We start from the raw sequence: 57,671 nt of genomic DNA, 5'->3' as shown, positions 1-57,671 counted from the left end.
TCATAGATGAGCTTTTTGATAATCCCAAACTGCTTCTCTTTTCCTTTCGCAACTTGAAACTGAAACTCTTCCGGTAATATAGGCAACGTTTGAAGTGACCACTTGGCCCACTTCGAGTTGTGAGATTTCGGATCACGCAGCTCGACTAAATGACCGATTCCCCAAGTAATATAGGCACCTTGTGGAAACGCTTCACATGCTTGCACATCAAAAAAACCTTCTTGCTTTTTCACTTTGAAAGCATCTGCATACGCTTTTGCCTGACTTGGCTTTTCTGCAATAATCACTGGTTTCACCAAACTCCCACCTTTCTTTATATAAATCTGTAGGAAAATTATAGCATTCACCGAACACATATTCTACTTTTATAGAAAGTCTTTACTATTTCAATATATTAAAAAGCATGAATTTTTTCTAATAGTTGTTCGCCAGTTTGGTCCGTCGCTCCGCCGCCTTGAGCGAAAGTTTCCGAACCTCCACCTTTGCCATTGATGAGGGGTAGGATTTGGGCGATTAATTGTTTCATGTTCGTTTGATTGTCAGTACCTCGTGCCAATACAATTTGTAGTAAACCATCATTTTCAGCGATGAAAATTAACTGAGAGGTTGTTGCTTCTGTCACTATAAGTCGTGCAAGTTTTTGTAATTGTTGTATGGACCGTTGTTGGAATACACGTTCAATCGACGTAGTGCCTTCCTTCATATCGCCAACAATTTCTTTCACTTCGTAGTTCAGTAATTGTTGTTGAGCTTCATCCAACGTTTTCTCATGTTTCTTGCCATTATCCAATAATACTTTCACAGAGTTGACTACTCCATCTTCCGAAGCACTTAATAAGTGAGTCACTTCTTGTAATGTTTTTTGTTTGCGATGAAGTTGATCTAGCACTCTGTTGCCACAGACGAAATGAACCCTCACATGACCTTTTTGCATTTCTGTATCAAGTATTTTCAATGTACCGATTTGACCTGTTGAAGAGGGGTGAGTTCCTCCGCAACCGTTATAATCAAAATCCGGAATAATAACTAAACGAATATCTTCCTCGACAGCCACTTTTTTTCTTAGAGGATACGTTGCCAGTTCTTCTTTGTTTACCCACTTTGTTTCAATCGGGCGATTTTCTAAAATGATTTGATTTGCTCGTTTTTCCACTTCAAGTAACTGCTCATCAGTGACTTTTTTTACATCTAAGTCAATCGTTACTAATTCTTTTCCTAGATGAAAACTGGTTGTTTGAATTCCATATAATTCTACAAACGATGCAGTCAAGAGATGTTGACCTGTATGTTGTTGCATAAAATCGAAACGACGCTGCCAATTAATCTCCATTTCCACTGCTTCGCCCACTTCTAATAAAGGTTCAGCTATGTAATGCCTAATTTCTCCATCTATTTCTTCTACATCGAAAACCACTACTTCATTGATTTTACCTATATCATGAGGCTGACCACCACCAGTGGGGAAAAAGACAGTTTCTTCTAAAGTGACGTACCATTTTTCTAATTCATCTTTTGCTACATTTACAACTTTCGTCATGTCACGTTGAAGGTAAACATCTGCATAAAATAATTTTCGTTTCATTCAAACAAGCTCCTTTAAATGCGTAGTTTAAGCACAATGTGTAATAAATAGTGAAAAAGGGTATATAGAGTACTGTACCATCAATTTGTACCGAGGAGCCATGGAATGAATATAGACTTACGACAAATAGATAACAAGTCTTTACCTAGTAATCCTCGTAGGGAGATTCTCCATACGTTCCGAGGAATTATGATTTGCAGTTTTTACGATTCAACGATTTTGCAAATAAAAAAAGCTTCTTTACCTAATGAATTGGATATCCTTAAATCAATTAACCGCAATACTGGGTTACAATTTCAGTCTCTTTTAGAAATTGCACAACATGTCGATATGTTGGCACAGAAAAAGCTTTTGACCGATTAGTGTCAAAAGCTTTTTTTGTGTAATTTTATAATAAATAAAAACCGATACCCATGATTAAATATGCCGCCAGTAATGTGAGCCCTTCAAACCAGTTGGATTCACCGTCGTTAGACACACTAATAGTTAACAATACTGCTGTAGCCATGGCTACGAGTTCTGGAATCGTAAATACTAGTGGCATTGCTGTAGGCATAAACAAAGAAATAATGACTAGTACCGGTGCCACAAACATGGCGATTTGCAAAGTGGAACCAATGGCAATCTCCACAGCTACATCCATTTTGTTTTTCATCGCCATTAATATGGCAGATGAATGCTCTGCTGCATTCCCGACAATCGCTACAATGATTACCCCAATAAATAGTTCAGACCATCCAAATTGTTCTCCAACCGCTTCAAATGTATGGACCAAATTTTCAGAAACATAAGCAACAGCTAGAGTTGACAATAACAAGATGATTAACGCTTTTTTCTTCGACCATTCAGGTTCTTCATGCTTTGTCGGTACATCTTCTTCAGTATGAGCATACACTCCACGATGTGTGACCAATTTAAAGAATAATCCAGCTAAATACAAAACAATCATGATAATGGAAATACCAACGCTCAATTGTAACGTTTTCGTTTCATTCATGGACAATGAAAATATTTCTGGAATGACAAATGCCACAAAGACCGCGAACACCAGTAACCCAGAATTATGACGTGCATCATGAATGCTAAATTTCTGTCGTTTAAATTTAATCCCACCTAAGAAAAAGGAAAGACCTCCAACTAAAAGTAAATTTCCTAATACAGATCCAGTTAACGATGCTAACACCACTCCAATTAATCCAGCTTGTAATGCAAAAATTGAAATAATCAACTCAACCGCATTACCAAAAGTGGCATTTAGTAACCCACCAATTCGCGGTCCACTAACAATCGCAATACTCTCTGTTGCACGACCCATAAAACTTGAAATGGCAATAATCGTAACCGAACAAATAATAAACATAACAATGCTAGACCAATGTAACAAAGAAGCGACCACAGTTAAGGGCACTCCAATCATAACAAGAATTGTAAATATTCGATTCATACCTTCCACGCTCCAATTAATGAAATGAAATAAAATTAATTGTATTCCTTAACCATACCCAAGTAAATGATAATTTCACACATTCATTGAAGATGTTTTTAAAATATTTAAAAATGCCAGGCAAGATAGCTAAATTCGCCTCTCTACCTGACATCCATCAAAAATATTCTAAGGATTTGTTGACCAAAGTCCCGCTTCTTTAACAAAGATGCGTTTGTTTAATTTCAATTGAGACACGATAAACTCTGCAATATCTTCAGGTTGCATAACTTTATCAGGATTTCCGTCTGTCAAATCATTATCGATCGCTAAATCTGTGGCAACAGTACTAGGTGTCAGTGCTGTTACACGGATGTTATGCTTGCGCACTTCCATTGCCAAGGATTCCGTAATTCCAAGCACGCCAAATTTTGATGCACTGTAAGCACTCGTAATTGGTGCACCTTTTTGTCCTGCAGAAGAAGAAATATTGATAATATCTCCAGATTGCTGTTCGATCATGCCAGGCAATACTGCACGAGTCACATAATAAACTCCCATCAAGTTGACTTGAATGATTTTTTCCCATTCTTCAACGTCAAGGTCCATAAATTTGCCGAATTTCGCAATTCCAGCATTATTAATCAAAATATCAACCGTTCCCAGTTCACTGGTCAATGAATCAATTGCCTTTGTGACTTCGTCATTTGAAGAAACATCAGCAGTTGCGAAAACAGCTTTTACACCTTGTGCTTCAGTTTCTTTCACAACTTGCTGCAAATGTTCTTCAGAACGAGCAAGAAGACCTACATTAACGCCTTCATTTGCTAAAGCAATAGCTATTGCACGTCCAATACCACGTCCTGCACCTGTAATAATAGCATTCTTACCTTTTAGAGTTGTTGCCAATATGATTTCCTCCTGATCTTTATGTAGTGAATGCTTCTAAGTTCATTAGAAGAAAAGGTTCATAAAGGGCATTATAACGAATCAAAAGAACAGTTAAAAGAAAGCAGACTCAGAAACGCCTTCTTTCATTGTAGCCCTCGAGTTTCATGAGTAGCTGCTCTCAGTACTGTCGCCGCAAGAACACGGGCGCCGACACCCAGTGCATCACGGTCGAATGACATTTTAGGATGATGAAGGCCAGGTTCTAAGTTTGCGCCCACACCTAACATAGTGGCTTTTATTGAAGGATGCTTGATCGTGTAAAAGTGAAAATCATCACTTCCTGAGGTAATAACTGCTGGCGCCGTGTGTTCATCACCTAACACTTCACGTATTGCTGCATCTGCTAGGTTTGCAGCGTTCGCAGATACTTCTGCAGCAGGCGTGTAATCATTCCATTTCCATGAAATTTCCACATCATACAAAGCCCCTAAGTGAGCCAGTCCTCCACTCACTTTTTCTTGCAAGCGAGTCAATACCTCATTGGATTGTGCCCGAACATCAATTGCAAAGGTAGCTGTTCCTGGAATTATATTGAGACTTTCCCCACCTGCGTGCATGTTCGTCAATTTTACAGAATACGGTTCAAATGGTGATTCGTAAATGGACTTAATAAATTGATGGATTGCAACTAGCAGATCAATTGCATTCTTTCCTTGGTGAGGTCGCGCGCCATGTGCATCTCCACCTACGATTTTCCCTTCACAAAATACACCCGCTCCATGATGGATGGAAGGTGTCACTTTTCCGAAAGGTAATTCTTCAATCGGGCGTAAATGAATGCCAAATAAGTACGTAACATCATCAACAACCCCCCGTTCCATCATCGCGATTGACCCGTTTCCTTTTTCTTCGGCTGGTTGGAAAATAAAACGAATTCGTTTATGCAATGAATACCCCTGCAAATAAAGCAATGCGCCAAGAACCATGGAGATATTGGCATCATGTCCACATGAATGATTTGCTTGAAAAACACCGTCCACTTCCTGCCACAGCGCATCGATATCTGCCCGAACGGCTATTACTTCCGTACCGCTGCCAATTTCAGCGACGAGTCCAGTGACATCACTGAACGTTCGATATGTCACGCCAAGTCTATCCAGTATTGTTGCGATTTTTGCCGTCGTTTTGATTTCATTCCAACTTATTTCAGGATTTGCATGGAAATGAGAAAACCATTGTTGAATTTGTTGTTCTATTTGCTGATTCATTTTCATCTGGTCATCTCCTATTATTTTCGATAATATTCTAAATGTGTATAAATATTCACTTTAAATATTTATTATACGATATTAATCATTTTTGATACAATCATTGTGAAGTACACTATAAATACAATTCTCTTTAATTTGAAATTCCCCTTCCCAGGTGAATTATTTACCTTATTTCTACCATGAAATTTATTATTGTTACTAGGAGGAATCGTTATGAAAGAAGTTGTTTTGCGTAAATTGGAGCAGACTTTTAGTGAAATGGTTGAGGTTCGTCGTCATTTACATATGCACCCTGAATTGTCTCACAAAGAAATTAACACGCCTGCCTTCATCGCTAATCAGTTAGAAGCGTTTGGGGTTGAAGTAAAACGAGGAGTTGGCGGTCGTGGAGTAGTCGGCACAATCAGAGGTGGAAAACCTGGAAAAACGATTGCATTCCGAGCGGACTTCGATGCATTGCCAATCCAAGACATGAAGCAAGTTCCATATAAATCGACTGTTTCAGGTGTAATGCATGCATGTGGTCACGATGGCCACACAGCAGCGTTACTTGGATTTGCAAAAGCTATGATGGAAATAAAAAACAAGCTATCTGGTAACGTGGTTCTTATCCATCAATTCGGGGAAGAACTCCCGCCTGGTGGTTCACGGGGGATGATTAAAGACGGATGCCTAGATGGAGTTGACCTTGTCTATGGTGCTCATTTGCAAAGCAAAATGGACAGTGGACATGTCTATGTGCGAGATGGTTACCTGCAAGCTTCCGAAGACACCATTAGAATTGTGGTACGTGGATTTGGTACACACGGAGCGGAACCACATAACGGGGTTGATCCAATATTAGCTGCAAGCCACATTATGGTCGCTCTACAGACAATCGTCAGTCGCAATACAGATCCATTGAAGGAACTGGTGGTATCCATTGGGAAATTCCATGCGGGAGAAGCCGACAATGTTATCCCGAGCGAAGCTGTGCTTGAAGGAACAATTCGTGTATTCGATCCAGAATTACGCAACTTGGCAAGTCGCCGCGTGCGTGAAATTGCCGAAAATGTTGCAATAGGCTTAGGAGCGATTGCAGAAGTAACAATCAAAACTGGCTACGACTCATTATGGAACCACCCGGAAGCAATGGAAATCGTCAGACACGCAGCCTTCGATCTCTATGGTGAAGATGCAGTCATGGAAACACCTCCTGTGATGCCTGTTGAAGATTTCAGTTATTACACACAAGTTTTGCCAGGCGCCTTTTTCTTTGTTGGAGCGAAACTACAAGATGAATCACTCGTTTTCCCACACCACCATGAACAATTTGATTTTGACGAAAATGCGATGCTGATGACGGCTAAACTATTTGCAGCTATCTACTTTGAAGCACAAAAATAAAAACAATCGGTTTAGTAGTAAAAGTGTAATTTGACGATTGACTAACATAATCAATATTTAGGAGTTAAAGAAAGCGGTCGTTGTTTTTTACAACAGCCGCTTTTTGTATATAAAAATAAAAACCTCATCCCCTTTTTATTAGGTCAATATCCTCATATTTTCACTACATGTTATAAAATCTAACATCAATTTTAAAAATAGTTTGATTATTTAACTTTTTTGAATTACCATGTTAGAAAACCTAACATATGTTAGAGAGAGAAAACGAAAGGAGAAGGATTATGAAAAAAATTGAGGCAATTATTCGACCGGATGTGTTTTCAGATGTTCGGAAAGCGTTAGCGTTAGAAGGTATTGATGGTCTAAGTGTGACTGAAATTGCTGGGTGCGGTAGACAAGAAGGAAGAACCGGGCTATTTCGTGGAAACGTGTATGAAATGGAATTTTCAGCGAAATTGAAATTAGAAATGGTGGTTGAAGATCATTTAGTGGAACCAATTATTGAAGCCATATTAGAGTACGCAGCTACTGGCGAAGTGGGAGATGGAAAAATTTTCATTTTTCCGGTGGATGAAGCAATTCGAATTCGGACAAAAGAACGCGGCGCAATCGCCGTATACTAAGGGGGAATTAATATGGAGGCAATTGAAGCAGTACAGAGTTCTGTCGACATGATGTGGATGATGATTGGTGCAATTTTAGTATTCTTTATGCATGCAGGTTTTTCGATGGTCGAAACAGGATTCACTCGTTCCAAAAATACAGTGAACATATTAATGAAAAATTTATTGACCTTATCGATCGGTGCACTCCTTTATTTTATCGTAGGATTTGCGATTATGTTTGGCCCTTCTGCCTTCGGTCTAATTGGCACTGAGGGGTTTGCCTTACTTGGGCGTGAAGATATTGGTTTCTTTGTGTTCCAGGTTGTCTTTGCCGCTACGTGTGCAACGATAATCTCGGGCGCAGTAGCCGAGCGGATGAAATTATCTTCTTACCTTCTACTAGTAGTTGCGATGGCTGGGGTTATTTACCCAATTGTTGGACACTGGGTTTGGGGTGGTGGATGGCTATCTAAATTGGGATTCATCGATTTTGCTGGATCATCAGTCGTTCACTTAACTGGAGCAGTTGGTGCATTAATTGCTGCATGGCTGATTGGTCCTCGCATTGGAAAATATCGAGACCACTTAGTGAATGTCATTCCTGGCCACAGCATCCCGCTAGGAGCGCTTGGCGTCTTAATATTATGGGTAGGTTGGTTCGGATTTAATGGAGCTAGCACACTTGCGGCTGACGCTACACTAGTCCCAATAGTTATTGCTAATACATTACTCTCTGGATCTGCAGCAGTAATATCTACTGCTTTCTATACAAAGCTTCGCTACAAACAAATGGATGCTTCACTTTCATTAAACGGAGCTCTTAGCGGACTAGTGGGAATTACTGCTGGTTGCGCAAATGTTTCACTTGTTGGTGCTATTTTAATCGGTCTTGTTGCAGGTGTGTTGATGACGGAGAGCATTCGCTTCTTTGATGTTAAAGCAAAAATCGACGACCCTGTCGGAGCTATTTCTGTACATGGAATCGGAGGGATTTGGGGAACACTTGCAGTTGGTTTGTTCGACACAACAAACGGTGCACTATATGGCGGCGGCTTAGGAATACTTGCAATTCAATTAGTAGGTATCGCTGCAATCATTACTTGGACATCACTAACTGTCGGTGGTAGCTTGTTAGTAATACGTGCGTTTAGTCCTTTACGAGTTTGTAAAGAAGCAGAAACTGTGGGATTGGATTCATTTGAACATGGTACTCAAGCATATGAAATGCACGATGTCTTTAAGGGGACAACACCACGCACTGAGGACTTCGCCCAACGTCTTACTCAGCTAGGAAAATCTGTAGAAGCAAGGTAGAAATATAAACATAAAAGTGCCAGTCACTCAGTGGGTTAGCGGGACATTTCATGTCCAACTAGATCCTTGGTGGCTGGCACTTACACTTTAAAATTATTTTCAGTCTGCAATTTTTGATCAATTGTGATTTTCAAGGTCAGCTACGATTGATTCGACTTCCTTACGGGAAATTTTCTCACGACCTATTTTCATTGCTTTTAATGTACTATTTGCAAGAGCAAGCGGTACTTTACAAAACATCGTAATTCCACGATTGTTAATATCTTTCACATAATCGTTACCCATTGCTAAGTTTTGCTTTGCATATAAAAATAAATCTTCTCTCTCCCAACCATCAGGCAAGAAACGCACGCCCCGCTCATGATCTTCTTCTTGATTACGTAAAATATTTACTGCTTGTAAGCCTCGTCCAAAAGCAATCGCTTTCTCACGATCTGTTTCGGTATTATCATGCCATTTCCACAAATCAGACAACATGCATCCAACTAGACCTGCCACATAATACGTATAATCATCTAAATCTTCTTTGGTCTTAATGCGCCAGTCTTTATCGACCCATTTCGCCATACCTTCTGCCATATCAGCAGTTGACGCTTTTACCTTTTCTACTACATCCGGTGGACATAATAAAATCCAATCTGCTAGACGTTGGGTTACGATTGGAAGCAAGTTTTGGTAAGGTTGAATAAGTGCACGATACTTTTCAGCGTCGAAAGATGTTTTCATACTTTCACTAATCGATGTTAATAATTGACGTTTTGTCTCAGCTTTCATATCTGGATGATCTTCTATTTCATCAATGGCACGCATACATAAGTACGCAGATGCAACCGTTTTTCGTAAGGTCGGCTCTAGAAAATTTATTGGAATGAAAAAAGTCCGACTCGTTTGTTTTAATACATCCATCGCTTCTCGTTGTAATAAAGCAGCCTCACTCATACTCGGTTCCTCCCGTTCCAAATACTATTTCGACTATGTAATTCTTATGTTAGCACGATTATTACCGCTTAATCCTTTAATCATACATTATAAATGAGTTTTCGTACGTTCTAAACAAACAAAATTCACGAAACTGATAAAAAAGAATTAATATTTCTCTAAAAAATGCCAGACACCGACTTGTGTTGGGAGATTATTCCCTCCAAAGAAGCTTCGGTGTCCGACACTCTATTATAGGATTATTTATTGACTTATTTTTTTATTTAAGTGAACCGCAGCTGTAATTGCCGTCATGTCTTCGGTTATATCACCCGGACGACTCGCTTTACCAAGTACATAACCTCCAAATGTCATGCCCATGAATTCAAAGATATAGTTAAATTGCTGAATGAGCGGTAGCCCTTTTAAATAAGGATTGTCGCCACCCACTGCTACGACATATGCTTTTTTTGTGCCAAGTTGTTTTTTAAAATCTGGGAATTTCTCATCGCGCATCGTATGTGACCATCGATCAATAAAGTTTTTCATAGTTCCTGACATACTGTACCAATAAAGAGGTGTCGCAAATATAAATGTGTCATGTTTCATCATTCTCTCAACCAACTCACTATAGTCATCGTCCACATCTGTGAATCCACCTTCTGTGTGTCGACGATCATCAATTGGTTGAATTAAGAAATCGCGCAGAAAAATTTTCTCTACTTCAAGTCCTTTTATCACATGTTCCGTTAATTGTTCAGTATTCCCATTTATGCGAGTACTTCCATATATCACAGCAATGCTCATAATGTATTGTTCTCCTTTATGTTTTATTATTTAATCTAACCAACTAGTAGTGTATGCATATTACCCACCAAGTTTAACTAAAACCCCAACATTTTTACCCTTTATGCTTATTCCAACTAGATTTAATAAATTCTTTTCATTTTACATGCGATACTCATGAATAGAATTCGACTAATACATAACGATAGAATTCCGGAGGGTGTAATGGGGAAAAATCAACAAATCTCACTATGGTTTGACTTGTATAGTGATGTGATTTACCAGTTCTTTCTGTATAGGATAGGCTCTTCAGACGTTGAAGACTTGGTCCAAGTAGTTTTTATACAAGCAATTAAATCCTATGACTCCTTCAATGAAGCAGCAAGTCCAAAAACCTGGTTATATAGTATCGCTCGACATCTCGCTATTGATGAAATACGAGGCAAAAAACTTGATACATTCTATTTTACTCAAAGAACTGCAAAAAGAGTCTCCTATGAAAAAGAGACGTGAATCATACAAGCACCTCTTCATCAATATAGCGGGCATCGCGGTGTTTGCATTACTGGCATTCTTCGTTTTCAACTCAATACAAGAAAACAATAACTTCCAACCTGCCGAGCAATCCTCTTTTATAGACGATACTGTATCACTTCAAGGAATATCCTACAAGTTGGAGGATTACACGCCATATAAAGGATCCTATATAGGAGATAATAGCTCAGTGATTGCGATTTTGGATGAACTTCCTGGTGCCAAGTATAGAAAAACGATTGAATTGCAAACAAAAAAACAGCCCTATGGATTAACAGTCAATTATGGACGGAATGATAAAGAACAGATGACCACTGGTGAATACGAGGAGTATTGGACAGATAAAAGAAGCATGCTATTATACAATGCTAGCGTATTATTTATGGTTATTGATAACTTGGACACCATCGATTTTCACTTAGAACCCGAAAATGATAAATTGATGCATTTCCAATTCACTCGAGCAGAAATCGAAGGATTATACGGCCGTGATATGTCCTTTTACGTTGGTGATTCTAAATCGTGGAAACAAGAAGTCCTGTCCGTTATAAAAAGTGACTCAGCAATTAATGAATTTTATAGAAACCGATAAATGTAAGAATTCGCTTCCAATGAAGGTAAATTAAAAACGAGACGTTATCCACATGTGGATAACGTCTCGTTTTCTGAATTTTATACACATTTTGTGGATAGTTTGCTTCATAATGTGTATATCTTACTGTTATTGGCCTTTTTTCCGTCTATCATAGGAAACAGAATACGCATCTTTACGAAAAGATAGGATTTCGTCATCCGAACATTCGATACCCGGAGGTAAAACAGTCGGATCAAAGACAAAGTGATCTTGATCTACAATGGCTTTTGTTTTCACTCGCAATACTCCTGCATTAATTCGTTGTCGATCCTTTGGCCATTCTTTTGTCGGATCATCAGTAGAATCACCTTGTTCTCCTATGACAATTTGTAATCGAAATCGAACTTCTTCTAGCTTTACACGTTCGCTCATTTCTATTCCTAAATAATCTGATGGTAAAGATATAGCTTCCTTAATTGACAATGTTTCTATACCAGCTTCGGGTTCCCATTCGAACTTTACGGGTGTTCTAAAGCCCTGTTCATTTACTAAATAAAATGCATGCACTGCGCAATAGCGACCTGTAGCGTAACTTTTTGTATGTTTAAGTTTGCGTATCATTTGAAAGGCTGCTCGACTTTCTGGATAGGATGCAAAAAGGTTAACCATATCTTTAAAATGGGGCTTTCCATTCTTAAACGATTTCACTGTATTTAAAATATCAAAGAATATTTGTGGAGATTTCGTGACAAAGATTGGTAATGTAATACTTACTAAATTAGTTACAGCATCATTTGGTAATTGGAATTGTACAGACATTCCTTTTACTGCAGCAAGAGCATCGGCAGTTGATGGGTTCGGTGAGCTATTTGAAAAACGAACAATTGCTTGAACTTCAGTATCTCTTAAGTGAGAGGCTGTCGTAAACGCTGAGGCTTCACCAGTTGGCGTAAATGTAGCTTCATATAACATCCCTTTTGCATGCGCACGACGATAACCTGGAAATGTTCCTGCAATTTCTTCAATACGGTTTACAGTACTTTTTGCCAATACTGTTTCGGAAGTTTCTACTCTCATATATAATCCCCCTTCAAAACTCATTAAATTTACTTCATTAAATCATGGTTCAAATTCTATTTAGCGTGTACACTAATAATGAATGTTTACTAACAAGATACCCAACATCCAAATTAAACTAACTTAAACAAAAAGGCGGAATTTAAAATGACGAACCAAAACGAAGTAAATTTACCTCCAAAAACGTGTTCTGTAGACCGTTTAGTGACAATGGAGTCTGATGTTGAGAAAGTATTACAAGGACAAAAAACCGCTACTCGTCGTAACGGTCGTTATGCAGATATTGGTGAAATTATGGAACTTAAAGGTACGTCATTTATTGTTGATGCTGTGTATATTCAATCACTTGGTGATTTAACAGATGAACATGCAAAACAAGAAGGCTTCACATCCGTAGAAGACTATAAACAATCTATTTTATCCTACCATCCGGGTATGCCTTGGTTGCCAACAATGACGGTATGGGTGCATGAATTCAGCCCAGTAAAAAAATAAACAATGATTGATTGGTATGTTTTTATAGTTTTCATCCATGTTCTAAGTGCCGCGATTTCAGTTGGTCCACTTTTCGTATTGTTTGCAATCTTAAAAAAGATGCGCGAAGCCGATGCGACACTTGAGACATCTTACATAGCGATTTTCCGCTCTGTGGTCCGTCTAATTAAACATTCGGGTCACGTTCTCGTTGTCTCAGGTATTTTACTAGTTTACCTCGGACCTTGGCCTTGGAGTACTTCTTGGATTGTGATGACAATCGGTCTTATGGTGGTCTCAATTTTCTTCCTTGCCCGTGGATTTTCAAGTACCCTCAAAAAGTTTGTTATCCCTGGTATTGACCGTTTGAAATTGATCGCTAAACTTTACAAAGCTACATGGGTTTATATAACCTTATTGGCATTGATGCTCGCTTTAATGGTCATTAAACCAACATTGTGGTAACGACAAAAAGACGTAAGATGAACAATCATCTTACGTCTTTTTTTGTCTAAATTAATGTCTATTCGAATATTTCATGCATAATCTCGAGCTAATTTGCCATAGTAAGAACGTATTGATTTCTCGGACGAACCTAAGGAGGACTTCGCTATGGAAGATCACACGAAAATGAGCTGGAAAGAAGATACAGTCATTGGACAATTGACCAATTCTGTGGACAATGTCTCGATAGCTGTTAGTAAAGCTTTTACGAATCCCACAGAGCAATTTATTCAAGAAGCACAAAAAAAGATAGAGCATGCTGATCGGGCAGTCGAAAATGCTCTCAAAAATCAAGGACAAACAGATCCTATTCTTTCACTTCAGAAGGAGTTAGATCAAAAAAAGGAAGAACTAAACACCTTGCACTAATTGAACTAATCTACACTTATAAATTACCCTAAAAATTGTCTAATATTCTCTTGCAAAGAACTTCTGTAGCTTGATAATTTGGTTAATGACCCACTAGCTTTTGCTGATGGGTTATATCCGTTTACATGACAATGCTAAGGGTATAAATAGGGTAGACAAATTATAACCGGAGGTGCTTTTCTATGGAAGAACAAACAAGATCCATCGTCCAACAGTCTTTGAATGCATTATTGAGTAATGAAACGTTTTTACCTGAATTACAAGGAGACATGCGCAAAACAGCATTCACCTCACTCAATGCTATTCTTTCAACACCGAATCAAATACATAAGTCATTTTTACGTGTACCTTTAAAAGATGGCGAAGTGGTACGAATCCCCTCATATCGCGTACATCATAATAATGCGTTAGGTCCTTATAAAGGCGGTATTCGTTTTCATGAAAGTGTTAATGAAGAGGAAGTTGTTAATTTAGCATTTTTAATGACGTTAAAAAACGCTCTTCATAACGTCCCATTTGGTGGAGGCAAGGGTGGAATCGTCATTGACCCTAAAGCATTTTCGGAACAAGAGTTGCAACGGATTTGCATAAAGTACGTTCGTTATTTCAATAACGTAATTGGTCCAGATAATGATATTCCCGCACCGGATGTTGGCTCTGGAGAACGCGAAATGGACTGGATGATGGCGGAATATAAAAAAATCAACCCAGGTAGTCCGTATTTAGGAAGTTTCACAGGAAAAAGCGTAGTAAATGGTGGATCTTTAGGTCGTCGAGAAGCAACTGGGAAAGGCGTATACTTTACATTCCGTTATTTAATACATGACTATGTCACAGCAAACGAGAAGTCATTAGCAGTTTCAACAAATCCTTTTGCAAAAACAGCCCTTGAATTTATAAATAAACCATTAACAATTGCTATCCAAGGGTTTGGTAATGTTGGTTCAATTACTGCTTTAGAAGCATATCGTTGTCAAAATTTACAAAACAAAGTGGTTGCTGTCAGCGATCGAAACGTAACTTTATATAACGCAGATGGACTAGATATTCCTGCACTTGTTGAATTTACAGCAAAAAATCGTGGTGATTTGCCAACTACGGAAGAACAATTAAAAGAAATAAAAGTGAGCGCTGTCATTCAACCTCGCGAAGACATATTAACGATGGATGTTGGTGTATTATTCCTTGCAGCACTTGAAAATCAATTAAATGATCAAAATAAAGAAGAAGTTAAAGCCCGCATTATTGTTGAGGGCGCAAATGCTCCAACGACAACTGAAGCAGATGATTATCTTAGCCAAAAAGGTGTAATTATCATTCCCGACATCTTAGCAAATGCAGGGGGTGTAATTGTTTCCTATTTAGAATGGTTACAAGGTCGTGAAACACAGTTCTTTACTGAAGAAGAAGTGTACAAACAATTACTTGTGAAAATGCAGACAACGATGGATTTAATTCTGCCACAATATTTCGGAGATCCATTCCCTCTTCGACAAAATTGCTATATTCACTCTGTTACTCGTCTTTCAACTGTCTTATACAAACAAGGTAAATTATATTAATATTTGTGGAGCAAATTCAGCAGTTTCTCATTGTGAGAAACTGCTTTTTCTTATTAATAATTAATAAAGTCGCACAATATGAAAACATTGTGCGACTTTATTTAATTAATCAAATGTTTGTCTTCTCTCCTTGGACCTCCCAAAGAACTGGCACTGCTGTTTTTGTGTAATCTACTTTCATCGTTTCTAATTCAAGACGCATCTTTTCAGTTTCTACGATAAAATTTTCATGTTTTAACTTCTCTAATTCCAACTCATCTTTTAACATACTCGCTTTTATTTTTTGATTATCTTTTAGATGGTTTGTAATTATTCCAAGAATCGGTATAGAGAAAATCATAATTACAGCAATCGTTCCTATCATCAATATCACCTCTTTAAATATTCTGATTATTAGCTTCTTTTAACTACGTAAATACCCTATTAAAGGTTTCATCTTTCAAGAGAATTTCCACTTATTACTCAACCTCACGATAGTTTTCAACAAAGAGTATTACTAACCTGCAACACATGATAAATTAAGCCATATTCAATAAAGCATGAAAAAATGCCAGGCACTCGAAGATTTGTTGGACGTATTTTGTCCCGCTTACTCCTTTGTTGCCTGGCACTATATTATAAAAACTTTATACTAGATAATTCCTCGTTCCATTGCTTGCTGGGTTAGCTCGTCTCTAAAATTCGGATGAGCAATGCTGATTAATTGCTTAGCACGGTCACTGATAGAACGGCCATGCAAGCGTGCGATGCCGTATTCGGTTACGATGTTGTCGACGTCATTTTTCCCTGTCGTCACTACAGAACCTGGTGTCAAATCCAATTTAATTCTTGAAATGGTGTCGTTCTTTAAAGTGGAATGCAAACAGATGTAGCCTTTCCCACTTTTCGCCAAACGTACGCCTCGTGCGAAATCAATTTGTCCACCACTGGAAGAATAATATTTCCCTCCGACTGTTTCGGATGCACATTGACCAAATAAGTCCACTTCTGTTGTCGCATTGATAGACACGATATTTTCTTCTTTGGCAATTTCACGAGGGTCGTTAACTACACTGACGGGTAAGAACTCTATCGAAGAGTTGTTGTGGATAAAATCATACAAACGTTGCGTACCATATGCAAATGTTGCAACAATTTTTCCTTTGTTCGTGAACTTTTTAGTACCATTGATAGCACCGGCTTCCACTAAATCAACGATTCCATCAGGTAGCATCTCTGTATGAATTCCTAGATTTCGATGATTCTTCAATAAACTCATGATCGCATTAGGAACCGATCCGATTCCTATTTGAAGCGTATCTCCATCTTGAATATCTGCAGCAACTTTTTTAGCTATGAGCAAATCTTTTTCCCCGATTTCAGGAACCACTTCCTCAACTAATGGCGCATCATGCTCAATATATCCTGCAATTTGACTAATATGAATTTGGTTATGACCAAATGTACGAGGCATATTGCGGTTCACCTCTAAAATAAATGGAACTTTCCCAATAAACTCTGCGACATAATCAGCTTGTGTTCCTAACGAAAAATAGCCATGCTCGTCAACTGGAGAAGCTACTGACAGAATCATCGACATTTTTGTAACCTTCGACAGCATGTTTGGAACCTCATGAAAATTGTTTGGCACTAACTCCATTTTTGCTTCTTGATACGTTTTGCGCGTAGCACCACTTAAAAAATAAGACACATGTGTAAGTTGACCTGACATCTCCCCTAAAATATATTTCCGAGGATGTAGTGCCAACATTTGATGGATTTTAACATGACTTAGTTCATTTGCATGTTCTTCTAAAATATCTAATAAGCGTATAGGTTCACCATTTGCAATCGGTATGATAATGTCAGCTTCTTCTTCTATTAAGTCAATAAAATTTTTCGCATTTAATAATTTCGTCATTGTCTGTCACTCCTGTCACGTGTTCTTTGTAATACTGTAGCATAGGAAGACCGCTTTTTTTCAACCTAAGCAAGCCTAGAATAGTAAAAAAATGTTTCTAAAAAGTACAATTAATCGTATATATTTCTTATTATGTCTAAAAAAACGAGAAAAATAATAAGAATCTCAACTTTTCTGAACAACACTACCTATATGACACTTGTCATAGTCTTCACTTGACGTTTATGTCTTTTATTATCTGCTCCTAAACCCTATTCTTAATGTAACAAGTTTTTATATGAAAGAATTCAAATACATCTTTGCAGGAGGACGCTATGAGTAAAGAAAAAACTATGCAGCTACGTAAGCTAGTGGCGCCATTTGAGAAATCAGACATGTCATCAAGTGTGAAACAGATTATTAATACAATTCCACCATTCTTCATTTTGTGGTTTTTAGCGTATTTAAGTTTAGACGTTTCGATTTTCTTAACTCTCGCTTTAGCGATTGCAGCATCAGGCTTTATTGTTAGAACGTTTATCATTTTCCATGACTGTACACACGGTTCTTTCTTTAAGAGTAAGAAAGCCAATTCCGTTTTAGGTACAATCACTGGTATTTTGACTTTGTTCGCTTATGAAAAATGGAAACGAGATCACTCGATTCACCATGCTACAAGCAGTAACTTAGACAAACGTGGTGTTGGTGATGTTTGGGTTATGACGGTTGACGAGTATATTGATGCAACTCCAGGTCGCCGATTTGCTTACCGTCTATATCGCAATCCAATTGTGATGTTCGGATTAGGACCATTGTTCCTGTATTTTGTTTCAAATCGCTTCAATCGTAAAGATGCTCGTCCAAAAGAACGTAACAACACATACTTTATCAACGTAGCACTAGTTGCTTTGTATGCTTTTATGATTTGGTTAGTTGGTATTGAAGCATTCGCAATTATTCAAGGAACCATCTTAATTGTTGCTGGTTCTTTTGGAATTTGGTTGTTCTATGTTCAACACCAATTTGAAGATTCATACTTCGAAGATGAAGAGCAGTGGGATTATGTAAAAGCTGCAGTTGATGGTAGTTCATTTTATAAATTACCAAAAGTGCTTCAATGGTTAACTGGGAACATTGGGTATCACCATGTGCATCATTTAAGCCCACGTGTACCTAACTACCGATTAGAACAAGCACATGATTCTACACCACCCCTTCACAAAGCAACAACGATTACATTAAAAACAAGCTTGAAGTCGTTCCACTTCCGTTTATATGATGAATCGAAAAAAACGTTCGTAAGCTTTAAAGAAATAAAACATTTGTTACAAAACACGAAGAATTCCATCCAACTACAAACAAAACGTTCAAGCATGGAAGGAAAATAATATACATGAAAAACCATTCCGCTCATGGAATGGTTTTTCTGTCTGTTATACTATTGGTACTACAACGTTAAGAAATCATGGAGGCATTTATGCAAAGTTGGTATCAAATATTCCCTAAAAACCCGTATGTCAGTATTTATATTTGGATTATATTTTGTATTCTGCCGTTATTTTATATATTTAAATCCTATTCCCCTTCTGAAAGCTTTCTTGGATTGCTTTTAGTAGTTGCGTTCTTTTTAACTTATCGTCAATCTTTTATTTCCAAAGGATGGCGTATGTATGTTTGGATTGCCGTTCAAATAGCCATAAGCATTACATTAATTATTTTATTTGGGTATCTATATTTTTCTTTATTCTTAGCATTTTTCATTGGTAACATTCGCAATAAGGCTGGTTTTATCACAATGTATGTCGTTCACCTCGTTACCACAATGGTGTCCGTCAGTATTGGCTTTTTTACTCAATCCGACTTATTTGTTTCACAATTCCCTTTTATTCTAATCGGTGTAATTGGCGTTATTTTATTGCCATTTAATGCTTACAATCGGAACAAACAAGAAAAATTAGAAGGTCAATTAGAAAATGCAAACAAACGGATTTCTAAATTGCTTGTTTCGCAGGAACGCCAAAGAATTGCACGTGATCTACATGATACATTAGGTCAAAAGCTCTCTTTAATTGGGTTAAAAAGTGATTTAGCTAGCAAAGTAATTGAAAAAGATCCCCTTCGCGCTAAGCAAGAACTTCTTGATATTAACCACACAGCTCGAATTGCATTAAAAGAAGTGCGAGAACTCGTTTCCAATATGCGTGCTGGTAAACTAGAAGAGGAACTGTTACGTGTACAACAAATCTTAAAAGCAGCCGATATTGATTTTCGAGTAAAAGGGAATCCAATATTAAAAGATACTCCGTTGCTTGTCGAAAACGTCCTAAGCATGTGTTTAAAAGAAGCCGTCACCAATGTTGTAAAACACAGTCAAGCATCATTTTGCCATGTCTTAATTAAACAAACTCAAACTGAATTATTTCTTCAAGTACAAGATAATGGAATTGGTTTTGAGAAGGATAGACAATTTTTAGATGGAAACGGATTACGCGGAATGAAGGAACGGTTAGAGTTCGTTAATGGCCATTTAGAGATTTCAGGTTTAGATGGCACAACCCTTAATATACATGTACCTCACGTTATCCTACAATCGGTTAAGGAGGATTTATCATGATTCGCATTGTGTTAGCAGAAGATCAACGCATGTTACTAGGTGCACTTGGGTCATTACTCGATTTGGAGGATGACATGGAAGTTGTAGGAAAAGCTCATAATGGTGATGAAGTTCTTAATTTGGTCCATGAATTAAATCCAGATGTGTGCATTATGGATATTGAAATGCCTTCCAAAACGGGTTTAGATGCTGCAGAAGAGTTAAAAGAGCATGATTGCAAAGTCATTATTCTTACGACATTTGCTCGAACTGGTTATTTTGAACGTGCGCGAAAAGCCAACGTCATGGGGTATTTATTAAAAGATAGTCCAAGTGAAGACTTGGCGAACTCAATTCGTAGTATTATGGAAGGTCGTCGCGTCTATGCTCCTGAACTTATCGATCTTGCTTATAGCGGAGAAGATAATCCTTTAACCGATCGTGAGCATCAAGTTCTCGAACTCATTGCAAATGGGAAGAATACGAAAGAAATTGCTAGTCAGATGTACATTACGACAGGTACTGTGAGAAACTATATTTCCGTCATTTTGGATAAATTGGATGTAACGAATCGGATTGAAGCTATTTCGAGATTTAAGGAAAAAGGCTGGTTTAAATAAGTGGCTCTGTTAAAACTAAACTGTTGTTTATCGTACATTTGCGCTTCATATAGAGAGCATTCATTAACATAGCATTTCTAATAGTTGAATTGTGTTTGGATAGTAAGGAAGCAAATTCCCTCTTTTTATAAAAGTCTAAGTTAAACTTTACTGTTGTTTATCATACATTTGCGCTAGCCGCACGAGCCAACAGGAAGTGGGTCATGAAGGGGTTGGCGTTTTCAACCTTCGTTCCTTTGCATGCTAGGCGCAAATATACTCTTTCGTTTATGAGGGGTTAAAGGAGTAATTGTCGATGGATCAAAAAAGTATAACCGAATTTATTATCCAGAAATATCAAGAAGATGAACAAGTCATGATTCAATTGTTTGTACAGTGGTGTCAAAATCATAAGATTGATCCTTTTGCTCTTTATCAAAAGGCTTATCCCTCTCAAGGGCCAAATGAAGCAATTAAAACTATTATCGATAGTAACGAACCAATAATGGAGCTTGATATTGATTCTGGCACTCTCATTGAAGTTCTTCAGTTGTTCGGCAATGACGACCTTGCGTTCGTTGTGTCAGAGGAAGCGAATAAGTTTCCAGATTTGATATAACGTTGTAATTACATTTTTGATATTCAAACAAGTTTAAAGGTCGCTCCAGACGCTTTTCCCTGCTGCACCTTGATCTAGAGAATAAATAAGGATGGGCAAGTGACTTCGCCACTTGCCCATCCCTCTTTTTTTAGATCATCCTGCGGCGGGTGCACGTCATTCGCTCCCTTTCAACCTGGATGGAGTTATTGATATTGGTTTGGGATATTAAAGAATTATTTTGCTTATTTTAAGTAGATATTCGGCCGAAGATGCTATTTCGACCTCATTTTGCTTCTTTTATTTTTATGACTACTTTTCTGCATATGTAAAGGTGCAGTACAGTGCCTTCCAAAGTCCCCTGCGATTTCACTTGTAAGCAATTAAAAGCCATTAATTTGTATTCCCATATTTTACTTATACAACTAAATCGGTTTTTTTTACAACTAAACGGTCAATTATTACAACTAAATCTTTGTTTTTTACAACTAAACCTTCAATTTTTACAACTAAACAAATATCTGTTTTCAAAAAAAGACTGAACCCCTAGAGGCTCAGTCTTTTTTTCTGCAATCAATGGTTATTTAATCATTTTAGAAGGATCAACAATTCTGTCGAATTCTTCTTCTGTTAATAAGCCGCTTTGAAGTGCGGATTCTTTTAATGTTGTACCGTTTTCATGTGCTTGTTTGGCAATTTTCGCTGCATTTTCGTAGCCTATATGGGGATTTAATGCAGTTACTAACATGAGCGAATTGCTGACATGGTGTGAAAGTTTTTCAACATTTGGTTTGATACCAGCGACGCAAAGGTCATGGAAACTTCGCACACTGTCACTTAGTAGCCTGACAGATTGCATGAAGTTATAGAAGATGACCGGTTTAAAGACGTTTAATTCAAAGTTGCCCTGGCTTGCTGCGAAGCCAATAGACGTATCATTCCCCATGACTTGAACTGCCACCATCGTCAATGCTTCACTTTGAGTAGGATTTACTTTCCCTGGCATAATTGAACTTCCTGGCTCATTTGCTGGAATAGTAATTTCACCAATGCCGCTTCTAGGTCCACTAGCTAGCCACCTGACGTCATTTGCAATCTTCATTAAATCAGCTGCTAATGCTTTCAGTGCTCCATGTGCATACACCAACTGATCATGACTCGTTAGAGCATGAAATTTATTAGAAGACGATACAAACTTATAACCCGTGTCTCCACTTATTTCAGTTGCTACACGGTCCCCAAACTCTGCGTGAGCATTTATACCAGTCCCGACAGCAGTCCCTCCAATAGCAAGCTCCGATACATGAACCAAACTTTCACGTATCATTTCCTCACTTTTAACAACCATATGTTTCCAGCCACTTATTTCTTGTCCTAATGTTAAGGGGGTCGCATCTTGTAAATGGGTTCTACCAATTTTGATGATATGTTTAAATTCTTCTTCCTGATTACTGAAAGTTGTGCGTAATCGTTCAAGTTCCGGCAACAACAAGGTCTGAATAACTTCTACAGCTGCGATATGCATGGCTGTTGGAAATGTGTCATTGGAACTTTGGGATTTATTTACATCATCGTTTGGATGAAGCAATTCTTCGCTCCCATCGTCCTTCAACAATTGATTCCCCCGATAGGCAATTACTTCATTCACATTCATATTGGATTGTGTACCGCTTCCTGTTTGCCAAACGACTAACGGGAAATGTTCATTCCACTTTCCTTCGCTAATTTCTGTAGCTGCACGAGAAATTGCCTGCATCTTATCTTTGGACAAGGTACCTAAATCATAATTCACTTTTGCAGCTGCCTTCTTTAACACGGCAAAGGCATGAATTAATTCAATTGGCATTAATTCAGATCCAATGACAAAATTTTCTTTACTCCGTTGTGTTTGTGCTCCCCACATTTTATCAGCGGGTACTTGAATCTCTCCAATGGAATCGTGCTCCATTCTGAATTTCATGAAACCTCTCCTTAAAAGAATTTTATAAAATAAACTCTTACATTTTAAAAGACAGAAAATTATATCTTTTAATAGAATAACATGAAATAACGAAAATCTTGAACCAGTTAGGCTTAGAAAACCATAGACCACTTCAGTATTCCCCATTAACTAACCGTATATTTCACTATAAAACACAAAAAAGCACTCCTTACAACCAGTGATGGTTTGAATAAGAAGTGCTCTTTTTTATGATTGAATCAAGTTTAAGAATTGTCTTGTACGTTCTTCTTTTGGATGTGTAAACATGTCACTTGGTTTGCTGCGCTCGATAATTTTCCCTTGGTCCATAAAGATGACTTCGTTCGCTACATCATTTGCAAATCGCATTTCATGAGTGACAACCATCATTGTAATTCCTTCGTTCGCTAAGTCTTTCATAACTTGTAATACTTCTCCAACTAACTCTGGGTCTAGTGCTGACGTTGGTTCGTCAAACAGCATTACTTTAGGTTCCAATGCTAATGCTCTTGCGATGCCGACTCGTTGTTGTTGCCCACCTGATAGTTGATGTGGGTAGAAATCAAGCTTGTCTCCAAGTCCGACTTTATTCAACAACTGTTCGGCTTTAGCTCGTGCATCGGTTTTTGACATCTTTTTCACGATGACCGGTCCTTCCATAACATTTTGAAGGGCGGTCATGTGAGGAAAGAGATTGTAATGTTGGAAAACCATTGCTGACTCTCTTCTCAGTAAATCTATTGTTCTTTTATTCACGGTATTAGAGAAATCCGCAGTTTGTTCATCAATTGTGATGCTACCAGCGGTCGGAACTTCTAGTATATTTAAGCATCTCAGTAACGTTGTTTTCCCTGATCCAGAAGGTCCAATGACAACAATTACTTGGCCTTTGTTAACTTGCAAATCAATTCCTTTTAGTACTTCAAGATCCCCAAATTTTTTGTGTAATCCATTTATTGAAATCATCTTATGCTCCTTTCTTCTTCATCCATTTATTCATTTGAGTTATCTCGATACATAGCGATCGAAGCGATGTTCCAATCGACCTTGGATAAGCGAAAGGAAGAAACAGATAATCCAATAGATAATTGCTACTTCAGTATATAAAAGCAAAAATTCATAATTGGTCGCAGCAATTTCTTGTGCACGTCGGAACATTTCCGTTACAAGAATTAAAGAGCCCAATGAAGTATCTTTTACTAAACTAATAAAAGTATTCGATAGCGGTGGAATAGATACGCGTGTTGCTTGTGGTAAAATGACGCGTCTTAATGTTTGCGTATATGACATCCCTATCATATGTGCTGCTTCCCATTGACCTTTTGGAATGGATAAAATAGCTGCACGAATGACTTCAGAAGCATACGCTCCAACGTTTAATGAAAAACCAATTACTGCTGCTGGGAATGGATCAATGACCACTCCAACTGATGGCAATCCATAAAACAGGATAAATAGTTGTACTAATAAAGGTGTACCACGAATTGCGGACACATAAAAACGTGCAATCCATTGGAAAGGCTTAACTGTAGATATTCGAGCTAAAGCTGTAAGTATAGCTAATATAAGACCAACAACGAAAGTGATCAGTGATAAAGGAAGCGTATATACAAGTGCACCCTCCAGCAAAGGCTGAAGGGAAGATTGTGCAATATCTAAGGAGCGCTCCATTTTTTCAGGGTCGATGGCAAAATTATTCCAAAACATTTTCGCCGAACCATTTATCTGAAATTTTCTCATATGTGCCATCTTCAATCATTTCTTTTAATGCTACATTTACAGCTTCTACTAACGTTTCGTTGTCTTTATTAAACATCAAGCCACTTTGAGCTGCATCGCCAGCTTCGTCTACAATTTGGATATTTGCATCTGGTTTTTGTTTTAAGAAATCTAAAACAGAAAGATTATCATTAACTGTAACATCTACACGTTTTGAGTTTAACAATTCTATCGCTTGATTGAATCCTTCAACTCCTACTAATTCTGCACCATTTGATTTAGCAATTTCTGCATAGTTACTTGTTAAAGATTGTGCTGATTTTAAACCATCAATATCTTCAAAGCTTTTCACATCTTTATTTCCTTTTTGTGTTACTAATACAGCTACCGATGAAATATATGGTTCAGAGAAATCATATTTCTCCATGCGTTCTTCATTAATACCTACTTGGTTGGCAATCATGTCAAATCTTTTTGAATCAAGACCTGCAAATATAGCATCCCATTGAGTTTCCATGAATTTCGCTTTAACGCCTAAACGTGAAGCTACTTCTTCAGCAATTTCAACATCAAAACCAGTTAATTTACCCGTTTCATCGTGATAAGTGAATGGTGGGTATGTACCTTCTGTACCAATTAATAACTCTCCTTCTTTTTGCACTTTCGCTAATAAATCTCCTTCTGTAGATCCTGTGTTATTATCATCTTTTTTTGCATTATCATCTTTTGCAGTTCCACAAGCTGATAATACGAAAACAGCTGTTAGTATCATTAATAGTGCTAAACTAATTTTTTTCATTTCTATTCCTCCTAATTCAGATAGACTTGCTTGGTATTATTCATCTTATAACATGAAAAACCGCCAGTCAAAATAAATATCTTCACCTATTAATACCCGAATTATTAAGAATTATCACTTTTATTTAATTCCTTCTAAAAATGATGAAAAAAATCTATCTCAATCAACTTATCAATTCCCTTTTAATTGAAAAAAATTAATCAATACCACATAATAAGAGTGAATGTTTAAACAAATACAATTATACTTATTATTAGTTCGATATCCGTAATAAAAGGGAGAGATGAAGATGGTTAAAAGTTTACCTATACGTTCAGAAGTTAAAAAAGACGAAACGTGGAACTTACAAGACTTATTCACATCAGAAGAATCTTATCAAACTGCACTTGTACAACTTGAAAAAGAAGTAGATGCTTTTTGCACAAAATTCAAAGGTAGCATCAAAGATGCACAGTCGGCTGTAGATGCTTTAAAAGGTTATGCACAAATTTATGAACAGTTCGTTCCAATCGGTACTTACGCAAGCCTCGCTTACAGTACAGACCAAACAGATAGCGATGCACAGATGCGTTCTGCTAAATTCGGTTCAGTCTCTGCAAATTTAAGCAGTAAACTATCATTTGTGGATAGTGAATTACTAGAGTTACCTGTAGAAATATTAGAAGATGCATTGAAAAACTCAGATGAATTTGGTCACTACTTAAAAAAATTAATTCGCAGAAAACCACATCAGCTTCATCCTGAAGTGGAGAAAACGTTAGCCGCGTACTCTTCTTCATTCGGTGGTCCTTACGAGTTGTACAATACAACTAAAATGGTCGATTTATCTTTTGAAGATTTCGAAGTTAACGGCAAGAAATACCCGTTAAGCTACGTATTGTTTGAAGGAGACTGGGAAGCAGAAACGGATACTGAGATACGACGTGCTGCATTCGAGTCATTCTCCAATCAAATTAAAAACTATCAGCACACCACTGCAAAAACATATGATATGAAAGTGCAAATTGAAAAAACGACCTCAGATTTACGTGGTTTTGACAATATGTTTGATCATTTATTATTTGGACAAGAAGTTGACCAATCCCTATTTAATCGTCAAATCGATTTAATCATGAGCGAACTTGCACCACATATGCGTAAGTATGCAAAACTTCTTCAAGACGTTCACGGCCTAGAGGAAATGACATTTGCAGACTTGAAGATTCCATTAGATCCTTCTTATGAACCTAAAATTACGATTGAAGAATCAAAGAAATATATGAATGATGCACTTGCCATTATGGGTGACGATTATTTAGACATGGTCAACCGTTCATTTGATGAGCGTTGGATTGACTTTGCGCAAAATAAAGGGAAATCCACCGGTGCTTTCTGTTCTAGCCCATACGGTTCACATCCTTACATCTTAATTTCTTGGTCCAGCCGCATGAACGAGGTGTTTGTATTAGCTCATGAACTTGGACATGCAGGCCATTTCTATAATGCTCATAAAAAACAGAACGTCTTTAATTCTCGCCCATCCTTGTACTTCATCGAAGCACCATCGACGATGAATGAAATGTTAATGGCGAATCACTTACTTGCGAACTCAGACGATCCAAAGTTCAAGCGTTGGGTTATAGCGTCTATCGTGTCACGTACTTACTACCATAACTTCGTAACACATTTACTCGAAGCTGCTTTCCAACGAAAAGTATATGAACGTGTGAATGCAGGTCACAATGTTAATGCGGGGATATTAAATGAAATCAAACGTGGCGTCTTAGAAGAATTCTGGGGTGATGCAGTCGACATAACACCAGGAGCTGAATTAACTTGGATGCGCCAGCCCCACTACTACATGGGCTTATACCCTTACACGTACAGTGCTGGATTAACAATTTCAACACAAGTATCAAAACGCATATTAGAAGAAGGCGAACCTGCAGTTGCCCAATGGTTAGAAGTTCTTCAAGCAGGTGGCACAAAGTCACCAGTTGAGCTTGCTCAAATGGCAGGTGTCGATATAACAACTGAAAAACCTCTTCGTGACACTATTTCCTACATCGGAGAACTAGTTGATGAATTGGTGAAATTAACAAAAGAAATTGAAGCAGTAACAACTAAATAATATAAAACGAACCTGAACCACGATAACGTGGTTCAGGTTCGTTTTTATATGATTATATTTTTATCACTTTCTGGCAATAGATGATGGGAGATTTTCATCTATATAAAGTTGAGGTAAAGTCGGAAGCGCATTCAGCTTTTGTTTGAAAAAAGTAAACAATAAGCATCCAACGATTACAGTCACACTCCCCACCCCTTGTATCAGAGTCAGTCTTTCTCCTAGCCACATAAAAGCAATGAAAGCTGTGAAAATCGGATTAAAATTTAAGAACATGCCAGATGTTGTTGCGCCTATTTTTTGGACACCAATATTCCATAACAACATGCACAACACAGTCGATACAACACCTGTGTATAAAATAGATTGCACAAAGGATGCATTCAAATTCGTAATAGTAAAATCGTGTACATTTAAAGGAATTAATACAATAACGCCAAAAACCCCAGAGTATAAAGTTGCCATCAATGGTGTTGTATACTTCATCGCCCACTTGCTTACGATCGAATACAAACCCCACACACAAACAGCTGCAACCATCAATAAGTCTCCTTTATTGAAACCAATTGAAAATAGCATCTCGAAGTGTCCTTTTGAAAGAACTAAAAGCACGCCAATAAATGAAATTAACATTGAACCTAACTGCCATATATTTATCTTTTCTTTCAAAAATAAAAAGGAAAACAAGGCAATGGAAAACATATTTAACGTAGAGATCAACCCTACATTCGTAGCTGAAGTAAAATCTAACGCAAGAAATTGAAAGAGATTAAATAATACAACGCCTGTTATTCCCATTAGTAGCAAAGGAAGAATCGCTTTTCGTGATACCGAAAGACTCTTTTCTTTCCACCAGACAATCGGAATAAGACAAAGGACTGCAATTAACCATCTCAATGTGGTCAAAGTTACCGGAGAAGCATGATCAACTAACGTTTTTCCGACAACAAAATTCCCACCCCACAAAAAACTCGTAAATAATAATAAAAAATAATATAAATATGGCATGACCTACAACCCCTTCATGGCTATAAGATAATTTTAGCATGATAAAGGTTTACACCATATATTATTTTGTCATTCTCATTAATTTCGATATAATCAAAAGAATATACAACAAATACCTTAACTTGTTCCATATTCATCGTTTTATTATTGAGATTTCAGAATAAACCGCAAAGGAGCATCTATATGGAAACGCCTATTAATAAAGCACTTGATTCAATCGACCTTCAAATTCTCGATATTTTACAAAGACAAGCGAATATTAGTAACGCTGAACTTGGACGACGTGTGAATTTATCACCACCTGCTACCCACGCTCGTATTAAACGTTTAGAAACCGAAGGCTATATCCAAAAACAAGTCGCTATTCTAGACCAGCAAAAATTGGGATTTGACCTTCTTTGCTACATCTTCATAAGTACCGATATCCATCAAGCCGGGCAATTGGAAATCCTTGAAAACAACTTAGAAGCCATGCCAGAAGTATTGGAATGTCATTGCCTTACAGGTGAATATGATTATTTATTAAAAGTGGCTAATAAAAATCGACAAGGTCTAGAAGAATTTATTCGCAAACTTAACAAACTGGGCATCTCTCGTATCCAAACGAGCCTAGCTCTTCGAGAAATTAAACACTCCACCATCTTGCCTATTTTAATTCCTTAGAGAGCCAGAAGAATGATTAAATGAATCCGTACCAGGTGACATAGCACCCGGATTGGGAAGTAACAGGGGCTTTAAGTCAATAAAACAAGCTGCCTTTTAAGGCAGCTTGTTATTCAACTAAAGCACCCATTAGTTGCATAAATTTGTTTTCTAATCTTATTATCCCAGAGTGTCTTTGTCACTTTTGTATTCTAAAATATCCCCAGGCTGACAGTCCAAAGCCTTACAAATAGCTTCTAAAGTTGATAATCGAATCGCTTTTGCCTTTCCATTTTTCAATATAGAAAGGTTAGCCATCGTTATTCCAACTCTCTCCGAAAGTTCTGTAACACTCATTTTCCTTTTAGCCAACATCACATCAATATTGATTATAATTGCCACGTTATTCACCTCAGACTATTAAGTCATTTTCTGATTTTATATCGATGGCTTCTTGTAAGAGCCTTTGAAGAACAGCAGCGAAGACTGCAATCACCATAGAAGCAAAAATAATGACCAATCCGATTACTATGACACCTGGAGCATCGTCTTTATCCCCAATGAGAAAAAAGAGTGGCATGCCTACTACATACAAGATACTGATTGTGAGTGCACAGTATTTGATAGTCTTTAAAGCCTTTACAGATAAATTCGAGAAAGCTTTATTCTTGTCAATATAGCTTAAAAGTTTAAAAGCTTGATACAGAGCAAAATAAAAAGGTATCGCCGCTGCATACAAATCAATTAAAACGAGATATTTAATATAAGCAATATCTGGATACAATTCTGCTGCATAATTCCCTATCTCAGGCACCAAAAATATGCACAAAGCAAGAACTGGAATTCCAATAAGAATAACAGCTATCTTTAAAAAGAGTGTTGTTCCTCGTTTCATAAAAAGCACCTCACATTTTTTTATTGTTAATTTTATTTTAATACAAAATTTATCGTTTTGCAATAAATTATTATCGTTTATAATCTTATGATTATTGTTATAGAAATATGCTTTTAATTTTTGACAAAGATAAAAAGCATTCCTCATTACAAAGAAATGCTCTATAACTTTAAACTATTCAATTTATAACTTGTCCAACTAACCTGCCCCGTTAGTTGAAGAAGAAACGGGATGATCCATCCGCCAACCATCAATTCAATTACTCAAATGGGTTGTATCGCGTATACACCCTAGGTTGACATAACACCACTTTAGGGAAGTTAGTACCCCAACTAGCAATTTGAAGACCTCTAGGTACTCAGAGAGAAGTTTTTGGATTCTAAAGATTTTTCCATGTAAAAAAGCGGCAGTTGTTGAAAACTGCCGCTTTGAATGTCTAATCCCTCTTTGGAGAGGACAAATGAGGAGGGATTAACTTTTTTTTATAGAAAAAAGCAACCGTGTTCATGACAGGTGCAGGAATTTTTTTCGGAAAATATGGCTTCTTATAATAAAGAAGATAGACCGATTTCAAATCACTCCATTGGGTACAATCCTTAGTTTGTCTAAACCGTGCGACATCAATTAGTTTGATGTCATTATTGGATGTGATAATAATATTTCTCAGATGAATGTCGGAAGGATTTAATCCTTTATTAGCAGCTAACCGTAGTGCGGTGTCAATTTCCTTAATATGATCGGTCGTAATTGGAATGCCTTGATTCACGCACTCAAACAAGGTACGTCCCTCAATGTAATCCATGACAATAAAATTAAGACCAGAATCATAAATCGTCGAGAAATAGGATATATCTTGTAACGCTAAATATATGTCAGCTTCTTCTTTTGCGATGTACGTAAAATCAGGAAAGAAAACCTTAATTGCTTTATTTGAATTATTAATTCGAAAAACAAAAGCACTTCTTCCCGTCCCTATGAGTTTTAGTGAATCATCATAATGAAGTAATCGATTTTTCTTGGGGGATATCACCACTGTATTTGCAAGTTCTTGATATGTGTTCAAGCATTAACCTCCTATACATTATAATAAATAAAAAGAGACGATATAACCAAAAATTGGTCACAACGTCTCAAATAAATAAAAGACCTCACCAAATAATTGGTAAGGTCTCGCAAACAACTGAAGTTGCCAACAAAGCCGAGGACTAACGATCCTGTATTGACGACTTTGCTGTATAGCTACTCCCCTTAATTGAAGATAAATATTAACTTTGTATCGTAAGTATATGCCCTACCTCGACCAATCGTCAATTTTGTTGAATCATGTTCATCCATAGACCTTTTAAATATGAAAAAACTCACATATTATCCAACTATTCTTGTCATACATATTGCGGGAGTCGAAATTTATTGTGATACTTTAAATCAATAAACATTGAATTATCGAGGTGATTTTATGAATAGTTGTATACACTGCGGAATCTCTTTTGATTTCTATGAAGAAGGATTCTTATTTATTGAATCCAATCAAATTAATCAACATATGACTCGCGCATATAAAAAAATGAATGACTATATCGCTTACACCCCATACAGCTCTTTAGATATGTTCAGTGTGAATTGAACAGGCCACAATACACTACTGACTTAAGAATGGGACTGTCACAAACAAATCGTCCTACGAGAGTCATTGATTTGAAGACATCATTCGAGTTGCGTTTTAATGAAAAAGAAACTGTCAACTTTATTCAACATGGTCAATTTTAGTTACTTGCAACCCATTCTTTCATTGAAGAAGCGCTTGACTGATTTGGCATCTCTCGTTTTAAATAAACAATGGTATTTCCTCAATATCATCAACAAAATAAAATAGATCAGATGATTTTCTCATCTGATCTAGATTAAATAAAGACCTAATTTATTTTTTCACCACAATCTTTTTCGCTTTACTTGTATTCCCTGCCTTATCTTTTGCATAAACGTAAAGGACTGTTTCCACTTTTTGTTTTTTATAAGAAACACTATAAATTCCTTTATTGGTAGCAATACCAGAACCAATGATTACTTTTCCCTTTTTCACATAAACTTTAGCACCTGGTTCGGCTTTCCCTATTACTTTTGTATTAGTTATACTTTTAACAGAAGGAATTGCTGGTGGAGTTATGTCTTTTATTAAAACCTTTTTTGCAGCTCCAACATTCCCCGATTTGTCTACTGCGTAAACATTAATGATTGTTCCTACTTTTTGACTTTTGAAGGTAATAGAATAAATTCCTTTGCTGTTTACAACTGAGGAACCTATGATTACTTTGCCTGCTTTAGCGTATACTTTCGAACCTATCTCAGCTTTTCCAGATATTCCTCTATATGTCACCTTACTTATCAAAGGAATACTCGGTGCTGTTTTGTCCACTACAACAATCTTAGTTTCTTTACTTTCTAAACCTGATTCATTGATAACGGTAGCATATAAGTTTAGACCAGCCTTTAGTTTTGGACTTAATGGTATAGAAAACTGGCCATCCTCCCCTACTTTTCCTGTTAATGTAAATTGATTCTTATCTGTGATTGCAACAGTAGTGTTCGGTGCAGCATTTCCAGTAATCTTTATACTTTCAGATGTTACTTCATTTACATCGGGTTGATTTGGAGCTGGGACAGGCTTAGAAATTGAAATTTGATGGTTTGTTACATTAAATTTCACTATTTGTCTGTCTGCTTTCGACCCACCTAATGGAGATAGAATTGCTGTGTATTCACCACTAGCAGCTAATTCATCTGGTGAAAAGCTTCCTTCATAGGTTGAACTTAGTTCCTTTGTGGAATCATGTTTAATTTCATTCCCCTCTGGATCTATCAATTTAATGTCCCAAACAATTGGTTCAGAAGCTTCAGCTTTAATTGATAAGGGATTAATTACACTCACATCCTCTTTAGTGGCAGTGAATGATGTAATAAATGGTGCAGGTGGGGTAACTCCTTTATAGATTGTAATATTCTTATATGCACCCTTTTCTCCAAGATCAGTTACCCAAAATGCGAAATCATTTCTACCTTCTGATAATTTAAGTGTCATCTTGTGCTCATAATTTAAAGGTCTTTGCACGTGCGGTGCTTCGAAACCTCTAGTAGCTTCTTCACTTTCATTCACTGTTAAACGGAATGCATCGAAGTTATCGGTAATAGAAACCGTTACTTCTGGATCAGCACCATCTTTTGGAACATAATTATTTTGTGGTAAACCTGTAATTTCAAATTTAGCCGCTTGTGTATCAATATAAATTTCTCGACGGAATTCAATTTTATTTCCAACTACATCTTCGCCTTCAATGAACACGTCATGTACACCATCTTCACTAAACTTAAGTTGTGATTTAAAATCATATCGCTTTAAGACTGGGTTATATGTTAAACCCAGTTCCTTCACTGGACCCCCAACAAGTTTGTCACTTCTTACTTGTAAATGTTTTACTAGTGAACCGTCCGTTACGTATCCACTTAATGGTACTGAACGGGTCGCATACTGACTGTTTGATACTGGTGAATCCGAAATAATATATGGGATCGTGTTATCAGGAACAGTTGCTGTTAAATTAGAAAGATTTCCTGCATTGTCTTGTACATAAATAGCTATATTTCCTTTGAGATCAATTCCTGTTAAATCAACCTCGAATTCGGTTTGCCCTTTAGGAGGAGAGTCGAATCCAGTAATAATCTCTGATGTTTTATCGTCACGATTATAAATCAAAATTTCATCAATACCACTACCATTGCTATCTAGAGCATTAAAATATAGTTTTTTCTTACTGTAAGCAACATTTGAGATAACTGGTTTCGTGTTATCAACAAATACAGGGAAATTCACTACTTGTTGAGGCTCACCAGGGTTGTCAACTTGTGTTTTGATTGTATAGTAATATAAACCTTCTGCAACAAGCTTACTATTTACCTTTCCATTCCATGTAGTATAAGTAGGTTCAAATGTATAAGTGGAGTCATTCTTATATTGATCCTTATCTGTTCTTAACTTACGGAGAATATTCCCACTTGCATCTGTAATGCTATATTCAACCGTTTTACTATTTCTTAGAAATTGAAGTACAGGTGTAATTGATTCCTTAATATTATCTCCATTTGGAGACATCGCTAATTTTTCTTTACTGAATATATTTGTCCAATAACTTTTACCAGTAAATACACTTCTATGATCAACAAATCCCGAATATTTGTAGTATGAAAGGGAAGAATCAAATTTTGTAAAGTCAAGGACTGGAGGTGCATTCCAATCACCTTTAAAGCCTACATAAGGGACAGATAGGTCCGGAAGTGCTGCATCCTGAGATTCATTTTTCAGAGTGATAAATCCTTCTACAAAATAACCATTTTTCATTGCTGCTTCTAACTCAGCTTTTGCATTTGTCAGATCGATTCTTATTGTAAAATCTTTTGATTGACCTGGGAATAATGTTAGAGTCGGTGAATCTGTTGTAACGACAGCTTTAGAAATCACCTGCGATTTTAGAGTGTTTCTCCCATCTGAAATGGCATCTGTTAAAACTGATGTGTCCACATTGTACGTCACATCTTTATCGCTAAAGTTGGTTGCCGTTAACGTCATTTCAAATTTGTCTTTATTGATTTCTTTCAATTCAACCTTTGCATCATTTGTGCCTTTTCGCACAACATAAACAGGTGTATTAATTGCCGCATGTAGTTGCATAATACCTGCACCTTGTCTACGTGGAGAGTAATAATTATTATTGTTATCTGGATCCTGAACTGGTTTAGCTGTATTCATCAAGAGCGTTTTAACTCTTTTTACTTTATCCGCACCCTGTAATTGTGGGAATATTTCTTGAACTTTTTGAAGTACTAATGCAGCTCCCCCTGCAACATGAGGTGCAGCCATTGAAGTTCCACTCATTAGTCCATATTTTCCGTCATTTAAGGTGGAGTATATTTGTCCCCCTGGTGCAGTGATTTCAGGCTTTAATTCCAAGCTTGGAGTCACACCCCAAGAAGTTGAAGTTGCCATTCTACCAGCAGCGCTATTTACAACTGTCTTTTTTTCGCCAGTAAATGTAACCTTCGCTGTACCACCTGCAGCTTTAATTTTTTCCTCAAGATTATTTCCTTCACTAATTCCTATAGAAACAAGCGGAATTTTTGGGCTTGTTAATGCCATGCTTACATAATCTCCATGGGAAACATGTCCTCTGACAATAACCCCAGCCGCACCATATAATTCAGCATAATATTGAATAGTCGCATAGTTTGGAACTTCTGCAGACCTTACTACATAAACGACTTTACCTTTTACATCTTTACCCTCATATCCGTGATAACTCCCTTTATCAACATAGACAACATCAAGTTCTTTATTTTCACCAAATACATCCAGTGGATCTGGAGAAGATTGTGTCTTAAACGGGATTGGAAGTGTTTCGTTTCCAACTTTTACATTCATTTGGTCTAAATTAATAAAGTTATTTTCAATATTTGCTACTGAAATAGAGTTTGTTGCAACACTAGGAGCCCCAACTAGACCAATATCAGGGTTAGATGCTAATGGATTAGGACCTCCACTACCAATACGATCAGAATTCCCAGCAGAAATAGCCATTAATACTCCACTGTTTACTGCTCTTTCAACCGCTTTTTGCTCCATACCATCAGGTTTAACAAATCCTGATGATGCACCTAAGCTCATATTCAGAACATCCGCACCAAGCTTTATTCCATCATCAATCGCTTTGACATAAATGTCACCCCAAGTAGTTCCCATAGTAGGATCGTTACTAAATACTTTTAGTGCTAATAGCTGTGCTTCTGGAGCAACACCTTTAATGCCGTTTCCACTTTCGTCACCATTTGCTCCAACTGTTCCAGCAACGTGCATCCCGTGCATCGATGCATCTGGTCCAAGATCACGAATTTCTTGATTTTTATCTGCATAGTTATAGCCATACGGAACTTTGAGTGTAAAATATTTTCCTGATAGGCTATTTGATGAGATAACACCATCTATATTTTCCTTTGTCAGCTTACGCTTTGGATCTTCATTTAAGGTCAAATCTGGATGAGTTGGATCAATCCCAGTATCAATGACGCCAACAACCATGCCTTTCCCATCATATCCAGCTTTCCATGTTTGAATAGCTTGTACCATAGATTTACTTGTAAGCATATTTGGTTTTTCTTTCGGTCTTTCATATTCATTTACAAGATTCACAGATTCTACATTTGGTAAATTCTCAACTTCATCAATCTTTCCATATTCGATTTCTCCACTGACACCATTAACAACTGTTGTAAATGTATTTTTAACTTTAAAATCGATTTTATCTTCTTTAACATCTGTTAAAAAATCTTTTTGTTCATCTTTAACTTCTGATTGCAACTCTACTTTTTTTGATAGTGGTAAATCTTTATATCTTACACCTTTTTCAATAGAGTAAGATATTGCTGGATTTCCATCTAACTCAACGAAAACACGAACTTTGTCATGATTTTTTAGTTCTGTTGGTGCTACTACACTCTCTTGACCTAAACGATTTTTTAGTTCTGGTGTTGCTACTGCACTCTTTTGAACTGAATAATCAGGTTTAATCAGTTCATCAAGTTTTACCCTTTCAACACTTGTAGCATTTACAAAAGTCGCTGAACTTGAAATTATTAATAATGATGCCAACCCCACTGCTGTGAACTTTTTTAATCTTTGAATTTTCTTCAATCGTTTCTCCCCATCTCTCTCAAAAATAAAATAAAATTTCCCCCTACAATTCATTGCAAGTGCTTTGAAGTTCTTGCACCAGAACCAAATAAATAATATAAGTTGCTTCAGTTCATGTTCTTGGCTGCTACAGCTTATATTAAAACTTTAAGTGTTTACGAGATTATTGTATAATCATGAAAATTTATGGTAACCATAACAATATTTTATCGATGTTCAGCACTATACTAATATGCACCAGTCCAAAAAATCTGGTTCTGGTGCAAAGTAAAGAAATGGATGTAGCTGTGTCAAAAGACTTGAACCGTAACATAGGACGGATCTCCTCTTAATGAAATCAGTGATCCTGTTCCACGATGGTGTTCAGGTATTTTATTTGTATTATTTGGAGGGTTTCCGGCATTTTGTTTTCGTTTTTCAACTTTGAAACGCTCCTGGATAAGCTGATTTTTATCTATTGTTTTTACACGTGGTCTGGCAACAAACAAAAAAGCCAAGGCTTTTTTCAAGTAGCGCTTGGCTGATTTGTAGAAACTCTATTATCTAGGTTATTTGGAGAAGTTGAAAATGGTTATAGATTCCACTTTAAGAAAGTATGCCTTACTGCTCTAGGGGGTTCTGGTGCAAAAAACTTTAAAACAATTGCAATGAATCTCTAACTCTTGAACTACTGATACTATTACTCTAAACAATGTGTGTGATCGGTATGGATATTACCACCTTAAAAATATTAATACATTACGAATTAACTTTTAAATTGTTTCACTAACCTGCCCCGTGGAATTAATAATAGGTGTATGGGCTCTGACAGTGTTTTTTAAATAATCTTCTTGGAGAATTCCATAAACAGCACAGTCCTTGTATTGATTCTTGGCATTACGAATCATGTGCCTAATCGTTCCTTCTTGTTCCATACCCACTTTACTCATAATTTTTCCAGAAGCCGCATTATCGAGGTTATGTGCTGCGGATATCTTATGGATATTCATATGCCTAAAGCCAAATTCCATAACCGATTTTAACGATTCAGTCCCATAGCCCTGATTCCACCATTTATATCCAAGCGAATAACCTACCTCACAGTTTTCAGTGGCACTGTCAAAATTAAAGAAATCGATTGCCCCAATTAGTTCACCGCTAGCTTTCAGTTGAATACCCCAGTAACAAAATTTTCCACTGCCATATTCACTTACAATCCCAGCCACCCTCTCAATTGTTTCCGAAACAGTCTTATGTGCTCCTTTAATTAGATTGTCAGTTACCCGTTCGTCTGAAAGCCAATTGTCAAAGACGCTTTGAGCATCTGTGAGTTCTAATCTTCTTAGGTTTAAACGGTCGGTTTCTATCGTTGGAGTTCCTGAATAGTTAATCATCCTGTCACCCTCTCAAATAAACTCATAAAATAAAATCCAACTTCTTCTTAATCCTTTTCTATAAACTTTCATAAAAATCCTTGTTCAACTAAACTGCCCCGTTAGTTCAACAAGTTCAACAAAAAAAGCGTTAATCCTTCTTGGATCAACGCACCCGTTTGTTTAAGTAGAAACCTCAATCCTTTATCATAAATAATTAATCAATTTTTCCCAGTTGTAATCTAATATCCAGTGGATGAATTGATTTTATTGAAACATGTAATCTTAATCACCCTTATTCTTTAACTAACTACAACAAGAGAGTCTAAACTTTTATGTCACTAATTAATGACACAAAAGTTTGAACTCTTTAATAAAAACATTGATATATATGGATTTCTTTAGTCTAAAGATTTGTGTCACTCGTCACCTACCCTGTTTATTCTCAATATCATTTGTAAGGTCATTTAAATTTTGTTCGTTTTGATTTTCATTTGATTGGTTGTTTAAATCTTTTTCACCCTGATAATCTTCTTGTTGTTCATTAATAACTTGTTCTCCACGGTTATCATGAAATTTTTGGTTTTGCTTCAATTCTTTTTCGTTCTCTTCTTGCTGCTTCTGACGCTTTTCTACTTCTGTATGCTCGGGTTCAAATTCAGGAAACTCATTTTCTTTAGTCATTAAAATGCCTCCTTTAGAATTATTAGACTTGTTTGTACTATTCCCTTCAGCACAAGTAACAAACATGAAATTAATAAATGGTTTGGACATACTTCCAGTTACAGTGAAGAAAGTTGCTTTACTCTAGGACTTTCGACTGAAATATGTTTGAAATTACTTACTCCAGCTTAGAAAGTGGTAGAATCAAAATAGACACTTCACGGACAAGGAGCTCAATTACATATGAAAATTTATGACGTTACCATAGTAGGCGCTGGGCCTGCTGGATTATTCACTGCATTTTACGGAGGCATGCGTCAAATGTCGGTTAAAATCATTGAAAGTTTACCAAATGTCGGAGGACAGTTAACTGCTCTCTATCCAGAAAAATATATATATGATATTGCTGGATTTCCGAAAGTTAGAGCAAAAGATTTAGTCGATAACTTATCAGAACAACTCGCTATCTTTTCACCGACCATCATCACAGGTGAGTCAGTGGAAGATATGACTAGACTTGAGGATGGTACATGGCAGCTTACTACCGAATCAGATACACACTTAACTAAATCTGTCATTTTCACGACAGGAAATGGTGCATTCGAACCGAAACGCTTAGAACTCGAAGCAGCAATCCAATATGAAGGCACTCAACTCCATTATTTCGTGGATGACATGGGCAAATTCGCTGGCAAAGATATCGTGTTATTTGGCGGTGGAGATTCAGCGGTGGATTGGGCACTTATGCTAGAACCAATTGCAAACTCTGTCACACTTGTTCATCGACGCGATTCTTTCCGCGCTCACGAACATAGCCTAGAGTTACTAAAACAGTCTTCTGTTGTCATTAAAACACCATACGTTGTTGATCATTTCGAACCTGAAGGCGATAATTTTACGCATGTTGCTGTGCGGAATACAAACGGCGAGGTTGAATTACTGAAGGCCGATCATGTTATCGTTAACTATGGTTTCCGTTCACATATAGGGAATATGAAAGAATGGGGCATGGATATGGAGCGCCATGCAATAAAAGTAAATTCTAAAATGGAAACGACACTTCCTGGTGTTTATGCGGTCGGTGATAGCAACATTTATGAAGGCAAAGTTAAGCTCATCGCTTGTGGATTTGGTGAAGCACCAATTGCAATAAATGCAGCAAAACACTTCGTCAATCCAGAAACTAAAAATCACGTGAAGCACTCTACAGACTTGTTTTCACATTAAAAGTCAGTTATACATTGTTAGACCGAACGTAAGTCAAACAAAAAAGAGTAGGAGAATTCTCTAAGAATTCCCTACTCTTTTTTATATTGCTTACGAATTAACTTTTATTGGACCTCTATTAGCATCCTCACACAAATAGTTCCGCAACTTCGTTACTGGGCTATAGAAAAACTGAATCATGGGACCAATCATCAGGGTGACAAAAATCGTACCCAAACCAATTGGACCTCCAAGTAAGAATGCAATGATTAGCACGCCAAGCTCCATCATCGTTTTTGAGACAGCCATGCTTTTCCCAGTGATTGTTTGAATAGCTATCATTAATGTATCCATGGGGTTGCGAGCAATCTTAGACTGTAAATAACAAGCAATGCCTACAGCAATTACTGCCACTCCCCCACCTAACATTGCTAATTGAATCGCAAGCATTGGCACCTGAAAATTAGCAAAAACAAATAGCAGCCAAAAATCAATTAAAAACCCCACACCGAGTACGGGTATCACCGCAGAAACATCAGTTCGTTCTTTTAAAAGAAGCGCATTGACGAAAATCAGTAAAATCCCTACAATAAAAATCCATGTACCTACACTAAGGCCAAAATGTTTATTCAACCCCACATACATGGCATCCCAAGCTCCAGCACCTAAATCAGCCAAAATGATTAAACTAATTCCCAAAGACAAAAACGTTAATCCAACTAAATAAAATACTGCGATGATGCTTCGATTTTTCATATTAACTCCTTTGTTTTTATATTCCGCTCAATTGAATGATTGAATCATCTTATCATGAATTGAACTTGATTCGCTATTTTTGTAATTCATAAAAAATTGCTTTTTCACTAAGATTGGATTAAGATTCGTTATTAATTTTTTGTTATCTGCAAAAATCAAGAAATGTTGAACCATTAAATAGAAAAGGATGCAAAAATTAAGTAAACCGTTCAATATTGAATCACTTTTTCGTAAATAAAGCCCAAAATAGGCACCCAATTTAGATGCCTATTTTTTATTATTATATCAAGGTTTGTATCTATTTACTTCCCAATTGTGCATTTTTGACAGATCTATTAACAGAATTATAATTGTAATGGTTATTGTGCGATTCTGCTATATAATAAGCATCTAAAACGGCGGTGAAATGAATATTCGTGATGGAAAAAGATATAAAAAAACACTGAGGATTATCTCAGCGTTTTTCTCGTTTTAATTGTTTAATTAGTGATATTTTCTACTCCCTTATTGAACTAAAGCACTCGTTAGTTTAACAAGGATTATCTGATGTTATTATTGTTTTTATCTAAGTCTGGTGCCGTGTAAGGTGTTGGCTCCCTTAGTAATTCTAAAAAGTATGGGCTAAATCCTTAGCCCGTGCAATTGCGTTTTCTTTAATTTCTTGTGCTTTATCAGGCATTGCAGCATGACCTTCTATAAATAAGCCTTCAAATGAAGGTACTCCATAGAATTGCATAATAATATTTAAATAGCGGTGACCCATTTCCATTTGAGCTGCAGGTCCTTCTGAATAAATTCCTCCACGGGCTTGTATATGTAAAGCTTTTTTATCAGTTAAAAGACCAACTGGACCTTGTTCTGTATATTTAAATGTTTTACCAGCCACAGATACTGAATCAATATATGCTTTCAATACTGGTGGGAAAGAAAAGTTCCACAAAGGTGTAACAAAAACATATTTATCTGCTGAAATAAATTGTTCACATAGTTCTGATAGTCTACTTACTTTTGCTTTCTCATCTGATGAAAGCTCTTCAAATCCCTTTCCAGATTGAAGTTTACCCCAACCACTAAAAATATCTATATCAATTTGTGGAATATTTTCCTTAAAAAGGTCAACATTCACAATTTCATCATTTGGATTTGCTTCTTTATAATTGTCAATAAAAGCCTTTCCTACTGCCATACTGTAAGACTGAGTGTCATCATGTGGATGAGCTGTAATGTACAATACTTTTGTCATTTCGTACTTCCTTTCTTTCTTCCTTGTTTATGTGGATAATTTAGAATATATATTTCATAAACTACTTGTAAAAAATTAAAAAGAGATATTGCACATCCCTATTCAGTTTTATTCATCATATAAGGATTTCCACTTATTTTTTTTCGTATTTCATCTGTTAATGCAAATGCTTCATTGTTGTTTTCTCCACTCTCTAAAGCATCAACATTTTGGAAACTTCCATCATAATGTAGTGGTTTACTTTCCATATAATTTCACCTCCAGAAATTGTAGTATATCCATTATTCAACTAATTATTTACCCTTATCAGTAGCTTATTTTGAAAATTAATAATTTATTAATTTTAATCATTCCTTAACAAAACTGCCCAAAAACATTGATTCAACGCTAAACTAGATCGTATCGCATATACACAGCAGGTTGACATTACTTCAGGATTAGGTAGTTAACGCCTTCGGTCTGAAATGGAAGAGAAAATGAAAAAGGATGGAATGAACTAGGTGACAACAGTAAGGTAAACTGAAAAAAAACCAAAGGCGCGACAACGCCAATGGTTTCATAAGTAGATCGGTTGCTACAAAAGGCATTCAGCCGGATAAAACAATAATCCACCCGAACCGGTTATATTTGCTTCATTTTATTAATGATAAAAGCCATTTATTTTTTACAAAGTGACAACTTTTCTTATTAACATTTTTTCACTAATTCTTTTACGACCAATGGTGTTGATTGTGGGTTTTGACCAGTGATTAATTTCACGTCCACAACGGATTGCTCAGGCCAACAAAATAGCTGTGACCTTACATTGTCTATCCCTTAAGGTGTATATTGCATTTTGATTGCAATATATCACGTATATACTATTTGTAGTATAATGGAAGAAGATTCTTTATATACAAATAAGCCTGACAGGAAAGGTTGTTTCCTAAATGCCCATACCACTGAATCATAATAAGCCTGTCCGTATTTCTGCAAAAGAAAATGCTTTTAATCAGTTACAACAATGGATAACCGATGGCACATTACGTCCTGAAGAAAAATTAAATGACAACGAGTTAGCTCGAGCATTAGGTGTCAGTAGAACGCCTATCCGTGAGTCATTACAACTACTTGAAGTACAAGGGTTCGTAGAAATGTTTCCTGGAAAAGCAACTCAAGTAACGAAAGTTAAAAAAGAGGATATAATTGATCTTCTCCCACCACTTGCAGCTCTGCAGGCTCTTTCTGCTGAACTTGCGGTTCCGAATTTAAATGAAGAAATCATCCGTAATTTAGAAGATACAAATGAACGTTTCTCTAAAGCAGTCCACACCGAAGATTACTTTTTAGCTCTCAAAGTTGATGAAGAGTTTCATCAAATCATTGTTGATGCAGCAAATAACCCATACATAACTTCAATGGTCGCTTCTTTACAAGCGCATGTCAGAAGACTATTTTTCCATAATTCGATTGTCTTAACGACTTATTCGATTCAACAACATGACACGATTATCGATTGTTTGAAAAAGCGAGACGCACTGCTTGTTTCTCAATTAATGAGAGATAATTGGCTCCGTGCCATTGAAGAATTTTATTCACGTGAAGATGATGATAAAGAGTGACTCGAAGATTCAGAGTCACTTTTTGTGTCTATTAATCACTGTTAGCTATCATACTAATTAAAAACCCCCACATCTCTGTTTTAAATAATCAGAGATGTGGGGGTTTAGTTTATTATGAAGTTACTTTTTTATAAACAGGAACAATGGATAGATTGAATACACGTCCGAGAATTCCGGTAACTACCATGACCAATAATACTGGAACAAGCCATCCTAGACCTTGGCTATAAAATGGCAAGGTATTCTCATAAAACGATACAATAGGTTTCATCCAAGCAAAATAGTTGATACCTAATGAATTACATAAGGTTTTAAGACCATCGATACTACTGATTAGAAAGGTAACTATTGTAGCAGATACATATACGAGCCTTGCGTGATTAAATAATGAGGATGTAAATGTCAGTAACATCAACACGATTGCAAGTGGATAAATAAACATTAAAACCGGAATCGAGTATGAAATTATATTCGATAAGCCGATATTTGAAACAACTAAAGAGAACAGTGAAAAAATAACAATATAAGCTTTATAACTAATTTTCGGGAACAAGGAATTGAAATATTCTCCACAAGCCATAGTCACACCGATACTAGTAGTTAAACAGGCTAAGAAAATAATAACCGCCATCAAGATCATTCCGAATGATCCAAAATAATGAGAAGCGGTACCGCTGAGAACTGGACCACCTGAGTCAAATAATCCTAGCAATTGTGTACTCGTTGCCCCCAAATAAGCAATTCCCACATAAACGATTCCGAGTAGTAAAACAGCAATTCCCCCGGACTTCGTCGTCGCTAGCAGAATGCCACGCTTTGAAGTGACGCCCATTTTACGAATGGTATTGATGACAATAATCCCAAATACAAGGGAAGCCAGTGCATCCATCGTATTGTAACCTTCTGTAAATCCTTTCATGAACGCACCACTTGCATATACTTCTTGAGGCTCTCCAATAGAACCCATAGGCTTTACAATAACCATAATTAATAGAACAAATAACAGCACTAAGATAGCTGGTGATAACACTTTTCCTACTCGATCAATTAGTTTGGCTGGGTTTAGAGAGAACCAAAGAGTAATTCCGAAGAAAATAACTGTAAAGATTCCTAACGCTATTTGCTCATACCCGCTACCGACAAACGGTGCAATACCTACTTCATAAGAAACAGCACCTGTTCTTGGAATCGCAAAAAAAGGACCGATTGTTAAATACAATACTGACGTAAAAATAACCGCATACAGTGGATGTATTCGACTCGCGAGATCTTGTAAACTTCGACTACCCGAATACCCCATCGCTAAAAGTCCAAGGAAAGGTAAGCCTATTCCTGTAATTAAAAACCCGGTGATAGCAACCCAAACATTTGAACCGGCATTCTGGCCGAGAGAAGCCGGAAAGATTAAATTCCCTGCCCCAAAAAATAAAGCAAATAACATAACGCCAATAACCAAATACGATGAAAACGACAATTTAGTCTCCATACTCTTTCCTCCTATTTAACCTTCTTTGATTGTTAATTAATCGAGTAATTCTATTCCCAATATGCAATATATCACTGAAACCAATCCTACTCCCTTTAATCGCAAAATGCAATATATTGCATAAAATATTTTAAATAATTTTATTTGTTTGTTTTTAATCAAAAGACACTAAAGAGCCTGCTACTCTGAATCCTCAGAAGTAACAAAGTGAAAGAAGGCTAACTAGACATTCCGCACTAATATATCCACTAAATTTCTAGTCAAAAATCCGTTTTTATGATATATTTATTGATTGAATTAACATAAATGTAAGGTGGTTAAATAAAATGGAAAACAATACTTATCAAGTCTTGTTATATTATAAATATGTATTAATCGATGAACCTGAATTATTCGCGCAAACTCACTTAGCTGCGTGTAAACAGCTCGGCTTATTAGGACGCATTCTCGTTTCAACAGAAGGCATTAACGGTACGGTTTCAGGAACACTTGAACAGACTCAAGCGTATATGGACATGATGAAGAGTGATGAGCGTTTTGCAGATATGATGTGGAAAATTGATGCTTCAGAAGGTCATGCTTTCAAAAAAATGCATGTACGTGCAAAAAAAGAAGTTGTTCATCTTGGACTCGGAGAAGATGACATTAACCCGAACGAGATTACAGGTGAATACTTGTCCCCAACAGAATTCTACGAAAAAATGCAACAAGACGATACGATTGTAATTGATGCACGAAATGATTACGAATTCGATTTAGGTCATTTCCGTGGGGCGGTTCGTCCGGAAATTAAAAATTTCCGTGACCTACCAGCTTGGATGCGTGAAAACAAAGAACAGTTTGAAGGCAAGAAGATATTAACGTATTGTACAGGCGGAATTCGTTGTGAAAAATTCTCGGGCTGGTTAGTTAAAGAAGGCTATGAGGATGTAGGTCAACTTCACGGAGGAATCCATGCATACGGTACCGACCCAGAAGTAAAAGGTCAGCTATGGGACGGCCAAATGTATGTTTTTGATGAACGTATTGCTGTGCCAATCAACAAAGTCGAGCATGTCATTGTCGGTAAAGATCATTTTGACGGTACGCCTTGTGAACGCTATGTAAACTGTGCAAACCCTGAATGTAACGACAAAATTCTTTGTTCAGAAGAAAACGAACATCTTTACTTACGAAGCTGTTCAGACGAATGTCGTACACATCCACGCAATCGTTATATCGTGGAGCACCAATTGACTGAAGAGCAATATCAAGCGAGATTAGCAGAACTTGAGCGTCAAAAACAAAACGTATAATCTATAAAAAAAACCCATCACTCGTTCAAATCAGCAATGATTCGGACATGTGATGGGTTTTTTTATTTCAAAAGAAGTTGCCGTTATTGGGAAATCTGCTACATTGCTCAGGTTTATACCATTATTACCCATAACAACATAGTCACAGCAATGGTCGTGATACCCATTAATAATGTCGCCATTGTCATCGCCTTGTAGGCATCAGTTACTTTCATGCCACTATATTGAGTGACTACCCAGAAGAAGCTATCATTAACGTGACTAACTGTCATTGCACCTGCTCCGATAGCCATAACCACAAGTGCTAATGGGATCGCTCCTTCAATTCCAAGTTGCGGCAGTAATGGTGCAATTAATGAAGATGTAATAACTAGTGCAGCTGTAGAAGAACCTTGTGCTGTTTTTAGTGCTGCTGCTATTAAGAAAGGCACTAGTAAGAATAGAGCTCCAGTTGCAAGTGATCCTAAATCCATGTTTTGAAGTAATTCAGCGACGCCAGTATTCTTAATTACAGTTCCGAATGCGCCACCCGCACCGGTAATTAATAGAATTGGTGCCGCCTCTTTAAGTGCTTCTCCAATCCAGTTCGTTAATGTGTCCTCGTTGAGCGCAGGTAATAATAAGAACGATGCCAAGACACCTAGTAATAAAGCAACAGATGGTGATCCGAGAAATTTCAAGAAGTTAATCCAGCCACTTTCTTCTCCTAAAAGTGCAGCAATTGAACCGATTCCGATTAGAACGATTGGTAAAACAATCGGTAAAAATGATTTGAATGTAGATGGCATTTTACCAAATGATTTGACGATTTCATCATAATTTAATTCTAATGCTTCTTTATCCGCTTCTACCTCGATTTTCGTTCCCACTTTTACTGCCCAGAAGTAACCCACAATTGTAGCTGGTATTGCTATTAATAAACCGATTAAAATGATTGTTCCCAAATAATCTGCAGCTCCAATATTTCCAGCTGCAGCGATTGGTCCAGGCGTTGGAGGGACGAGGACATGTGTTGCATATAATCCAGTCGCAAGTGCGATTCCCATAGAAGCAATCGTAACTTTTGCACGCTTAGCTAAAGCTTTTTTCAAGCTAGTTAGAATAATATAGCCTGAATCACAAAACACTGGTATCGAAACAATATATCCGATTACGGACATGGCTAGCTGCGGTCGCTTGTCCCCAAGAACACGCAATACCACTTCTGCCATCCTAAATGCAGCACCAGATTTCTCTAAAACGACCCCGATAATCGTACCAGCAACAATGACAAGTCCAATACTCGTCATCAAACCACCAAAACCGGTATTTACATTTTCAACAACGGTTAACAACGGCATTCCTGAAGCAATCCCTACAAAAAATGCACTGAATAATAACGCTAAAAACGGATGAACTTTAAAGACAGCTGTTGCTACTACAATCAATACAACCCCTAGTAAAATAATGAAAAATAACATACCGAATTCCCCCTTATTTTTTCATTTGTACATAAGATAAAATCATTTGATACATTTGAATCTTTAAAAAAAGCGCGGGATCTTCCATTGATTCTCTTTGTGTAACTCTTTCGTTTACCACACTTCCAATAACGTCAAAATAAGAACTCAACCTCTTTTTGCTCGATGGCTCTAGGTATCCAGACAATAACATCACTGGAATACCATGTTCCCTCGCTACTTTCGCAACCCCATAAGGTGCTTTTCCAGAGAGGGTTTGTTCATCTGATCTACCTTCTCCTGTAATGACTAAATCGGCATTTTTTATTTGTTCACGAAAACCGATTGCTTCCATCACAACTTCAATTCCAGGTTTCATGGTTAGAGGAAAAAATGCTTGAAACGCACCCCCTAACCCTCCTGCTGCACCCGCACCTTGGCGATGATGAATGGATACTCCATATGTACGTTCAATAACATCAGCTAACGTTTTCAAATTTCGATCTAATATAGATACTATCGATTCAGTAGCACCTTTTTGAGGACCAAAAATATGTGAAGCACCATTTGTACCGATAAATGGATTATCTACATCGCAAGCTATGATAAACTTGGAATCTTCTATTCGAGGGTCAAACTCAGACATGTCAATATGCGACAACTGATCAAGTGCTCCACCTCCAGTTCCAAGGTCTGCCCCATCGCAATTTAGAAACTTCATACCAAGTGCTTTTAACATTCCAACTCCACCATCATTGGTTGCACTGCCACCTATTCCAACAATAAACTTCCGAAAACCTGCATCTAAAGCATGCTTGATTAATTCACCTGTCCCATAGGAGGTTGCATATAAAGGGTTTCTCTCCTCCATATGTAAAAGAGTTAAACCAGATGCTTTAGCCATTTCTATCACACACGTCTCCTCATCACCTAAAATACCGTAATCAGCAGATATTTTTCTTTCAAGTGGATCCTGTACAATAACAGTAACTAATCTTCCATTTGTAGCACTGATGAGGCTTTCTAAAGTGCCTTCCCCTCCATCAGCTACGGGCAATATAAGTGTATCAATCGACTGATCAAAAGCCCGTATTCCTGCTGCCATCGCTTGAGCAACTTCATCTGCTGCCAAGCTTCCTTTAAATGAGTCAGGACTTATGACGATTTTCACTTCATTCACTCCTTCGGTAAGCGCTTACAAAATAGTATAGTGATAAATAAAGAGAAATACATTATACTTGGTGTATGAATTTTCTGTTAATAAATATTGATATTTTATACATGGCGGTGGACATATGCTAACCAAACAATTAGCAAATCAAATTGTAGAACAAACAATGATTCGTCTTAACCGAAATATTAATGTGATGGATACGAACGGTATGATCTTAGCTTCCGGCGAACAAGAACGGGTCGAGAGAATCCATGAGGGAGCCTTACATGTCGCCAAAACACAGAAACCTCTGTGGATTACAGAAAAAAACACCCACAAGTGGCCAGGATCAAAACCCGGAATCAACATGCCCGTATACTTTCAGCAACACTTAATTGCCGTCATCGGCATTACGGGAAACCCAGCCGTATTAAAAGACGTTGCCACACTTCTGCAGCTGACAACAGAAATGATGATCCATCAATCATTGATTGTTTCTAAGTCTGAGTGGAAGAGAAAAATGAAAGAAATGGTATTTGAAGAGCTTATATCGTCCACATCTTATCCCCCAGTCCTATACGAAAGATTAGACAGACTTGGGTTTCCTCTGCGTTCACCGTATGTCACGATTCTTTTGGAGTTACCCTCCACTCATTATCATGGTGCCGTTCAGCAACTTGAAGATTACTTTGATAAAGATGAGGTAATGGTTGGACATTATCAATTAAATGAACTCTTTATCTTAACTGCTGGAATTAAAGTTGAGGAAGTCCATAAAAAGATTGAAAAGTTGCCTGCGTTTTTGCAGAAAAACCTTTCCGTTCGTCTGGGTGCAGGGAAACCAGTAGAAACAATTGAAGAGGTTCAACAATCTTTTCAAACTGCTAAATTAGCTTTACAGTATGGACAACCCGAGACTAAAATCACTTTTTTTGAAGAAGTAGAAGTGCTTTCCTTGCTCAAAAAGAGCAACTCCACAGAAGCTAAACAATTTTCAAATCGTGTGCTACAAGGGCTGGATGAAAAATATTGCACTACGCTTGTAGAATACTTTAAGTGCGATCAACAACTAGCCATTTGTGCAGAAGTCTTAACTATCCATCGGCATACGTTGACATATCGCTTGAAGAAAATTCACGAAACAACTGGATACAATCCTTCTACCTTCCAGGATGCACTCGTACTTCAGCTAGCACTTTGGTTAGTGAGTGAGTAATAATTTAATAGACAAAGGCGCATCAACCACTACGACAAATAGTGGTTGATGCGCCTTGTTTTATTGCTTGTTACATTAGCTAAAAGACCGTTAATTCAGTTGTGAATTAACGGTCTTTTAATTGTTTTGTCACTACTATTTTTCTCCTACTTACTCACCCAACTTTAGATTCCAACAAGCACAATATTTCAGACGCCAATGCTAATTTTTCCGACGTCATCGCACATTTTTCCGACGTCACCCCAAATAATTCAGACGTGATCTGCTATTATTCCGAATGAGACATCGTTTATCCTTAAAATAGAAAAAAACCCAAGTCTGGACTTTGCCATGACTCGGATTTTATAGTGGAACAATTAAGCAATCATCTTTTAAAGAGTTCCTGATATAATCCTTGAAACTTTCCTTCAACTACTTCGGAATGATACATCGCTTTTAATGCTAACGTTTTTTCTAGATCATGTTCTTTAACGATAGAATTTAAGCGTACTTTCAATTCTTCGTTTTCTTTTACGAGTTGCATCATTTTTGATTTGACGAATTTCATTAGAGAGTCCTCCTTTTGATGATACTATTGTTTATTCTGTTCAAGTCTTATGGTTTATTGTATAAATTCTCTCATTAATAGAAGAAAAACATACCTTTAGAATGGCATTACTGCAAGTTACACTCAATACTCTACTGCCCATCTTAGCATAAAAAAGCACCCCTCAGTCGAATTCTACTTGACCGAGGGGTACTAACTGGTAAAATTATTATCACTTATTCAGACATGGCAAAATTTAAATCACACTCACGTGTTCACTTTTCAAATCCGTGATAAACATGTGACCTGGTGCATGAGTAATCATCAAAGCTGGTTTCATATGCATGGCGATCGCTTGTGGCGTTACACCACATGCCCAAAATACGGGTACTTCGCCTTCTTTGATCGTTACCGCATCTCCAAAATCAGGCTGATTGATATTTGTAATACCAATCGATTCCGGGTTACCTATATGAATCGGAGCTCCGTGCACAGATGGAAAACGACTCGTTACTTGAACGGCTCGAATGACGTCTTTTTCTTTCATTGGACGCATGCTAACAACGGTTGGACCCGCAAACTTACCTGCAGAAACGGCTTCAATTGATGTTTTATACATCGGCACATTGACGCCTTCTTCATTATGTCTCATCGGAATACCGTTTTTGATTAATGCATCCTCGAACGTAAAGCTACAGCCAATGAGAAATCCCACCATATCGTCTGTCCAATAGTCTGTAATATCTGTCGGTTCAGCTACTACTTCTCCATTTTGATATACACGATATTTTGGCAAGTCCGTTCGTAGGTCTGCGTGGGGTGCAGACATTTTTGGAACGTAGGAACCAACATCAGTCACATCAATAAGTGGACATGATTTGGGATTCCTTTGACAAAACAACAGAAAATCAAATGCCAAATCTTTTGGCAATATAACTAAATTAGCTTGAATATAGTCTTCACATAAACCGGAAGTAGGCGAAGTCAATTCGCCACTACGCATTTTCCCTCTTACTTCATAAGTTGTGGTCAATTGCATTACTCCTTTCTACATAAATAATTTAGGAATTTCATTGATTAGTGTATATCCACCCATTAATGACATAGCGATCACAATAATGACACCAAATATAGTCATCCACAATGGATGTTTGTAATCTCCAACAATTTTTATTCTATACGCTGCAATCAACATAACTCCTAATGCGATTGGTAAAATTAATCCGTTAATTGATCCAACAAGAACTAGAATACTAACAGGTTTTCCAACTATGACAAAGACAATTGTTGAAATCGCGATAAACCCAATGATGATTTTTTTGTGATGCTTCTCTAACCACGGATGGAATGTGCGAATGAAGGACACCGATGTATATGCGGCACCAACGACTGATGTTATTGCTGCAGACCATAAGACAATCCCAAATATTTTGTAACCAATATTCCCTGCTGCTAATTTAAAAACAGAAGCTGGAGGGTTGGCAGGATCAAGCTTTAATCCTTGAGATACAACACCCAACACCGCAAGGAACAGGGCAATTCTCATAATTGCAGTAACCACAATTGCAAATACTGCACTACGGTTTACTTCAGGTAGAGCAGCTTTCCCTTTTATCCCAGCGTCAATTAACCGGTGACCACCTGCAAATGTGATATATCCACCAACAGTTCCTCCAACTAATGTGACAATCGCTAAAATATCAATCTTATCGGGCACAAAAGTTTTGACGACAGCTTCCCCTACAGGAGGTGCAGCTGTAAACATCACGTAAACCGTTAATGCAATCATTGCAAAACCTAAGATTTGTGAGAACTTGTCCATCGCTTTACCCGCTTCTTTAACAATAAAGATGCCTATTGCGAGAATACCACTTAGAATGGCTCCTAATTCTGGAGAGATTCCGAACAAAACATTCGTCCCAAGTCCTGCCCCCGCAATATTTCCGATGTTAAACGCCAGACCCCCCAAGACGATTAAAAAAGCTAAAAAGTAGCCAAGTCCAGGCAATACATCATTCGCAATATCTTGTGCACGTTTTTCAGATACGGCAATAATTCGCCAGATATTTAACTGAGCACCGATATCGATAATGATAGAGATTAATATTACGAATCCAAAGCTTGCTAGAAGTGACTCTGTAAAGACTGTCGTTTGTATTAAAAATCCGGGCCCAATAGCTGATGTCGCCATTAAGAATGCCGCTCCGAGTAATAAACTACGGTTAGTATTTTTCATTTTTTTTGCAGTTTTCATGGTATTCTCCTTTAGTCTTATTTAAACTCAGAAATTTTTTTCACATCGATTCCAGAAGTTTTCAACGTTTCCGAAATGCGTCTAGCAAAATCAAGTGCGTGAATACCATCGCCATGAATACATACCGTATCTGCCTGAATTGGCACTTCAGTTCCAATGGTGCTGGTAACCACTCCTTCTTTCACCATTCGGACAACTTGTTGAATCGCTGTGTCAGTATTGGTAATCAAAGCATTCGCTTCTTTTCGACTCGTCAGCGTTCCATCTATTTGATATGTACGATCAGAAAACACTTCGTTCGCGGTTCGTAAACCAATCTTCTCTCCCGCTTTAACAATTTCACTGCCTGATAAACCAAATAGGACTAACTGTGGATTAATGGCATACACAGCTTCTGCAATTGCTTCTGCTAATGCGGGATCAGTGGCTGCCATGTTAAATAATGCGCCGTGTGGCTTCACATGTTGCATCTCAGCACCCTCAGCTTTAACAAATCCATATAAAGCGCCAATTTGATACACCACGATTTCATAAGCTTCTCGAGGAGTGACCTGTAAATTTCTTCTCCCAAAGCCAGATAAGTCCTGAAATCCAGGATGTGCACCGATTCCAACACCCTTTTCCAAAGCAAGTTTCACCGTTTTACGCATGGTTGAAGGATCTCCAGCATGAAATCCACACGCAACATTTGCAGATGTTACAAAATCTAAAATTTCTTCATCATTGCCCATTTTGTACGTGCCAAAGCTTTCTCCCATGTCACAGTTCAAATCAACTAAATTCTTCATATTCAAATTCCCTCCTTAAATTTCAGAGAAATTGATTTGGTCAATTGAGCAATCAATCGTCTTTCATTCAACATCGCTTGTTGTGCTTCTTCTAGCGTGATTTTCTCAAAGCGAATACTTTCCCCAGGCTTTAATTGGCTTACTTTTGGTAAATCAACTGATGCGATTTGCCCAATTTTCGGGTATCCACCCGTCGTCTGCCGGTCCGCCATTAAAATGATGGGTTGCCCATCTGGTGGCACTTGAATGGAACCAAAAGCAACGCCTTCAGATACCAATTCTTTCGGTTCTTTTAATGTCAGTTGTGGTCCTTTCAAACGATAGCCCATCCGGTCAGAATCGGAAGATATTTGAAATGCTTCGTTATAAAAAACATCCTTACTTTTTTCATCGAATAATTTCGCCTGTCTTCCTTCGGTAACTCGAACAGAGTCTTCCGATTGATATATTGGGATTGCTTGAGTCATTAACGTCCAATCCACTTGTATAAAGGACGAGTCAGTCGCTTCTCTAGCTAATTTTTCTTTAAAAGTACGTATGTATTTGGATACCTCACCACTCTTAACAACGTCTCCTTTTTTAAGAGCTCTTCCATCAAAGCCACCTATTCCAGCTCGCAAGTACGTAGATTTACTATCCATTACTTCAGTTACTGAAATTCCACCAGCTACAGCTAAATAGGTACGACACCCTGAACGAGGCTTCCCAAAAGTTAACTTGCAGCCTTTTTTAGCGAGAATCGGACGCCACATTTTAATAGGAGTCCCATTTAGTAAAGGTGACAAATCTCCCCCCGTCAGTGAAAATAAACAATCCTCAAGAAATGTGAGTTGTGGACCCACTAACGTAATTTCAATTGTGGAATCGGTTTCTGAATTACCGACTAACACATTCGCAATTCGATGTGCATACGGGTCCATAACGCCACTTACAATGACGCCATATTTCTGAAAACCTCTTCTTCCAATATCTTGTACAGTGGTTTGTAAACCCTCTTTATTAATCTGCAGCATGGGTAGTCCCCTCCCATTCTGCATACTCTTCCTCGGATATTGGCTTAAAGATAATCCGGTCTCCCGCTTGTAATAAACTCGGTATTTTTTCCATTGGTAGGAATAGGTCAATTGGCGTTCGACCGATCAATTGCCAGCCTCCTGGTGTTTCAATGGGATAAACTCCCGTCTGGATCCCTGCAATCCCAACAGTCCGTTCAGGTATACGGAGCCTTGGCGTCGTTCGACGTGGAGCCGCAATCTTTTCAGACATTCCCTCGATAAATGGGAAACCAGGTGCAAAACCAATCATGTTAACTTCGTATGTTCCTGAAGAATGAATCGCTACAACTTCTTCAACACTTAACTGATTATGTTTTGCCACAAACTCAAGGTCTGGACCGTGTTCCCCACCATAGCAAACTGGAATCTCGATCGTGCGTTGTTCTAATGAAGTGAAGTCTTGCATTTCAACTAACGTTTTTTCTATTATTTTTTTAATATCTTTGTATTGTAATTCCGCTGTCACCTCGTAAAAAACAGTCACTGTCGTAAATGCAGGAATCACCTCAATTATCGAATCAATCAAAGTCTCTTCTATTCGTTTGGTTATTGATCGTACAAGGTTGGTTGCTTCTTTTGAAATCTCATTTCCAACCTCAATCACAATCGCTTCATCACCAAGTGGTGAATACGTTATTTCCATGATTTCACTTCCAAACATTTTCTGAAATATACGATAATTATAATGAAGATGTTGTATAGATACAACCTTTTATAAATAAACATGCATAATTAATCAAAAAATTCCCTTAATGACTAGAACATAATTACTATTCATGTGAAAATCATGTTTAAATTGCCATGTTAAGGGAATTAAACAAATACAACACAAACAGGAGGCGTTTTATTATGAAACGAAATACATTAGCAATGGCAGCACTTGGACTTGGCGCAGCTTTTCTTATGCGAAACAAGGACTCTCGCGAAAAACTCAAAGGACAAGTAAATGAATTCACGAAAAACGACGAGGGCAAAGGTATGATTGATCAAGTGCTCAACACAATTGATAAGAAAAAAACTACTGTATAAACTAGTAATAACCAATAGAGGCATACCCCAAGTTAAAGTACTAACTTGGGGTATGCCTATTTTTGTATTTATCCTGATTTAGTTTTCTTCCCGTTCAAATTGATTTATTCCAATTCAATTTAATTTCTTCCCATTAACGGTTCTTTTATTCCCGTTCACCCCTCCCACAAAAACTCGGAGTCTAGGGGCTAATTAGATTGGTTTTCGCTTCGCTACTGTCACGAAATGGATGCAATATAAAATCCCAGTCATATTACAATGACTGGGATTTTATATTGCAGAGAACCACTTATCGTATCCATTTTAATGCAGCTTTTTATCGCCTTTTTCCTTATCTTTCTTCCTGATACCTTTTACTCCTTCAAGTCCACTGGCTTTATCTGCTTTGTTAAACTCTTCGTTGTACAAAACTTCTTGCGCAGCACTCAAACCATTGTTCTCTTCAGCCATTTGCTGATGTGGAGGTTTTCTCTCACTCATTAACAAATTCTCCTCTCAAGATTAAGTATTGAATAACTAAGTTTTCCCTTACCACTCAAATTTATTCTAATAGAGGGAAAGATTTTCATTTAATATTCATACTATCTTTTTGGAAAGCTCTCGTGATTTGATAACTTAAAGTATTATGCATTTGTATGTCGTTCGAGACGTAATGACAGACCTGTCAGAAGGACTGCTCCTATAACCATGATTCCGCCAATCCATGGTGTATGAACTATACCAATTGTATTAATAACCAATCCGCCGATAATTGATCCCATGGCAATACCAACATTAAACGCGGCAATGTTTAATGCGGATGCCACGTCAACAGCTGCAGGAACATATTTTTCTGCAAGTTGCACGACGTTAAGTTGTAGCCCTGGAACATTCATAAATGCTACTAGACCCATCAAGATAACTGCAATTAACCCTGCTACTTTGAATGGAATCATAAATGTCATCACAATCATAATGATGGCGTGCATGATGAACATCCAAAACAAAGCGCGTGCTGGATTGTGATTTGCGAGACGACCACCAACTGCATTCCCTATTGCAACAGCAATTCCATAAACAAGAAGGACGATACTCACTAATTTCGAATCAATCTTGGTGACATCTTCAAGAATCGGTGTTAAATACGTAAACGCAACAAAAGTTCCGCCGTAACCGAAAGCTGTTATTGCAAACCCTAGTAAAAGACGACTATTTGTAACAAGTCGGAACATATCACTAAATTTTGCAGGTGGAGATTGTTTTAAGTTTTTAGGAATTAACAACGCGATTGCTACTATTGCAATAACTCCTAGTGCCGCAACACCCCAAAACGTTGCACGCCACCCAAATGCTTGCCCAATAAACGTCCCAAGTGGTACACCCGTGACGGTAGCAACCGTTAACCCTGTAAACATTAACGCAATTGCACTCGCTTTTTTATGAGCAGGCACTAATTGCACGGCAATTGTTGCGCCAATAGAGAAGAAAACACCATGTGAGAATGCGGTAATAAACCGAGCGACCATTAACAACTCAAATGAAGTCGACATCGCTGCCACTATATTTCCCACAATAAATACGACCATTAAAACCATCAACAGAGTTTTTCTACTCACCCGATTGGTGAGTGCTGTTAAGATGGGTGCTCCAACAGCAACACCTATCGCATAGCCAGAAATTAACAAGCCGGCTAATGTTATTCCTATATCAAAGTCCTTTGCAATTGTAGCTAATAATCCTACAGGAACAAATTCCGTAGTTCCGATCCCAAAGGCACTGATTGCAAGCGCCCATAAAGCTAGTCTTCCTTTTCTCGCTTTGTCATCAG

At 37.4% G+C, this 57,671-nt stretch carries 57 protein-coding genes and 1 pseudogene (2 of these 58 cut by a window edge); 22 read left to right on the top strand and 36 right to left on the bottom strand.

Annotated features, from left to right (window positions below; all coding sequences use genetic code 11):
* Window positions 1-296, bottom strand: partial view of a type IA DNA topoisomerase gene (locus tag C8K15_RS02760; protein ID WP_108584903.1) — the 5' portion only. It extends 1,822 nt beyond the left edge of the window; 296 of the gene's 2,118 nt are visible here — the first part of the coding sequence; its start codon is at window positions 294-296; the stop codon falls past the left edge of the window.
* A gap of 98 nt (window positions 297-394) precedes the next feature.
* Entirely contained in the window at window positions 395-1,582 is a 1,188-nt protein-coding gene (locus C8K15_RS02755; protein WP_108584902.1) for an alanyl-tRNA editing protein, read from the bottom strand.
* Window positions 1,583-1,687: 105 nt separating this feature from the next.
* On the opposite strand from C8K15_RS02755, the gene C8K15_RS02750 reads away from it, so the two are divergent.
* Window positions 1,688-1,945 (top strand): hypothetical protein, encoded by a 258-nt coding sequence (locus tag C8K15_RS02750; protein ID WP_108584901.1) that lies wholly within the window; start codon window positions 1,688-1,690, stop codon window positions 1,943-1,945.
* A 25-nt stretch (window positions 1,946-1,970) separates the two neighbouring features.
* Here the strand turns inward: C8K15_RS02750 and cax are convergent, their stop codons facing one another.
* The 3 genes from cax to C8K15_RS02735 form a co-directional block, all read right to left on the bottom strand.
* Window positions 1,971-3,026: a calcium/proton exchanger gene (gene cax, locus C8K15_RS02745; RefSeq protein ID WP_108584900.1), complete on the bottom strand. Its 1,056-nt coding sequence runs from the start codon at window positions 3,024-3,026 to the stop codon at window positions 1,971-1,973.
* 168 nt (window positions 3,027-3,194) lie between these two features.
* The gene (locus C8K15_RS02740) at window positions 3,195-3,914 is read right to left on the bottom strand and encodes a 3-ketoacyl-ACP reductase (RefSeq protein WP_108584899.1); all 720 of its coding nucleotides are present in this window, start codon (window positions 3,912-3,914) and stop codon (window positions 3,195-3,197) included.
* Between the two features lie 125 nt (window positions 3,915-4,039).
* On the bottom strand, window positions 4,040-5,164 hold the full coding sequence (locus tag C8K15_RS02735; protein ID WP_199224056.1) for an amidohydrolase: 1,125 nt from the start codon (window positions 5,162-5,164) through the stop codon (window positions 4,040-4,042).
* Window positions 5,165-5,380: 216 nt separating this feature from the next.
* Here C8K15_RS02735 and C8K15_RS02730 point away from each other — a divergent pair, with 216 nt between their 5' ends.
* The 3 genes from C8K15_RS02730 to C8K15_RS02720 all read left to right on the top strand — a co-directional run bounded on the left by C8K15_RS02730 (window position 5,381) and on the right by C8K15_RS02720 (window position 8,472).
* Complete coding sequence (locus C8K15_RS02730; protein ID WP_108584897.1) at window positions 5,381-6,553, top strand: M20 metallopeptidase family protein; 1,173 nt, start codon at window positions 5,381-5,383, stop codon at window positions 6,551-6,553.
* A gap of 281 nt (window positions 6,554-6,834) precedes the next feature.
* The gene (locus C8K15_RS02725) at window positions 6,835-7,176 is read left to right on the top strand and encodes a P-II family nitrogen regulator (RefSeq protein ID WP_108584896.1); all 342 of its coding nucleotides are present in this window, start codon (window positions 6,835-6,837) and stop codon (window positions 7,174-7,176) included.
* 12 nt (window positions 7,177-7,188) lie between these two features.
* Window positions 7,189-8,472: an ammonium transporter gene (locus C8K15_RS02720; RefSeq protein ID WP_199224050.1), complete on the top strand. Its 1,284-nt coding sequence runs from the start codon at window positions 7,189-7,191 to the stop codon at window positions 8,470-8,472.
* Between the two features lie 117 nt (window positions 8,473-8,589).
* On the opposite strand, the gene C8K15_RS02715 is transcribed toward C8K15_RS02720, so the two are convergent.
* Together C8K15_RS02715 and C8K15_RS02710 are read right to left on the bottom strand one after the other, a co-directional pair.
* Window positions 8,590-9,411 (bottom strand): squalene/phytoene synthase family protein, encoded by an 822-nt coding sequence (locus C8K15_RS02715; RefSeq protein WP_108584895.1) that lies wholly within the window; start codon window positions 9,409-9,411, stop codon window positions 8,590-8,592.
* Between the two features lie 243 nt (window positions 9,412-9,654).
* A complete protein-coding gene (locus C8K15_RS02710) occupies window positions 9,655-10,197 on the bottom strand; it encodes a flavodoxin family protein (protein WP_108584894.1) in 543 nt (180 codons plus the stop codon).
* A gap of 204 nt (window positions 10,198-10,401) precedes the next feature.
* On the opposite strand from C8K15_RS02710, the gene C8K15_RS02705 reads away from it, so the two are divergent.
* Together C8K15_RS02705 and C8K15_RS02700 are read left to right on the top strand one after the other, a co-directional pair.
* On the top strand, window positions 10,402-10,689 hold the full coding sequence (locus C8K15_RS02705; RefSeq protein ID WP_108584893.1) for an RNA polymerase sigma factor: 288 nt from the start codon (window positions 10,402-10,404) through the stop codon (window positions 10,687-10,689).
* Window positions 10,673-11,302 carry a DUF4825 domain-containing protein gene (locus C8K15_RS02700; protein WP_158268247.1) on the top strand — a complete coding sequence of 210 codons (630 nt, stop codon included), beginning with the start codon at window positions 10,673-10,675 and terminating at the stop codon, window positions 11,300-11,302. Before C8K15_RS02705 ends, C8K15_RS02700 begins: the two co-directional genes overlap by 17 nt.
* A 129-nt stretch (window positions 11,303-11,431) precedes the next feature.
* Here the strand turns inward: C8K15_RS02700 and C8K15_RS02695 are convergent, their stop codons facing one another.
* Window positions 11,432-12,361 carry a catalase family peroxidase gene (locus C8K15_RS02695; RefSeq protein WP_108584891.1) on the bottom strand — a complete coding sequence of 310 codons (930 nt, stop codon included), beginning with the start codon at window positions 12,359-12,361 and terminating at the stop codon, window positions 11,432-11,434.
* A gap of 147 nt (window positions 12,362-12,508) precedes the next feature.
* Between C8K15_RS02695 and C8K15_RS02690 the strand changes: the two genes are divergently transcribed.
* From C8K15_RS02690 to C8K15_RS02675, 4 genes are all read left to right on the top strand, one after another.
* A complete protein-coding gene (locus C8K15_RS02690; protein ID WP_108584890.1) occupies window positions 12,509-12,856 on the top strand; it encodes an ASCH domain-containing protein in 348 nt (115 codons plus the stop codon).
* A gap of 3 nt (window positions 12,857-12,859) precedes the next feature.
* Window positions 12,860-13,300: a DUF2269 family protein gene (locus C8K15_RS02685; protein ID WP_108584889.1), complete on the top strand. Its 441-nt coding sequence runs from the start codon at window positions 12,860-12,862 to the stop codon at window positions 13,298-13,300.
* A gap of 147 nt (window positions 13,301-13,447) precedes the next feature.
* Window positions 13,448-13,708, top strand: coding sequence for a hypothetical protein (locus C8K15_RS02680; RefSeq protein ID WP_108584888.1), 261 nt, complete (start codon window positions 13,448-13,450; stop codon window positions 13,706-13,708).
* A 182-nt stretch (window positions 13,709-13,890) separates the two neighbouring features.
* Complete coding sequence (locus tag C8K15_RS02675; protein ID WP_108584887.1) at window positions 13,891-15,270, top strand: Glu/Leu/Phe/Val family dehydrogenase; 1,380 nt, start codon at window positions 13,891-13,893, stop codon at window positions 15,268-15,270.
* Window positions 15,271-15,379: 109 nt separating this feature from the next.
* Here C8K15_RS02675 and C8K15_RS02670 read toward each other — a convergent pair whose 3' ends face one another.
* Both C8K15_RS02670 and C8K15_RS02665 read right to left on the bottom strand, forming a co-directional pair.
* On the bottom strand, window positions 15,380-15,634 hold the full coding sequence (locus C8K15_RS02670) for a hypothetical protein (RefSeq protein ID WP_108584886.1): 255 nt from the start codon (window positions 15,632-15,634) through the stop codon (window positions 15,380-15,382).
* 267 nt (window positions 15,635-15,901) lie between these two features.
* Window positions 15,902-17,170: an acetyl-CoA hydrolase/transferase family protein gene (locus C8K15_RS02665; RefSeq protein WP_108584885.1), complete on the bottom strand. Its 1,269-nt coding sequence runs from the start codon at window positions 17,168-17,170 to the stop codon at window positions 15,902-15,904.
* 314 nt (window positions 17,171-17,484) lie between these two features.
* Here C8K15_RS02665 and desA point away from each other — a divergent pair, with 314 nt between their 5' ends.
* From desA to C8K15_RS02645, 4 genes are all read left to right on the top strand, one after another.
* Window positions 17,485-18,537, top strand: a complete 1,053-nt coding sequence (gene desA, locus C8K15_RS02660) for a Delta(5) desaturase DesA (RefSeq protein ID WP_108584884.1) — start codon at window positions 17,485-17,487, stop codon at window positions 18,535-18,537.
* An 89-nt stretch (window positions 18,538-18,626) separates the two neighbouring features.
* Complete coding sequence (locus C8K15_RS02655) at window positions 18,627-19,763, top strand: sensor histidine kinase (RefSeq protein ID WP_108584883.1); 1,137 nt, start codon at window positions 18,627-18,629, stop codon at window positions 19,761-19,763.
* A complete protein-coding gene (locus C8K15_RS02650) occupies window positions 19,760-20,362 on the top strand; it encodes a response regulator transcription factor (RefSeq protein ID WP_108584882.1) in 603 nt (200 codons plus the stop codon). The genes C8K15_RS02655 and C8K15_RS02650 overlap by 4 nt, the downstream gene beginning before the upstream one ends.
* Window positions 20,363-20,657: 295 nt before the next feature.
* On the top strand, window positions 20,658-20,960 hold the full coding sequence (locus C8K15_RS02645; RefSeq protein ID WP_108584881.1) for a hypothetical protein: 303 nt from the start codon (window positions 20,658-20,660) through the stop codon (window positions 20,958-20,960).
* Between the two features lie 559 nt (window positions 20,961-21,519).
* On the opposite strand, the gene fumC is transcribed toward C8K15_RS02645, so the two are convergent.
* The 4 genes from fumC to C8K15_RS02625 all read right to left on the bottom strand — a co-directional run bounded on the left by fumC (window position 21,520) and on the right by C8K15_RS02625 (window position 25,417).
* The gene (fumC, locus tag C8K15_RS02640; RefSeq protein WP_108584880.1) at window positions 21,520-22,899 is read right to left on the bottom strand and encodes a class II fumarate hydratase; all 1,380 of its coding nucleotides are present in this window, start codon (window positions 22,897-22,899) and stop codon (window positions 21,520-21,522) included.
* Window positions 22,900-23,127: 228 nt separating this feature from the next.
* Window positions 23,128-23,865, bottom strand: coding sequence for an amino acid ABC transporter ATP-binding protein (locus C8K15_RS02635; protein WP_108584879.1), 738 nt, complete (start codon window positions 23,863-23,865; stop codon window positions 23,128-23,130).
* A 39-nt stretch (window positions 23,866-23,904) separates the two neighbouring features.
* Window positions 23,905-24,606, bottom strand: coding sequence for an amino acid ABC transporter permease (locus C8K15_RS02630; protein WP_108585058.1), 702 nt, complete (start codon window positions 24,604-24,606; stop codon window positions 23,905-23,907).
* Window positions 24,593-25,417 (bottom strand): amino acid ABC transporter substrate-binding protein, encoded by an 825-nt coding sequence (locus C8K15_RS02625; protein ID WP_108584878.1) that lies wholly within the window; start codon window positions 25,415-25,417, stop codon window positions 24,593-24,595. Before C8K15_RS02625 ends, C8K15_RS02630 begins: the two co-directional genes overlap by 14 nt.
* A gap of 289 nt (window positions 25,418-25,706) precedes the next feature.
* Between C8K15_RS02625 and pepF the strand changes: the two genes are divergently transcribed.
* Window positions 25,707-27,527, top strand: a complete 1,821-nt coding sequence (gene pepF, locus C8K15_RS02620; RefSeq protein WP_108584877.1) for an oligoendopeptidase F — start codon at window positions 25,707-25,709, stop codon at window positions 27,525-27,527.
* 63 nt (window positions 27,528-27,590) lie between these two features.
* Here pepF and C8K15_RS02615 read toward each other — a convergent pair whose 3' ends face one another.
* Window positions 27,591-28,532: a DMT family transporter gene (locus tag C8K15_RS02615; protein ID WP_108584876.1), complete on the bottom strand. Its 942-nt coding sequence runs from the start codon at window positions 28,530-28,532 to the stop codon at window positions 27,591-27,593.
* 183 nt (window positions 28,533-28,715) lie between these two features.
* On the opposite strand from C8K15_RS02615, the gene C8K15_RS02610 reads away from it, so the two are divergent.
* Window positions 28,716-29,195: an Lrp/AsnC family transcriptional regulator gene (locus C8K15_RS02610; RefSeq protein WP_108584875.1), complete on the top strand. Its 480-nt coding sequence runs from the start codon at window positions 28,716-28,718 to the stop codon at window positions 29,193-29,195.
* A 159-nt stretch (window positions 29,196-29,354) separates the two neighbouring features.
* On the opposite strand, the gene C8K15_RS02605 is transcribed toward C8K15_RS02610, so the two are convergent.
* The 3 genes from C8K15_RS02605 to C8K15_RS02595 form a co-directional block, all read right to left on the bottom strand.
* Window positions 29,355-29,576 (bottom strand): helix-turn-helix domain-containing protein, encoded by a 222-nt coding sequence (locus C8K15_RS02605; RefSeq protein ID WP_108584874.1) that lies wholly within the window; start codon window positions 29,574-29,576, stop codon window positions 29,355-29,357.
* Window positions 29,577-29,586: 10 nt separating this feature from the next.
* Window positions 29,587-30,069: a DUF2975 domain-containing protein gene (locus C8K15_RS02600; protein ID WP_108585057.1), complete on the bottom strand. Its 483-nt coding sequence runs from the start codon at window positions 30,067-30,069 to the stop codon at window positions 29,587-29,589.
* A 436-nt stretch (window positions 30,070-30,505) separates the two neighbouring features.
* Window positions 30,506-31,132: a serine/threonine protein kinase gene (locus tag C8K15_RS02595; protein ID WP_108584873.1), complete on the bottom strand. Its 627-nt coding sequence runs from the start codon at window positions 31,130-31,132 to the stop codon at window positions 30,506-30,508.
* A gap of 393 nt (window positions 31,133-31,525) precedes the next feature.
* Between C8K15_RS02595 and C8K15_RS20170 the strand changes: the two genes are divergently transcribed.
* Window positions 31,526-31,693, top strand: coding sequence for a hypothetical protein (locus C8K15_RS20170; protein ID WP_158268246.1), 168 nt, complete (start codon window positions 31,526-31,528; stop codon window positions 31,691-31,693).
* A gap of 294 nt (window positions 31,694-31,987) precedes the next feature.
* On the opposite strand, the gene C8K15_RS02590 is transcribed toward C8K15_RS20170, so the two are convergent.
* From C8K15_RS02590 to C8K15_RS02575, 4 genes and pseudogenes are all read right to left on the bottom strand, one after another.
* Entirely contained in the window at window positions 31,988-36,802 is a 4,815-nt protein-coding gene (locus C8K15_RS02590; RefSeq protein ID WP_158268245.1) for a S8 family serine peptidase, read from the bottom strand.
* 274 nt (window positions 36,803-37,076) lie between these two features.
* A pseudogene (locus tag C8K15_RS20165) lies at window positions 37,077-37,323 on the bottom strand (DDE-type integrase/transposase/recombinase); the annotation flags it as partial.
* A 231-nt stretch (window positions 37,324-37,554) separates the two neighbouring features.
* The gene (locus C8K15_RS02580; protein WP_108584870.1) at window positions 37,555-38,175 is read right to left on the bottom strand and encodes a GNAT family N-acetyltransferase; all 621 of its coding nucleotides are present in this window, start codon (window positions 38,173-38,175) and stop codon (window positions 37,555-37,557) included.
* Window positions 38,176-38,580: 405 nt separating this feature from the next.
* Window positions 38,581-38,838 carry a hypothetical protein gene (locus tag C8K15_RS02575; protein ID WP_108584869.1) on the bottom strand — a complete coding sequence of 86 codons (258 nt, stop codon included), beginning with the start codon at window positions 38,836-38,838 and terminating at the stop codon, window positions 38,581-38,583.
* A 222-nt stretch (window positions 38,839-39,060) separates the two neighbouring features.
* Here C8K15_RS02575 and C8K15_RS02570 point away from each other — a divergent pair, with 222 nt between their 5' ends.
* Entirely contained in the window at window positions 39,061-40,044 is a 984-nt protein-coding gene (locus tag C8K15_RS02570; protein WP_108584868.1) for an NAD(P)/FAD-dependent oxidoreductase, read from the top strand.
* 90 nt (window positions 40,045-40,134) lie between these two features.
* Here C8K15_RS02570 and C8K15_RS02565 read toward each other — a convergent pair whose 3' ends face one another.
* The 3 genes from C8K15_RS02565 to C8K15_RS20530 form a co-directional block, all read right to left on the bottom strand.
* Window positions 40,135-40,779, bottom strand: a complete 645-nt coding sequence (locus tag C8K15_RS02565) for a YczE/YyaS/YitT family protein (RefSeq protein WP_108584867.1) — start codon at window positions 40,777-40,779, stop codon at window positions 40,135-40,137.
* Window positions 40,780-41,386: 607 nt separating this feature from the next.
* Window positions 41,387-42,022, bottom strand: a complete 636-nt coding sequence (locus tag C8K15_RS02560; protein ID WP_108584866.1) for an FMN-dependent NADH-azoreductase — start codon at window positions 42,020-42,022, stop codon at window positions 41,387-41,389.
* 98 nt (window positions 42,023-42,120) lie between these two features.
* Window positions 42,121-42,270, bottom strand: a complete 150-nt coding sequence (locus C8K15_RS20530; protein WP_199224049.1) for a hypothetical protein — start codon at window positions 42,268-42,270, stop codon at window positions 42,121-42,123.
* 681 nt (window positions 42,271-42,951) lie between these two features.
* On the opposite strand from C8K15_RS20530, the gene C8K15_RS02550 reads away from it, so the two are divergent.
* The gene (locus C8K15_RS02550; protein ID WP_108584865.1) at window positions 42,952-43,623 is read left to right on the top strand and encodes a GntR family transcriptional regulator; all 672 of its coding nucleotides are present in this window, start codon (window positions 42,952-42,954) and stop codon (window positions 43,621-43,623) included.
* Window positions 43,624-43,735: 112 nt separating this feature from the next.
* On the opposite strand, the gene brnQ is transcribed toward C8K15_RS02550, so the two are convergent.
* Window positions 43,736-45,109, bottom strand: coding sequence for a branched-chain amino acid transport system II carrier protein (gene brnQ / locus C8K15_RS02545; protein ID WP_108584864.1), 1,374 nt, complete (start codon window positions 45,107-45,109; stop codon window positions 43,736-43,738).
* A gap of 326 nt (window positions 45,110-45,435) precedes the next feature.
* On the opposite strand from brnQ, the gene trhO reads away from it, so the two are divergent.
* Window positions 45,436-46,404, top strand: coding sequence for an oxygen-dependent tRNA uridine(34) hydroxylase TrhO (gene trhO / locus C8K15_RS02540; RefSeq protein WP_108584863.1), 969 nt, complete (start codon window positions 45,436-45,438; stop codon window positions 46,402-46,404).
* Window positions 46,405-46,517: 113 nt separating this feature from the next.
* Here trhO and C8K15_RS02535 read toward each other — a convergent pair whose 3' ends face one another.
* Both C8K15_RS02535 and C8K15_RS02530 read right to left on the bottom strand, forming a co-directional pair.
* Window positions 46,518-47,864 (bottom strand): GntP family permease, encoded by a 1,347-nt coding sequence (locus C8K15_RS02535; protein ID WP_108584862.1) that lies wholly within the window; start codon window positions 47,862-47,864, stop codon window positions 46,518-46,520.
* A 13-nt stretch (window positions 47,865-47,877) separates the two neighbouring features.
* Window positions 47,878-49,014, bottom strand: coding sequence for a glycerate kinase (locus tag C8K15_RS02530; protein WP_108584861.1), 1,137 nt, complete (start codon window positions 49,012-49,014; stop codon window positions 47,878-47,880).
* A 124-nt stretch (window positions 49,015-49,138) separates the two neighbouring features.
* On the opposite strand from C8K15_RS02530, the gene C8K15_RS02525 reads away from it, so the two are divergent.
* On the top strand, window positions 49,139-50,212 hold the full coding sequence (locus tag C8K15_RS02525) for a CdaR family transcriptional regulator (protein ID WP_108584860.1): 1,074 nt from the start codon (window positions 49,139-49,141) through the stop codon (window positions 50,210-50,212).
* A 364-nt stretch (window positions 50,213-50,576) separates the two neighbouring features.
* On the opposite strand, the gene C8K15_RS02520 is transcribed toward C8K15_RS02525, so the two are convergent.
* The 6 genes from C8K15_RS02520 to pxpB all read right to left on the bottom strand — a co-directional run bounded on the left by C8K15_RS02520 (window position 50,577) and on the right by pxpB (window position 55,478).
* Window positions 50,577-50,759 carry a hypothetical protein gene (locus C8K15_RS02520; RefSeq protein ID WP_108584859.1) on the bottom strand — a complete coding sequence of 61 codons (183 nt, stop codon included), beginning with the start codon at window positions 50,757-50,759 and terminating at the stop codon, window positions 50,577-50,579.
* 235 nt (window positions 50,760-50,994) lie between these two features.
* Entirely contained in the window at window positions 50,995-51,777 is a 783-nt protein-coding gene (locus tag C8K15_RS02515; RefSeq protein ID WP_108584858.1) for a putative hydro-lyase, read from the bottom strand.
* Between the two features lie 9 nt (window positions 51,778-51,786).
* Window positions 51,787-52,992, bottom strand: a complete 1,206-nt coding sequence (locus tag C8K15_RS02510; protein WP_108584857.1) for an NRAMP family divalent metal transporter — start codon at window positions 52,990-52,992, stop codon at window positions 51,787-51,789.
* A 17-nt stretch (window positions 52,993-53,009) separates the two neighbouring features.
* The gene (locus C8K15_RS02505; protein WP_108584856.1) at window positions 53,010-53,780 is read right to left on the bottom strand and encodes a LamB/YcsF family protein; all 771 of its coding nucleotides are present in this window, start codon (window positions 53,778-53,780) and stop codon (window positions 53,010-53,012) included.
* A 2-nt stretch (window positions 53,781-53,782) separates the two neighbouring features.
* Window positions 53,783-54,793, bottom strand: a complete 1,011-nt coding sequence (locus C8K15_RS02500; RefSeq protein ID WP_108584855.1) for a 5-oxoprolinase subunit C family protein — start codon at window positions 54,791-54,793, stop codon at window positions 53,783-53,785.
* A complete protein-coding gene (gene pxpB / locus C8K15_RS02495) occupies window positions 54,780-55,478 on the bottom strand; it encodes a 5-oxoprolinase subunit PxpB (protein WP_108584854.1) in 699 nt (232 codons plus the stop codon). Before pxpB ends, C8K15_RS02500 begins: the two co-directional genes overlap by 14 nt.
* A 206-nt stretch (window positions 55,479-55,684) precedes the next feature.
* On the opposite strand from pxpB, the gene C8K15_RS02490 reads away from it, so the two are divergent.
* Window positions 55,685-55,864, top strand: coding sequence for a hypothetical protein (locus C8K15_RS02490; RefSeq protein WP_108584853.1), 180 nt, complete (start codon window positions 55,685-55,687; stop codon window positions 55,862-55,864).
* A gap of 303 nt (window positions 55,865-56,167) precedes the next feature.
* Here C8K15_RS02490 and C8K15_RS02485 read toward each other — a convergent pair whose 3' ends face one another.
* Window positions 56,168-56,344 carry a YfhE family protein gene (locus C8K15_RS02485; RefSeq protein WP_108584852.1) on the bottom strand — a complete coding sequence of 59 codons (177 nt, stop codon included), beginning with the start codon at window positions 56,342-56,344 and terminating at the stop codon, window positions 56,168-56,170.
* A gap of 143 nt (window positions 56,345-56,487) precedes the next feature.
* On the bottom strand, window positions 56,488-57,671 hold the 3' portion of the coding sequence (locus tag C8K15_RS02480; RefSeq protein ID WP_108584851.1) for an MFS transporter. It continues 19 nt past the right edge of the window; the window shows 1,184 of its 1,203 coding nt (coding positions 20-1,203); its start codon lies beyond the right edge, outside the window; it ends in the stop codon at window positions 56,488-56,490.

It is taken from the genome of Paenisporosarcina sp. OV554 (genome assembly GCF_003058165.1).
GTDB lineage: Bacteria > Bacillota > Bacilli > Bacillales_A > Planococcaceae > Paenisporosarcina.
The sequence above is the reverse complement of the archived record's forward strand: the minus strand, read 5'-3'. Positions and strand labels throughout refer to the sequence as shown.

Bases quoted from the DNA above. Each gene is read 5' to 3' on its own strand.
- C8K15_RS02650 (WP_108584882.1), top strand. From the start codon at position 19,760: ATGATTCGCATTGTGTTAGCAGAAGATCAACGCATGTTACTAGGTGCA.
- C8K15_RS02625 (WP_108584878.1), bottom strand. From the start codon at position 25,417: ATGAAAAAAATTAGTTTAGCACTATTAATGATACTAACAGCTGTTTTC.
- C8K15_RS02750 (WP_108584901.1), top strand. From the start codon at position 1,688: ATGAATATAGACTTACGACAAATAGATAACAAGTCTTTACCTAGTAAT.
- pxpB (WP_108584854.1), bottom strand. From the start codon at position 55,478: ATGGAAATAACGTATTCACCACTTGGTGATGAAGCGATTGTGATTGAG.
- brnQ (WP_108584864.1), bottom strand. From the start codon at position 45,109: ATGGAGACTAAATTGTCGTTTTCATCGTATTTGGTTATTGGCGTTATG.
- C8K15_RS02600 (WP_108585057.1), bottom strand. From the start codon at position 30,069: ATGAAACGAGGAACAACACTCTTTTTAAAGATAGCTGTTATTCTTATT.
- C8K15_RS02695 (WP_108584891.1), bottom strand. From the start codon at position 12,361: ATGAGAGTAGAAACTTCCGAAACAGTATTGGCAAAAAGTACTGTAAAC.
- C8K15_RS02755 (WP_108584902.1), bottom strand. From the start codon at position 1,582: ATGAAACGAAAATTATTTTATGCAGATGTTTACCTTCAACGTGACATG.
- C8K15_RS02700 (WP_158268247.1), top strand. From the start codon at position 10,673: ATGAAAAAGAGACGTGAATCATACAAGCACCTCTTCATCAATATAGCG.
- C8K15_RS02720 (WP_199224050.1), top strand. From the start codon at position 7,189: ATGGAGGCAATTGAAGCAGTACAGAGTTCTGTCGACATGATGTGGATG.
- C8K15_RS02710 (WP_108584894.1), bottom strand. From the start codon at position 10,197: ATGAGCATTGCTGTGATATATGGAAGTACTCGCATAAATGGGAATACT.
- C8K15_RS02645 (WP_108584881.1), top strand. From the start codon at position 20,658: ATGGATCAAAAAAGTATAACCGAATTTATTATCCAGAAATATCAAGAA.
- C8K15_RS02670 (WP_108584886.1), bottom strand. From the start codon at position 15,634: ATGATAGGAACGATTGCTGTAATTATGATTTTCTCTATACCGATTCTT.
- C8K15_RS02655 (WP_108584883.1), top strand. From the start codon at position 18,627: ATGCAAAGTTGGTATCAAATATTCCCTAAAAACCCGTATGTCAGTATT.
- C8K15_RS02505 (WP_108584856.1), bottom strand. From the start codon at position 53,780: ATGAAGAATTTAGTTGATTTGAACTGTGACATGGGAGAAAGCTTTGGC.
- cax (WP_108584900.1), bottom strand. From the start codon at position 3,026: ATGAATCGAATATTTACAATTCTTGTTATGATTGGAGTGCCCTTAACT.
- C8K15_RS02735 (WP_199224056.1), bottom strand. From the start codon at position 5,164: ATGAATCAGCAAATAGAACAACAAATTCAACAATGGTTTTCTCATTTC.
- C8K15_RS02575 (WP_108584869.1), bottom strand. From the start codon at position 38,838: ATGACTAAAGAAAATGAGTTTCCTGAATTTGAACCCGAGCATACAGAA.
- C8K15_RS02565 (WP_108584867.1), bottom strand. From the start codon at position 40,779: ATGAAAAATCGAAGCATCATCGCAGTATTTTATTTAGTTGGATTAACG.
- desA (WP_108584884.1), top strand. From the start codon at position 17,485: ATGAGTAAAGAAAAAACTATGCAGCTACGTAAGCTAGTGGCGCCATTT.
- C8K15_RS02485 (WP_108584852.1), bottom strand. From the start codon at position 56,344: ATGAGTGAGAGAAAACCTCCACATCAGCAAATGGCTGAAGAGAACAAT.
- C8K15_RS02490 (WP_108584853.1), top strand. From the start codon at position 55,685: ATGAAACGAAATACATTAGCAATGGCAGCACTTGGACTTGGCGCAGCT.
- C8K15_RS02725 (WP_108584896.1), top strand. From the start codon at position 6,835: ATGAAAAAAATTGAGGCAATTATTCGACCGGATGTGTTTTCAGATGTT.
- C8K15_RS02520 (WP_108584859.1), bottom strand. From the start codon at position 50,759: ATGAAATTCGTCAAATCAAAAATGATGCAACTCGTAAAAGAAAACGAA.
- C8K15_RS02705 (WP_108584893.1), top strand. From the start codon at position 10,402: ATGGGGAAAAATCAACAAATCTCACTATGGTTTGACTTGTATAGTGAT.
- C8K15_RS02525 (WP_108584860.1), top strand. From the start codon at position 49,139: ATGCTAACCAAACAATTAGCAAATCAAATTGTAGAACAAACAATGATT.
- C8K15_RS02550 (WP_108584865.1), top strand. From the start codon at position 42,952: ATGCCCATACCACTGAATCATAATAAGCCTGTCCGTATTTCTGCAAAA.
- C8K15_RS02690 (WP_108584890.1), top strand. From the start codon at position 12,509: ATGACGAACCAAAACGAAGTAAATTTACCTCCAAAAACGTGTTCTGTA.
- C8K15_RS02675 (WP_108584887.1), top strand. From the start codon at position 13,891: ATGGAAGAACAAACAAGATCCATCGTCCAACAGTCTTTGAATGCATTA.
- C8K15_RS02630 (WP_108585058.1), bottom strand. From the start codon at position 24,606: ATGTTTTGGAATAATTTTGCCATCGACCCTGAAAAAATGGAGCGCTCC.
- C8K15_RS02510 (WP_108584857.1), bottom strand. From the start codon at position 52,992: ATGAAAACTGCAAAAAAAATGAAAAATACTAACCGTAGTTTATTACTC.
- C8K15_RS20530 (WP_199224049.1), bottom strand. From the start codon at position 42,270: ATGGAAAGTAAACCACTACATTATGATGGAAGTTTCCAAAATGTTGAT.
- C8K15_RS02685 (WP_108584889.1), top strand. From the start codon at position 12,860: ATGATTGATTGGTATGTTTTTATAGTTTTCATCCATGTTCTAAGTGCC.
- C8K15_RS02635 (WP_108584879.1), bottom strand. From the start codon at position 23,865: ATGATTTCAATAAATGGATTACACAAAAAATTTGGGGATCTTGAAGTA.
- C8K15_RS02610 (WP_108584875.1), top strand. From the start codon at position 28,716: ATGGAAACGCCTATTAATAAAGCACTTGATTCAATCGACCTTCAAATT.
- C8K15_RS02570 (WP_108584868.1), top strand. From the start codon at position 39,061: ATGAAAATTTATGACGTTACCATAGTAGGCGCTGGGCCTGCTGGATTA.
- C8K15_RS02665 (WP_108584885.1), bottom strand. From the start codon at position 17,170: ATGACGAAATTATTAAATGCGAAAAATTTTATTGACTTAATAGAAGAA.
- C8K15_RS02500 (WP_108584855.1), bottom strand. From the start codon at position 54,793: ATGCTGCAGATTAATAAAGAGGGTTTACAAACCACTGTACAAGATATT.
- fumC (WP_108584880.1), bottom strand. From the start codon at position 22,899: ATGAAATTCAGAATGGAGCACGATTCCATTGGAGAGATTCAAGTACCC.
- C8K15_RS02580 (WP_108584870.1), bottom strand. From the start codon at position 38,175: ATGATTAACTATTCAGGAACTCCAACGATAGAAACCGACCGTTTAAAC.
- C8K15_RS02730 (WP_108584897.1), top strand. From the start codon at position 5,381: ATGAAAGAAGTTGTTTTGCGTAAATTGGAGCAGACTTTTAGTGAAATG.
- C8K15_RS02515 (WP_108584858.1), bottom strand. From the start codon at position 51,777: ATGCAATTGACCACAACTTATGAAGTAAGAGGGAAAATGCGTAGTGGC.
- pepF (WP_108584877.1), top strand. From the start codon at position 25,707: ATGGTTAAAAGTTTACCTATACGTTCAGAAGTTAAAAAAGACGAAACG.
- C8K15_RS02680 (WP_108584888.1), top strand. From the start codon at position 13,448: ATGGAAGATCACACGAAAATGAGCTGGAAAGAAGATACAGTCATTGGA.
- C8K15_RS02615 (WP_108584876.1), bottom strand. From the start codon at position 28,532: ATGCCATATTTATATTATTTTTTATTATTATTTACGAGTTTTTTGTGG.
- C8K15_RS02560 (WP_108584866.1), bottom strand. From the start codon at position 42,022: ATGACAAAAGTATTGTACATTACAGCTCATCCACATGATGACACTCAG.
- C8K15_RS20170 (WP_158268246.1), top strand. From the start codon at position 31,526: ATGAATAGTTGTATACACTGCGGAATCTCTTTTGATTTCTATGAAGAA.
- C8K15_RS02535 (WP_108584862.1), bottom strand. From the start codon at position 47,864: ATGTTATTTTTCATTATTTTACTAGGGGTTGTATTGATTGTAGTAGCA.
- trhO (WP_108584863.1), top strand. From the start codon at position 45,436: ATGGAAAACAATACTTATCAAGTCTTGTTATATTATAAATATGTATTA.
- C8K15_RS02715 (WP_108584895.1), bottom strand. From the start codon at position 9,411: ATGAGTGAGGCTGCTTTATTACAACGAGAAGCGATGGATGTATTAAAA.